At 59.0% G+C, this 57671-nt stretch carries 40 protein-coding genes and 1 tRNA gene; 19 read left to right on the top strand and 22 right to left on the bottom strand.

Features of this window, described 5'->3' with window-relative positions; all coding sequences use genetic code 11:
• The first annotated feature begins 229 nt into the window (after nt 1–229).
• Both NW812_RS10615 and hemB read left to right on the top strand, forming a co-directional pair.
• The gene (locus tag NW812_RS10615) at nt 230–1207 is read left to right on the top strand and encodes a lysophospholipase (protein WP_414396710.1); all 978 of its coding nucleotides are present in this window, start codon (nt 230–232) and stop codon (nt 1205–1207) included.
• The gene (gene hemB / locus NW812_RS10610; protein WP_414396707.1) at nt 1204–2190 is read left to right on the top strand and encodes a porphobilinogen synthase; all 987 of its coding nucleotides are present in this window, start codon (nt 1204–1206) and stop codon (nt 2188–2190) included. Before NW812_RS10615 ends, hemB begins: the two co-directional genes overlap by 4 nt.
• Here hemB and NW812_RS10605 read toward each other — a convergent pair whose 3' ends face one another.
• The gene (locus tag NW812_RS10605) at nt 2191–2748 is read right to left on the bottom strand and encodes a hypothetical protein (protein ID WP_414396704.1); all 558 of its coding nucleotides are present in this window, start codon (nt 2746–2748) and stop codon (nt 2191–2193) included. It lies immediately after the preceding gene.
• A 197-nt stretch (nt 2749–2945) separates the two neighbouring features.
• On the opposite strand from NW812_RS10605, the gene NW812_RS10600 reads away from it, so the two are divergent.
• On the top strand, nt 2946–3875 hold the full coding sequence (locus NW812_RS10600) for a TIGR01777 family oxidoreductase (RefSeq protein WP_414396702.1): 930 nt from the start codon (nt 2946–2948) through the stop codon (nt 3873–3875).
• A 214-nt stretch (nt 3876–4089) separates the two neighbouring features.
• On the opposite strand, the gene NW812_RS10595 is transcribed toward NW812_RS10600, so the two are convergent.
• The 3 genes from NW812_RS10595 to NW812_RS10585 all read right to left on the bottom strand — a co-directional run bounded on the left by NW812_RS10595 (nt 4090) and on the right by NW812_RS10585 (nt 10244).
• Nucleotides 4090–6879 carry a cation-translocating P-type ATPase gene (locus tag NW812_RS10595; protein WP_414396699.1) on the bottom strand — a complete coding sequence of 930 codons (2790 nt, stop codon included), beginning with the start codon at nt 6877–6879 and terminating at the stop codon, nt 4090–4092.
• A 497-nt stretch (nt 6880–7376) separates the two neighbouring features.
• Nucleotides 7377–8954: a serine/threonine-protein kinase gene (locus NW812_RS10590; protein WP_414396697.1), complete on the bottom strand. Its 1578-nt coding sequence runs from the start codon at nt 8952–8954 to the stop codon at nt 7377–7379.
• A gap of 72 nt (nt 8955–9026) precedes the next feature.
• Nucleotides 9027–10244: an HhoA/HhoB/HtrA family serine endopeptidase gene (locus NW812_RS10585; protein ID WP_414396695.1), complete on the bottom strand. Its 1218-nt coding sequence runs from the start codon at nt 10242–10244 to the stop codon at nt 9027–9029.
• A gap of 205 nt (nt 10245–10449) precedes the next feature.
• Here NW812_RS10585 and NW812_RS10580 point away from each other — a divergent pair, with 205 nt between their 5' ends.
• The 3 genes from NW812_RS10580 to glgP all read left to right on the top strand — a co-directional run bounded on the left by NW812_RS10580 (nt 10450) and on the right by glgP (nt 14764).
• A complete protein-coding gene (locus NW812_RS10580) occupies nt 10450–10971 on the top strand; it encodes a nucleoside deaminase (RefSeq protein WP_414396719.1) in 522 nt (173 codons plus the stop codon).
• A 196-nt stretch (nt 10972–11167) separates the two neighbouring features.
• Nucleotides 11168–12271 carry a SpoIID/LytB domain-containing protein gene (locus NW812_RS10575; protein WP_414396693.1) on the top strand — a complete coding sequence of 368 codons (1104 nt, stop codon included), beginning with the start codon at nt 11168–11170 and terminating at the stop codon, nt 12269–12271.
• Between the two features lie 291 nt (nt 12272–12562).
• Nucleotides 12563–14764, top strand: coding sequence for an alpha-glucan family phosphorylase (glgP, locus tag NW812_RS10570; protein WP_414396690.1), 2202 nt, complete (start codon nt 12563–12565; stop codon nt 14762–14764).
• Nucleotides 14765–14839: 75 nt separating this feature from the next.
• Here glgP and ftsH read toward each other — a convergent pair whose 3' ends face one another.
• Nucleotides 14840–16750, bottom strand: a complete 1911-nt coding sequence (gene ftsH, locus NW812_RS10565) for an ATP-dependent zinc metalloprotease FtsH (protein WP_414396688.1) — start codon at nt 16748–16750, stop codon at nt 14840–14842.
• Nucleotides 16751–16920: 170 nt separating this feature from the next.
• Here ftsH and NW812_RS10560 point away from each other — a divergent pair, with 170 nt between their 5' ends.
• Nucleotides 16921–17394 carry a phycobilisome protein gene (locus NW812_RS10560; RefSeq protein ID WP_414396686.1) on the top strand — a complete coding sequence of 158 codons (474 nt, stop codon included), beginning with the start codon at nt 16921–16923 and terminating at the stop codon, nt 17392–17394.
• Here the strand turns inward: NW812_RS10560 and NW812_RS10555 are convergent.
• The 10 genes from NW812_RS10555 to NW812_RS10510 form a co-directional block, all read right to left on the bottom strand.
• Entirely contained in the window at nt 17391–17642 is a 252-nt protein-coding gene (locus NW812_RS10555; RefSeq protein WP_414396683.1) for a ferredoxin-thioredoxin reductase variable chain, read from the bottom strand. The genes NW812_RS10560 and NW812_RS10555 overlap by 4 nt on opposite strands.
• Before the next feature lie 450 nt (nt 17643–18092).
• Nucleotides 18093–18701 (bottom strand): precorrin-6Y C5,15-methyltransferase subunit CbiT, encoded by a 609-nt coding sequence (gene cbiT / locus NW812_RS10550; protein ID WP_414396681.1) that lies wholly within the window; start codon nt 18699–18701, stop codon nt 18093–18095.
• Between the two features lie 109 nt (nt 18702–18810).
• Nucleotides 18811–18883, bottom strand: a tRNA-Thr gene (locus NW812_RS10545).
• 60 nt (nt 18884–18943) lie between these two features.
• Nucleotides 18944–20554, bottom strand: coding sequence for an apolipoprotein N-acyltransferase (lnt, locus tag NW812_RS10540; protein WP_414396678.1), 1611 nt, complete (start codon nt 20552–20554; stop codon nt 18944–18946).
• 88 nt (nt 20555–20642) lie between these two features.
• Nucleotides 20643–21281, bottom strand: coding sequence for a DUF305 domain-containing protein (locus NW812_RS10535; RefSeq protein ID WP_414396676.1), 639 nt, complete (start codon nt 21279–21281; stop codon nt 20643–20645).
• Between the two features lie 91 nt (nt 21282–21372).
• Entirely contained in the window at nt 21373–26160 is a 4788-nt protein-coding gene (locus tag NW812_RS10530) for a response regulator (protein WP_414396674.1), read from the bottom strand.
• Between the two features lie 145 nt (nt 26161–26305).
• Nucleotides 26306–28660, bottom strand: coding sequence for a methyl-accepting chemotaxis protein (locus NW812_RS10525; RefSeq protein ID WP_414396671.1), 2355 nt, complete (start codon nt 28658–28660; stop codon nt 26306–26308).
• A gap of 299 nt (nt 28661–28959) precedes the next feature.
• Complete coding sequence (locus NW812_RS10520; protein WP_414396669.1) at nt 28960–29478, bottom strand: CheW domain-containing protein; 519 nt, start codon at nt 29476–29478, stop codon at nt 28960–28962.
• Between the two features lie 64 nt (nt 29479–29542).
• Nucleotides 29543–29908, bottom strand: a complete 366-nt coding sequence (locus tag NW812_RS10515) for a response regulator transcription factor (protein WP_414396666.1) — start codon at nt 29906–29908, stop codon at nt 29543–29545.
• A 296-nt stretch (nt 29909–30204) separates the two neighbouring features.
• Nucleotides 30205–31344, bottom strand: a complete 1140-nt coding sequence (locus NW812_RS10510) for a response regulator (RefSeq protein ID WP_414396664.1) — start codon at nt 31342–31344, stop codon at nt 30205–30207.
• Nucleotides 31345–31516: 172 nt separating this feature from the next.
• On the opposite strand from NW812_RS10510, the gene NW812_RS10505 reads away from it, so the two are divergent.
• On the top strand, nt 31517–31810 hold the full coding sequence (locus tag NW812_RS10505; RefSeq protein ID WP_414396663.1) for a YggT family protein: 294 nt from the start codon (nt 31517–31519) through the stop codon (nt 31808–31810).
• Here the strand turns inward: NW812_RS10505 and NW812_RS10500 are convergent.
• Entirely contained in the window at nt 31807–32919 is a 1113-nt protein-coding gene (locus NW812_RS10500; protein ID WP_414396661.1) for an electron transfer flavoprotein subunit alpha/FixB family protein, read from the bottom strand. The two genes, NW812_RS10505 and NW812_RS10500, sit on opposite strands and share 4 nt — an antisense overlap.
• 29 nt (nt 32920–32948) lie before the next feature.
• The gene (locus tag NW812_RS10495; RefSeq protein ID WP_414396659.1) at nt 32949–33773 is read right to left on the bottom strand and encodes an electron transfer flavoprotein subunit beta/FixA family protein; all 825 of its coding nucleotides are present in this window, start codon (nt 33771–33773) and stop codon (nt 32949–32951) included.
• A gap of 554 nt (nt 33774–34327) precedes the next feature.
• Between NW812_RS10495 and argS the strand changes: the two genes are divergently transcribed.
• Nucleotides 34328–36124, top strand: coding sequence for an arginine--tRNA ligase (gene argS / locus NW812_RS10490; protein WP_414396657.1), 1797 nt, complete (start codon nt 34328–34330; stop codon nt 36122–36124).
• A gap of 85 nt (nt 36125–36209) precedes the next feature.
• Here argS and psaB read toward each other — a convergent pair whose 3' ends face one another.
• The gene (gene psaB / locus NW812_RS10485; RefSeq protein ID WP_414396655.1) at nt 36210–38444 is read right to left on the bottom strand and encodes a photosystem I core protein PsaB; all 2235 of its coding nucleotides are present in this window, start codon (nt 38442–38444) and stop codon (nt 36210–36212) included.
• Nucleotides 38445–38465: 21 nt separating this feature from the next.
• A complete protein-coding gene (gene psaA / locus NW812_RS10480) occupies nt 38466–40733 on the bottom strand; it encodes a photosystem I core protein PsaA (RefSeq protein WP_414396652.1) in 2268 nt (755 codons plus the stop codon).
• A gap of 429 nt (nt 40734–41162) precedes the next feature.
• Here psaA and NW812_RS10475 point away from each other — a divergent pair, with 429 nt between their 5' ends.
• From NW812_RS10475 to NW812_RS10450, 6 genes are read left to right on the top strand one after another with little or no spacing between them, the layout of a single operon-like run.
• Nucleotides 41163–42428: a metallophosphoesterase family protein gene (locus tag NW812_RS10475; RefSeq protein ID WP_414396649.1), complete on the top strand. Its 1266-nt coding sequence runs from the start codon at nt 41163–41165 to the stop codon at nt 42426–42428.
• Nucleotides 42429–42431: 3 nt separating this feature from the next.
• On the top strand, nt 42432–45992 hold the full coding sequence (locus NW812_RS10470; RefSeq protein ID WP_414396646.1) for an AAA family ATPase: 3561 nt from the start codon (nt 42432–42434) through the stop codon (nt 45990–45992).
• 9 nt (nt 45993–46001) lie between these two features.
• Nucleotides 46002–47204, top strand: coding sequence for a DNA double-strand break repair nuclease NurA (locus NW812_RS10465; RefSeq protein WP_414396644.1), 1203 nt, complete (start codon nt 46002–46004; stop codon nt 47202–47204).
• Nucleotides 47204–47800 (top strand): hypothetical protein, encoded by a 597-nt coding sequence (locus tag NW812_RS10460; RefSeq protein WP_414396642.1) that lies wholly within the window; start codon nt 47204–47206, stop codon nt 47798–47800. The genes NW812_RS10465 and NW812_RS10460 overlap by 1 nt, the downstream gene beginning before the upstream one ends.
• On the top strand, nt 47797–49509 hold the full coding sequence (locus tag NW812_RS10455; RefSeq protein ID WP_414396639.1) for a helicase HerA domain-containing protein: 1713 nt from the start codon (nt 47797–47799) through the stop codon (nt 49507–49509). Before NW812_RS10460 ends, NW812_RS10455 begins: the two co-directional genes overlap by 4 nt.
• Nucleotides 49510–49525: 16 nt before the next feature.
• A complete protein-coding gene (locus tag NW812_RS10450; protein ID WP_414396636.1) occupies nt 49526–50098 on the top strand; it encodes a hypothetical protein in 573 nt (190 codons plus the stop codon).
• A 371-nt stretch (nt 50099–50469) separates the two neighbouring features.
• Here NW812_RS10450 and NW812_RS10445 read toward each other — a convergent pair whose 3' ends face one another.
• Nucleotides 50470–51663, bottom strand: coding sequence for a M20 metallopeptidase family protein (locus tag NW812_RS10445; protein WP_414396633.1), 1194 nt, complete (start codon nt 51661–51663; stop codon nt 50470–50472).
• Nucleotides 51664–51780: 117 nt separating this feature from the next.
• Nucleotides 51781–52566: a 1-(5-phosphoribosyl)-5-[(5-phosphoribosylamino)methylideneamino]imidazole-4-carboxamide isomerase gene (gene hisA / locus NW812_RS10440; RefSeq protein WP_414396631.1), complete on the bottom strand. Its 786-nt coding sequence runs from the start codon at nt 52564–52566 to the stop codon at nt 51781–51783.
• A 63-nt stretch (nt 52567–52629) separates the two neighbouring features.
• Here hisA and NW812_RS10435 point away from each other — a divergent pair, with 63 nt between their 5' ends.
• Nucleotides 52630–53976 carry a 16S rRNA (cytosine(967)-C(5))-methyltransferase gene (locus NW812_RS10435; RefSeq protein ID WP_414396629.1) on the top strand — a complete coding sequence of 449 codons (1347 nt, stop codon included), beginning with the start codon at nt 52630–52632 and terminating at the stop codon, nt 53974–53976.
• Nucleotides 53977–53985: 9 nt separating this feature from the next.
• On the top strand, nt 53986–54795 hold the full coding sequence (locus tag NW812_RS10430) for a TrmH family RNA methyltransferase (protein WP_414396626.1): 810 nt from the start codon (nt 53986–53988) through the stop codon (nt 54793–54795).
• On the opposite strand, the gene recA is transcribed toward NW812_RS10430, so the two are convergent.
• On the bottom strand, nt 54792–55925 hold the full coding sequence (gene recA, locus NW812_RS10425) for a recombinase RecA (protein WP_414396624.1): 1134 nt from the start codon (nt 55923–55925) through the stop codon (nt 54792–54794). The two genes, NW812_RS10430 and recA, sit on opposite strands and share 4 nt — an antisense overlap.
• Nucleotides 55926–56091: 166 nt before the next feature.
• Here recA and lgt point away from each other — a divergent pair, with 166 nt between their 5' ends.
• Both lgt and tsaE read left to right on the top strand, forming a co-directional pair.
• A complete protein-coding gene (gene lgt, locus NW812_RS10420; protein WP_414396621.1) occupies nt 56092–56946 on the top strand; it encodes a prolipoprotein diacylglyceryl transferase in 855 nt (284 codons plus the stop codon).
• Nucleotides 56921–57544 (top strand): tRNA (adenosine(37)-N6)-threonylcarbamoyltransferase complex ATPase subunit type 1 TsaE, encoded by a 624-nt coding sequence (tsaE, locus tag NW812_RS10415; RefSeq protein ID WP_414396619.1) that lies wholly within the window; start codon nt 56921–56923, stop codon nt 57542–57544. Before lgt ends, tsaE begins: the two co-directional genes overlap by 26 nt.
• The last annotated feature ends 127 nt before the right edge of the window (nt 57545–57671 follow it).

The following is a 57671-nucleotide window of genomic DNA, read 5'->3' as shown; positions in this document are numbered from 1 at the left end:
GGCAAAACTTCTTCACAGGATCATACCTCCCCAGCGCCTCTTTTTAACCCGAAAACTCTTTCCCCCCTGCTCCCGAAAAAAGCAGAAAGCTTGAACTGACACGGATCCCCGGCAAGAGGTGAAATTGTTAAGAAATATTTTAAAGCGAAAAGCAACATTGCGGTCGCTTAGCGACAGGGGAGTGGGAAGATGGGATCTGCGGCTTTGCCGGCTGGTATCTCATCTGCCTATGCCCTTCGACTTGTCCGGTCATCCAGGTCGCCAGTTAGGCCACTGGGAGGCTCCAGAGGAGCGGTTGCCAAGTCAGACAAGACCTCCGTCGTCTCAAGAGATCTATCGATCCCGGGAACTGCAGCTTTCGGACGGCACCACGGTTTTTCTCCGCCACTGGTCACCGGGATCCCCGCGCGGGCGGGTGTTGCTGTTGCATGGCAAAGGGGATCACAGCGGCGGGTTTGGCCCCTTGGCGGAAGAACTAGTGGCCCGGGGCTGGGAGGTTTTGGCACCTGACATGCGGGGATTTGGACGCTCAGGTGGCATCCGCTGTTGGATCGAGCACTTTAGTCAGTACCAGGCGGATCTAGAGGCAATCGTCGAGCAAGTTTGGCCCCAGCCAGGGATCCTCCAAGTCTGGTGCGGGTACAGCGCAGGGGCCAATTGGGCTACGGAATACGCGCTCGCTCACCCCGACCAAGTGCAGGGGCTGATCCTCATCTCCCCTGCCTTTCGTATCGACCACTATTTCAACCGCTTTACCTGGGGTCTTCTGCAGGTTTTGGACAAGGTTTTGCCCCAGTTGGCCCTGACTGGCCTCTACGAGCCGGTGCGGGTGACTTCCCTACCGGAGCAGCAGGCGGTCTTGGCTGCAGATCCTTACGTGTGTGGCGTTACCCGGGCCCGGTTTACGGCGGAGTTGGTGCGTAGCGGGCAGCGCTGCCTTGAGCAGGCCCACCGCCTGGAGCTGCCGGTTCTGGTGCTCTACACCTCCGCCGATATCGTCGTCAACCCTGCCGGCGCCGTGGAGTTTGCCCGCCGGCTGCCCCAGGGAGAGATCTACGATTTCTCCTGCTCACGCCACGACCTTTTACACGACTGCCAAGCCGAAGCCGTCCAGGAGACTCTCTGCCAGTGGCTGGATCGGCACTTTCCCTGCCGCTTGGGCCCTCGTGGCAAAATAGAGAGGCCCTCTTTCTGCTTGCTCCCATGAGCCTAGACCTAATCTACCGTCCCCGCCGGCTGCGGCGCACTGAGGCCCTTCGCCAACTGGTTCAGGAAACCCACCTGCGGGTGCAGGATCTCATCTACCCGCTGTTTGTTATGGAGGGAGAGAACCAGCGGCAGGAAGTGGAATCCATGCCCGGCTGCTACCGCTACACTCTGGATCTGCTCCTGAAGGAGGTGGAGGAAGCAGCCAACTTGGGGATCCCAGCGGTGGCTCTCTTCCCAGTGGTGCCGGAAGAGAAAAAGGATCCCACGGGGCGGGAGTCCTTTAACCCAGAAGGGTTGATCCAGCGGGCGGTGCGGCGGCTGAAGCAGGAAATCCCCGAGATCCTGGTGATAACGGATGTGGCCTTGGATCCCTACAGCAGCGAGGGCCACGACGGCATCGTGCGGGACGGGGTGATCCTCAACGACGAGACAGTGGAGGTGCTGGTTAAGCAGGCCCTCTCGCAAGCGGAAGCGGGAACCGATATTGTTGCCCCCTCCGACATGATGGACGGTCGCATCGGCGCCATTCGCGAGGCCCTGGACGAGCAAGGCTACACCGACGTGGCCATCCTGGCCTACTCGGCCAAGTATGCCTCTGCCTTCTACGGCCCTTTCCGCGATGCCCTGGGATCTGCGCCCAAGTGGGGGGACAAGAAAACTTATCAGATGGATCCCGCCAACGCCCGCGAGGCCCTCAAAGAAGTGGAGCTGGACGAGGCGGAAGGGGCGGACATGGTGATGGTAAAGCCGGCCTTGGCCTACCTGGACATCATCTATCGGGTTAAGGAAGCAACAAATCTGCCTGTGGCTGCCTACAACGTTAGCGGCGAATACGCCATGATTAAGGCTGCCGAGCAAAAGGGCTGGATCGACGGCAAGAAAGTGATGATGGAATCGCTCTTGGCCATGAAGCGAGCCGGCGCTGACATGATCCTCACCTACTTCGCCAAGGAGGCGGCCCTGCTTTTGCGGCAGTCCTAGCTAAGGCCTTCTAGACAACTGGGGAGATTGTCCAATCCAGGCAAGAGGCGCCTCTTTCTCCGTGTCGGCTACTAGAGCGCTGGGATCCACCAGGCGCACCTGGAGTTGATCCGGCGGCACTCGGTTGAGGCGTTCCTTGATGAGGGCCTGCTGCTGCAAGGGATCCATGCCGCGATCCAACTCCTCCCGCAGTCGCGAGATTCGCGCTGAGAGGACTTCGAGGTTCTGCTCCAAAACCTTTAGACGGTGATGCTGGGCTAGTTGTACAGGCAAAAGGCGGTACAGACCGCTGAGAGCAGCCGCCGTAAACAGGAGATTCACTCCGATGCGACAGAGCAGTTCCCAAGCTTGAGGCTCTGGCCGTCTCCGCAGTCGGGGCGAGGTTCTAGAAGGCCGGACAGGGATCGTCCGTCGGTTGGCAGCTAGCGTTCCCTGCCCCCGCACCCGAGCTAAGGATCCCTGGGAGCGACTGGAAAGGCGCAGTCTAGGCCCAGCAACTTGCTCCACCTGTAGAGGCAAGGAGCGAGCCAGAGTGCGGGAAGCAGACTTGGGTGCCATAAGGAGGTAAAGAGCCGCTGCTGCTACCAGGAAGCGCAGCTAGGGCTTATTGAAGCCGATTTTTCCGAGCATGTCAGGGGCTGGCCCACGACTTTTCTGTCTTTTAGCGCCAACTCAGCGCGGCGGAGGCGGGGTAAACCGCAGACGCGCTAGGCTAGAGGTTCGACAGGGGGAATGCAAGGAGTCGGGATCCGCCTATGCGCATAGCGGTTACTGGTGGGAGTGGCTTTATCGGGCGCCGCTTGGTGGCCCACCTGCTGGAGCGAGGAGATGAGGTGTTGGTTTTGAGCCGCCGCCCTGAGCAGGCCCGCCGCGTTTTGGGAGCCTCCCCCAACCTCAAGCTGCTGGGGTACGATCCCTATCAACCGCAAAGCTGGGCCTCAGCTCTGGAAGGGTACGAGGCAGTTGTCAACTTGGCCGGAGAGCCCCTGGCTTCTTCCCGCTGGACAGAAGCTAAGAAAAGAGAGATCCGCCGCAGCCGCGTGGAGACCACCCAGGCCCTTGTCCAAGCCCTCGCCTCCCTTGGCCAGAAGCCCCAGGTGATGATCAGCAGCTCGGCGGTGGGCTACTACGGATCCCGACCCGAAGGAGAGCCCCTGACGGAGGCAGATCCCCCTGGCCAGGGCTTTTTGGCAGAAGTCTGTCAGGCCTGGGAAGCGGCTGCCCGCCCGGCTGAGGAGCTGGGGATCCGCTTGGCCATCCTGCGCACGGGGATTGTCCTAGGGCCCGATGGAGGAGCCCTGGGTCAAATGCTTGCCCCCTTTCAGTTCTTCCTCGGCGGCCCCATTGGCTCTGGCAAGCAGTGGGTCTCCTGGATCCACCGCGACGACTGGGTGAGTCTAGTCTGCTTCCTGCTGCAGCAGGGATCCGGCGTCTTCAACGCCACTGCCCCCAACCCAGTGCCAATGGAAGAGTTCTGCCGCACGTTGGGGCAAGTTTTGGCCCGCCCCTCGTGGCTGCCAGTGCCAGCCCTAGCCTTAGAACTGCTGCTGGGCGAAGCAGCTCAGGTGGTTCTAACGGGGCAGAAGGTGATCCCCCAAGCCGCGCTGCAGCTGGGGTTCACCTTCCAATATCCCCACCTCAAAGAAGCCTTGCGGCAACTCCTCATCCCCCAGGGCAACCGCTAAGTGCAGTCGAAGATGGCCAAACCCACCACTGCTCCAGCAGCGGAGAATTGTGGGGAAGCTCCTTTGGATCCCTGCGGGCAAAAATCCAGACACCGCTGCGCCCTCCGAAAGGCCTCTCGGATATAGAAGCGGCGTTTAGCTTTTCCCCAACAGGGATCCCGCCAAGCCTGCTGAAGGCACCCCCTTGGTCTCCTCTGGAGTTGGAAAGAGCCAGCTAGCGGGAGCGGGCCAGCGAAGCGCCTTCCGGATCCACCCGGTTGGCCAGCGCTGCCACCCCAATCATTGGCAGGCTCACCACCAGGCAGAAGCCCCACTGCTCCCAAGCTAGCGGTGCCGTGTCGAAGAGAGCGTTGAACAGGCTCCATTGGCTGAAGAGGATCTGCAGCAGGATGGCCGCTCCAATGCCGATGGTGATAGCCGCCACATCCATTAGGCGTTCGTGGCGTTCCAACTGGCTGGCGCGCCCGCGGCCCAACAGGGTAGGAATAGCCTGGCTGAGGCTGAGCAAGTAGAAGATGCGCCCAATCACCAGCGTCTGAATGGCCATGCTGCGGGCCAGGTTGAGGTTGCCGGTGGTTTGTTCGATGTATTCAAAAACCCCGAAGATCAAGAGCCAGTTAAAGGCTGAAACCAGCAGAATGCGTTGCAGCAGCCGGGGAGAAAGCAAATTGGCGTCGGGATCCCGCGGTGGTTGGGTCATCTCCCGCCCCGTGCTGGGCTCAAAGGAGAGGGGCACTGTCATGGTGATGGAGTTGATCATGTTGAGCCACAACACCTGGATGGCCAAAATGGGCAGCTCGCGGTTGAGGAGGACGCTGAGGAGAAGGGTCATTGACTCCCCTCCGTTCACCGGCAGGATGAAGGCGATGGCCTTGAGCAGGTTGTTGTAAACGGTGCGCCCCTCTTCGACGGCGGCCTCGATGGAGGCAAAGTTGTCATTGGTCAAGATCATGTCGGCGGCGGCTTTGGCCACTTCGGTGCCACCCCTTCCCATGGCGATCCCCACGTCCGCCTGCTTCAAGGCCGGGGCGTCGTTAACTCCATCGCCAGTCATGGCCACGATATGGCCCTGCGACTGCAGAGCTTCCACCAGGCGCAGCTTTTGCTCCGGGGCCACCCGCGCAAAGACGGATCCCTCGTTGGCGGCGGTAACAAACTCCTCTGGGCCGAGCTGCTCCAGATCCCGGCCGCTGTAGGCTTTTACCGGTTTGCCACCCCCCAGGCCCATCTGCTCGGCAATGGCTTGGGCGGTGAGCACATGGTCGCCGGTAATCATCTTCACCTGGATCCCGGCACTCTGGCAGGCGCGCACGGCGGCAATGGCCTCTGGCCGCGGCGGGTCAATCATCCCCTGCAAGCCCAAGAAAATCAGCCCTTCCTCTAGATCTGAGTGATCCACCTGAGTTTGGCTGCCGGGGACGGTTTTTTGGGCAAAGGCCAGAACTCGCAGCCCCTGCCGCGCCAAGGCCTCCACCTGCTGGCGAATCGGCTCTGCTTCCAAGGGCTGGATCTCCCCTTGGGATCCCATCTGGCTGCAGCAGCGCGGCAAGAGAGCTTCTGCGGATCCCTTGACGTAAATGCAATGCTCCTCCGGCCCCAATCTGTGTAAGGTAGCCATGTACTGAAACTGGGATTCAAAGGGGAGGGTATCTAGGCGAGGGCGGCAGCGCTGCAGATCTTCTCGATTCAAGCCCCCTTTCTGAGCCGCCACAAGCAGAGCCGCCTCGGTCGGATCCCCTACAACTTCCCACTGGCCCTTGTCCTTGGGTTGGAGGCGGGTGTCGTTGCAGAGGCAGCCAGCTACGAGGCAAGCCTCAAGAGCAGGCAATTGATGGATTTCGATGGGGGAATCAGCCGCCGGGGACAGGATCTGGCCCTGGGGGCTGTAGCCGCTGCCGGTAACCCGGTAGAGCTGGGATCCGGCGTAGATGGCCTGCACCGTCATCTGGTTTTCTGTAAGGGTGCCGGTTTTGTCCGAGCAAATCACCGTGGCGCTGCCTAGAGTTTCTACCGCCGGCAACTTGCGGATAATCGCATGGCGTCGGGCCATACGGGAAACCCCAATGGCCAGGGTTACGGTAACTACTGCCGGCAACCCTTCGGGGATAGCACTCACCGCCAGCGCCACCGCCGCCTCAAAGACACTCGCTGCCGCCTGGCCCTGCACCAGCCCCACCAGGAAAGTAAGCGCAGCCAAGGTGAGGATAATTTTCAGCAAAGTCAGGCTGAACGCCTCAAACTTACGTGTCAGGGGAGTTTGCAGGGATCCCCCTTCCTCGATCAGCTTGGAGATGCGGCCTGTTTGGGTCTGGTTACCGATGGCCACCACCACCCCCGCCCCTTGGCCAAAGGTCACGAAGCTGCCGGCGTAGGCCATGTTCTGGCGCTCGGCCAACGGCGTGTCTTCGGGGAGGGATCCCAGCCGTTTTTCCACCGGCACCGATTCTCCCGTGAGGGCCGATTCGTCCACCCGCAAGTTGCGCACGCTCACCAGGCGCAGGTCAGCGGGCACTCGGTCTCCCGAGCTCAAGAGCACCACATCCCCCGGCACCAGCTCCCGTGAGGGCACCCGCACTTTCTGCCCCTCCCGCATCACGGTGACTTCGGTGGCCACCGACTTGGCCAGGGCAGCAATGGCCTCCTCCGCTTTGGACTCTTGGATGTAGCTGATGAGGGCGTTGATCACCACCACCGCCCAGATCACGATGGCGTTGCGCCAGGATCCCAGGAACGCCTTGATTGCCCCGGCCACCAGCAGGATGTAGAGCAGCGACTGGTTAAACTGCTGCAGGAACTTAAGCCAGGCCGGGGTAGCTGCCTTGGCCTTCAGCTCATTGGGGCCATATTGCTGCTGCCGCCGGGCCACCTCGGCTTGAGAGAGGCCCTTTTCCAACAGCCCTGCCAAAGACAGCTCCTCTCCGAAAAGTTTCTGGATGGCTTGCTCCTCTGGCAGAGCATGCCAGGCAATGACCGAGAGCGGCTCGGGAGATGAAGATCTTGCCATGATCGGTGAGCCACCACAACACAACAGTAGGAGGGGCTTCCCGCCCTTCTCTCTGACAGCCTAGCGGATGCCGTCTGCCCCTTCCCAGCAAGACGCTCCCCAAGCGGCTCTCTCCAACCCTGAGGCAAGCGTCAAGCGCAGCCTCTTGGCCGCCCCTGGAGGATGGGTGGAGGTGGACAAGTGGGTGTGGAACACCCCCGCTATCCCAATGTGTTTGCTTTGGGGGATGCCTCTTCCCTGCCGACTTCCAAAACGGCAGCCGCAGTCCGCAAGCAGGCGCCGGTGCTAGCGGAAGACCTCTCAGCAGCCATGCAGTCTAAGCCCCTGCCAGCTTGCCATGACAGCTACACCTGCTGTCCCCTGACCATAGCAGAGTTTGCCTACAACGGGAAGCTGGCCCTCTCATTTCCTCTAGCGGGAGCGCTACTCCATGTAGCTAGCCAAAGTGCACCTGTTGCCTTACCCCCCAGCCCTTCTCCCCAAGAGGGATGCTCTATTTACAGGCAAGCTTTGAACTTTTTCAGCACCGCTCGATCTAGCATCAGTAGGGCCGTGCGCACTCCTCCTGAGTAGCCCCAGAAAAAGCCCACTGGCAGATGGCCCTCGGGCGCTTCCAGGTTGGTTTTAAGCTCCTCGTACCCCAGCCAGCGGCCCTGCACCCACCAGCCGACTCTTTCTCCCATGCACTCTTCGCGGGGCAAGGCGGAGAAAGATCTCGAACGAAGCCCTCCTCTTCCCTCCGAGTCACACTCCTGCCAGAGCTGCTTCTGGACAGTAAAGCCAAAGTGCCCATGGCTGGCCTGCATCCAGAGTTGGTCGATGAGCCGCAACATGGGGCAGGGGAAAGCCTCAACATCCTTGGGGTCGAAAAAGCCTACCTGGGAGCGCCCACTGAGTTTGAGCATCAAAGCCGTCGTCCACCGATCGGCTTCCCCCCACTGGCCGGCCCGCAGCCGATCCCACAGCCCTTGCAGGGCAGGCGCCGCTTCTCCCACCCAGTCTGGCCAGGGGAGAGTTGCAGGCAGGGATCCCTCTCGAGAGACCTCAGGGAAAATCAGGGCTCTGGATCCCGCCTCCCCTTTTGTTGGGGCAGGGGTGGGGGGTGCCACCATTTGCTCCAGCTCTTCTGCGGAGTGGTTGGCCAGGAGCTGCTCCAGCTCATCTTGGGGTCGCTGCTGGGCCAGAAGCTGTTCCAGTTCCCGCAGTTCTTGGGTGCGGATGGCAGGCTCAAAGGTAGCTGGTTGCTTCTCTTGCAGGGCTGACTCTGCCGGCAGCAGGGCCAGCCACTCAGCTACCGTTTGCGGGCGGTCTTCGGGGTGGAGGGCCATCCCTTTGAGGATAGCAGCCTCCACATCTTCAGGAATGCTGGGGTTGAGGCGGCGGGGAGGATCCAACTGCCGACCTGTGGCCCGCACCGGCGCACAGAGGGGCACCATCCCCGTCAGCATGGTGTAGAGGGTAGCAGCCAAGGCATAGACATCGGTAAAAGCCCCGCGGCGGCGCAGGCTGTCGTACTGCTCCAGGGGAGCATAGCCATCGGTGCCGTAGGAGGTGTGGCGTTGGATGAGCCCCTGCCTATAAGTCCGCGCTAGCCCAAAGTCGATCAACACCGCCTGTCCGGATCCCTCCCGCACCAAGATGTTGGCGGGCTTTACATCGCGGTGCAGGATCCCCTGTTCGTGCAAGCACATGAGGGCAGATCCCACCTCCCGCGTCAGGCGCAGAGCCTCTGGCAGGGGCAACGGCCCCTTTTGCTGCAAAAGCTGGTGCAGCGTCTGGCCGCGAACGTACTCCATCACAATGCACCAACAATCCCGCTCCCAAATGACCTCCTCCACCTTCACCACGTGGGGGTGACGGCAGCGGGCCAGTTGCAGCGCCTCGTTCATGAAGTTTTGTTGAAAGCGAGGATAGTCTGGATCCTTGCGGAGGCTGTCGCTCAAGACCTTGATAACCACCTGCTCGGCGCGAACGCTATCCCAGGCCCGGTAGGTGATGCCGAAGCCCCCTTCCCCCAAAACAGCCTCGATGCGGTAGCACCCCCCCTGCAATGTTTCGCCAACTGCCCAAGCCATGCGCACCCCTCTTCCCCGCTCCTAGAGTCATTCTGTTACGGGGATCAATGACTTGAGGGCTTGGAAAGCTCCCTAGAAGTCTGGGGGCAGCACCCCCGTTTTCACCTGGAAGATGCGCACTTGTCCATCGCGGATGACCCGCAGCGTCAGGGTCTTGCCCACGCCGGCGGCATCCACCAACTGCTGCACCTGCTCGGCGTCGCGAATAGGTCGGCCGTCGATCTCGACAATGACATCCCCTTTGCGCAGGCCAACTTGCTCAGCCGGCGAGCCCGGAACCACCTCCCCAATCAACACCCCTTCCTGCACCGTCAGCGGGCTGAGCCGCGCTGGGTCGCGGTTGAGGCGGGCTACCAAATCGGGGTTGAGGGTAATCATGCGAATACCCAGGAAGGCGTGCTCCACCCGGCCGTCGCGGATCAGCCGCTCGGCAATTTCCATGGCGCGGTTGATGGGAATGGCAAAGCCAACACCCTGAGCCCGCTGGAAAATGGCCGTATTCACCCCAATAACCCGACCTTCCGCATCCAGCAAGGGACCGCCAGAGTTGCCAGGGTTGATGGCAGCGTCGGTTTGCAGGAAGGTCACCCGCTTGTTGGCAGCCCCGATTTGCCCAGAGGAGCGTCCGACGGCACTGATGATCCCCACCGTTACCGTGTTGTCCAGGCCCAGTGGGTTGCCAATGGCAATGGCCCAGTCTCCTGGCCGCACCTGGTCAGAGTTGCCCAGGGTCACCGTGGGCAGATTTTCTCCCTCGATCTGGATCACCGCGATGTCGGTCACCGGGTCTGAGCCTTTGACTTTCCCTTCAAAGGTGCGCCCATCGAGCAGATGCACCCTAACCCGCTCGCTACCCTCCACCACGTGGGCATTGGTGAGGATCAGGCCGTCGGCGTCGATGATGAATCCGGATCCGGTGCCTTCCTGCTGGAACTCTTGCGGCAGTTGCGGGAAGAAGTGGCGGAACAGGGGATGGTTAAACAGCTCAGGATCAAGGGGGTTGGCCACGGTGCGGGTGGCGTCGATGCGCACCACTGCCGGCCCCACCTTTTGGGCAACCGCGGCAATAAAATTGGAGGGCCGGACGGCGTCAGCAGGAGCAGCAGAATCGGCAGCCTCGGGGCGGGGCAGAAGGGATCCCACCCCCTCACTGGTCCGCTGCGACCAAGAGGCAAGGGGAGTTTGCTGCAGCCACTCCTGCCCCCTTGGCGACGACAGCCAAACTCCGTAGGCGAGGCCGCCGCTAAACAAAGCCATTGCCAGAAGTGTTTGCCGTAAAAGCCGCGCCATGATCCCTCCCACCGCTAAGCCCTATTGCCAAGAAAACGAATGCAAGCATGAGGAAGGCCTAGACCCAATCCGCTGACTAAGGCCAGCTTGGTTAACCCCGCCTCTATACCCTATCCTACCTGGCCCCCCGTTACCCTTTAGATGGGTGAGAGCCCTGTGCTCAACTTAGCAAATCTAGCAGGCAACAGCAGTGCTCAAACGCTCAATGACGATCGGCAATTTGGGCAAGATCCCCTCTTTTTTGCCCCAGGAGCGGGATCCGTGGCAGCGCCACCGCGCCTGGATGCAGTTAGCTCTAGAAGAAGCTAGGCAAGCGGGGGAGGCGGGCGAGGTGCCCGTGGCAGCTCTGGTGGTCGGGCCAGGGGAAGAGTTGCTGGCCCTGAGCGGCAACCGGCGGGAGCGGGATCGGGATCCCACGGCCCACGCGGAGATTTTGGCCCTGCGGCAGGCGGGGCAGCGCCTGGGCGATTGGCAGTTGCAGGGCTGTCGGCTGTACGTGACCCTGGAGCCCTGCCCCATGTGTGCGGGGGCGATCAGCCAATCGCGGCTGGCCCAGGTGATCTACGGTGCTGACGATCCCAAGGCCGGCGCACTGCGCAGTGTGCTCAACTTGCCTGCTTCTGCTGCCAGCTTCCATTGCCCAGAAGTCATCGGGGGGGTCTGCGAGGCTGAGTGTCGTCGTCTATTGCAGGAGTGGTTTAGCCGCCGGCGGGGGAGCTCTTGGTGAGGAGCGAGAACCCAAGAAGGTGCCTCTACAGGCAGTTTTTGATATATCGTCATAACGGGTTGGCCAGCCTTGCGGGCAATCGGGAGGTTTTCTGCTTCCAAGTAGTCTCGTGCGGAGGATAGGGGCTGTGCCTGAAAAGCAGTTTTCTGCTCCACTAGCTCGGCTAGCTGGCTTTCTGGTTTGGGCTTGGCTTTGCTTGACCTTCCCAGTTCAGGCGCGGGTGCTGCTGCGGGTGGGCATTGCCGTCAACAAGCCACAGGTTAGGCTTGGCAGCTCTACTCCGGCCCGTCTCCTAAACCCCCAAGGCCAGCTGCTAGCTGAGATCCCGGCCATGCAGCCCCTTCAGGCCATTCGGGTAGGCTCAGCAGTAAGCGTAGCTGGTCACCAGGCAGAGCGCCTCTATCTCCAGCCTACGGAGCCGGAGGGGCTGGTGTTCATTGACCAGAACTGGTACCGCGGCTGGGCAGAGCTGGTCCCCGGCGAGAGGGGAGTGATCGCCATCAATCAAGTGGGTTTGGAGGACTACGTTTCCAGCGTGGTGGGCAGCGAGATGGGTCACCGTTTCCCGATGGAGGCCCTCAAAGCCCAAGCCGTGGCCTCCCGCACCTATGCCCTCTACCATCGCAGTCGCCGTTCTCACCAGCCTTTTGACATCGGAAATGGCGTCGATTGGCAGGTCTACAAGGGGGTGGCGGCTGAATCCAACCGCACCCAAGCGGCGGCCCGCGAGACGGCTGGGCAGGTTCTCGTCCACCAGGGGCAGTTGATCAATGCCGTTTTCCACTCCTCTAGTGGGGGGCACACAGACGATGCCGGCAATGTTTGGCTGGAGTCGCGGCCCTACTTGCAGGGAGTGCCCGACTTCGATCACCACTCGCCCGTGTTTAGCTGGACGGCCACCATTCCTGCTCACCAGATCCAGCAGTTGGCCGACGGGATCGGTGCCATCCGCTCCATCGAGATCCTGCGCAGCTCCCCTTGGGGACGGGCCATTACCCTGCGCCTAGTGGGATCCCAGGGCAGTAAAGACATCAGGGGTAACGAGTTTCGCAAGGCCCTGGGGTTGCGCAGCACGATGATCACCATCAGCCCGCGTGGGGAGACAGCCACCACCGCCAGCCTGACTCCTGCTAGGGCAAGCTTCCCTGCTTTCTTCGAGATCCAAGGGCGCGGCTACGGGCACGGAGTGGGCATGAGCCAGTGGGGAGCTGCCGCCCTGGCTAGCCAAAACTACTCCTACCAACAGATCCTCAGCCACTACTACCGCAACACCAGCTTGGCCGTGGTGGAGGGACGCTAGGTTCAGTGGGAGCTCCTATCGAAAGAACTCATTGGGTAGCGAAGGCAGCTAAAGCTTTTCCGAGCTTGTGGCAATTACCCTCTGTTAACCGGATGCAGCGCCATCTCTCCAGACGGGCCGAAGACTGGCCAGTGGCCCTCTTTGAGGTTGAAAGCTGAGCTGCTGGGATAATAAAGGCTGAGGAAATCTGGCTTGGAGCTACTGCAGGTTGTAGAGATCCTGCTGAATCTAAAATCAGTTAGAAACGCTTACCAAGTACAATCAAACTCCGCCGCCCCAGGTATCTATCCTATGTCCCTTGCTGCTCTAGCCTCTGCTTTTCCCGAACGTTGCCCGGCCCTGCCGCCGGCGCTTGCCCCTTTGTGCGAGATTGCCCGCAACTACTGGTGGACTTGGAACCCGGATCACCTCACCATTTTCCGGGAAATGGATCCCGCCCTCTGGGAAAAAACCTCCCACAATCCAGTGCGCATGCTGGAGGAGGTTTCTTACTTGCGCTTGGCGGCCTTGGCCACCGATGTCAACTATCTCAACACCCTCAATCGGATGGTGCAAGCCTATCGCAAGTACATGGCAGCTGAGGATACCTGGGCCAAGCGCACCATGAAAACCTACGACTGGCAGCGCCCTATTGCCTATTTCTGCGCTGAGTACGGTCTACACGAGTCCTTGCCGATCTACTCCGGTGGCCTGGGCATGCTGGCCGCCGATCACCTCAAATCCGCCTCCGATCTAGGGGTGCCGATGGTGGGCGTGGGGTTGCTCTACCGCCAAGGCTATTTTCAGCAGCGCCTGGACATCAGCGGCTGGCAAGGGGAGCTCTACGAAGACTGTGAGGTTGACTCCCTGCCCCTAACGCTAGTGCGGCGGCCAGATGGCAGCCCCCTACTGGTGGAGCTGTCAATGCGGCAGCGGTTGGTCAAGGTGCGCGCCTGGCGGGTCGATGTGGGCCGGGTTCCCCTTTTCCTCTTAGACACTAACCTGCCGGAGAACGATCCTATTGACCGCTGGATCACCGCCCACCTCTATGGCGGGGGCACCGACACGCGCCTTGCCCAGGAGTGCGTCCTCGGCATTGGCGGGGTACGGCTGCTGCGCCAGCTGGGCTTGGATCCCATGGTCTACCACATGAACGAGGGGCATTCCGCCTTCCTAACCCTGGAGCTGCTGCGGGAGGAGGTGGCGCGGGGCACGCCCTTTGAGGCAGCAGAGGCCAAGGTGCGCGAGAAATGTGTGTTCACCACTCACACACCGGTGCCGGCTGGCCACGATGCCTTCAGCCCCAGCGAGATGGATGCGTTCTTTGCCTCTTTCTGGCCGCAACTAGGCCTGACGCGGGAGCAGTTTTTGGCTCTGGGAGCGCGGCGCGGCGGGGATCCCTGGGAGCCCTTCAACATGACGGTGCTGGCTTTGCGCTACGCACGTGCGGCCAACGGAGTAAGCCAGTTGCATGGTCGGGTCTCACGCCAGATGTGGCATGTGCTCTACCCAGAGCGCTCCGTGGATGAGGTGCCCATTGGCTCCATTACCAATGGGGTTCACGCCCGCACCTGGGTTGCTCCTCTTTTCTGGAACCTCTACAACCAATACCTAGGTCCCGACTGGCCCGAGCGGGTATCCGACCCGGAGCTGTGGGCCAAAGTAGAGGAAATACCTGATGAGGAACTGTGGCGGTGCAAAGAAGCCCTGCGGGAGCGGCTGGTGGCTTTTACCCGTCACCGGGTGTTGCGGGCGCGGCGCAGCCGCGGAGAGAGCAACGAGCGCATCCAGGCTGTCAACCAGTTGCTGGATCCCAAGATCCTGACGATTGGGTTTGCCCGGCGCTTTAGCACCTACAAGCGAGGAGACCTCATCTTGCGGAATTTGGAGCGGGTTACCCGCATCTTCACCAACAAAGAATACCCTGTGCAAATTATCTTTGCTGGCAAGGCTCACCCGCGAGATGAAGAGGGTAAGCGCCTCATCCAACGGGTGGTCGAGTGGTCAAATCGGCCTGAGGTGGCCCACAGGGTTGCCTTTATTGAAAATTACGATGCCTACGTCAGCCGCAACTTGATCCAAGGGGTGGATCTGTGGCTAAACACCCCGCGGCGCCCTCTTGAAGCCTCGGGCACCTCTGGGCAAAAGGTGGGCTTCAACGGCGGGCTCAACCTCTCGGTTTTGGATGGGTGGTGGCCTGAGGGCTACAACGGTCGCAACGGCTGGGCCATTGGACAAGCCATTGAAGGCCTAGATCCCGCCATCCAAGATGAACTGGATGCCAACTCCCTCTACGATGTGTTGGAGTACGAGATCATCCCCATGTTCTACGAGCGGGATGAAAAGGGGATCCCGCGCCGCTGGGTTGCCCGCATGAAGGAGGCGATCCGCACGCTCAACCCGGTTTTCAACACCGACCGCATGGTGGCCGAATACGTGGTGAAGATGTACGAGCCTCGAGCCACCGAAACAGAGGTGAGCCACCTCTTGTCGGGCTCGGCTGTTGTCGACTAAGGCAGCCTCCTCGAAAAACTTGAGATCCCTGCCTGGAAAGCAGGGATCCCCCACCTCGCCTCCAGCGAGAGAGACCTAAGCGTTGACGTTGAGGGCCACTGGCAAGCTCACTGGCTCCTCCTCAGATGGCAGCATCACCACTTCAGAGCTCTCGATGATTGCCTGTAGCTCTTCCCCGTCGATGGTTTCCGCCTCCACCAGGCGACGGGCAATGCGATCCAAGAGAGCGCGGTTCTCCCGGATGAGATAGGTAGCCCGCTGGTAGGCTTCGTTGACTAGACGCCGCACTTCCTCGTCGATAAGGGCTGCTGTCTCTTCGGAGAAGTCCCGCTCGGCAGCAATCTCGCGACCTAGGAAGATGTTGGCGTACTGGCGGCCTAGGGCCACATTGCCTAGGCGGTCGCTCATGCCAAAGCGAGTCACCATGTTGCGGGCAATACGGGCTACCTGCTGCAGGTCGCTGGCTGCCCCCGTAGTCACCTCCGCCTCGCCGTAAACCACCTCTTCGGCCACCCGTCCGCCTAGGGCGACAGTCATCATGTTTTTGAGATGAGCACGGCTAGTCAGGCCCATGTCGTCATCGTTGGGCACAAACCAGGTAAGGCCGCTCGCCTGGCCGCGAGGGATGATGGTGACCTTTTGGATGGGATCGTAGTTGGGCAAGAGGGCTCCCACCAGGGCGTGGCCCGCCTCGTGGTAGGCCACCAGCTCCTTGCGCCGCTCGCTCATGAGGCGATCCTTCTTCTCTGGGCCAGCCAGCACTCGATCCACCGCGTCGTTGATCTCGTCCATCGAGATCTCCGTGAGGTTGCGGCGGGCCGCCAAGATGGCTGCCTCGTTGAGCAGGTTGGCCAGATCTGCCCCCGTAAACCCAGGGGTACGGCGGGCTAACTTCTCCAAATCCACATCGGCGGCCAGGGTTTTGCCACGGGCATGCACCTTGAGGATCTCCAGGCGGCCTTGGAAGTCAGGGCGGTCCACCGTTACTTGGCGGTCAAAGCGCCCCGGTCGCAGCAGCGCTGCATCCAACACATCGGGTCGGTTGGTAGCTGCAATAACAATGACACCGGAGTTGCCCTCAAAGCCATCCATCTCGGTCAGCAGCTGGTTGAGAGTTTGCTCCCGCTCGTCGTTGCCACCTCCCAAACCCGCTCCCCGCTGCCGACCAACGGCATCGATCTCGTCGATAAAGACAATGCAGGGGGCATTTTGCTTAGCTTGCTCGAATAGATCCCGCACGCGCGAGGCCCCTACCCCCACAAACATCTCCACAAACTCGGAGCCAGAGATGGAGAAGAAAGGCACCCCTGCCTCCCCAGCCACAGCGCGCGCCAAGAGAGTTTTGCCGGTGCCTGGGGGGCCGACCAGCAACACCCCTCGCGGGATCCTCGCCCCGAGAGCGTTGTAGCGCTCAGGGTTTTTCAAGAAGTCTACCACCTCCGCCAGCTCCAGCTTGGCCTGGTCTACACCTGCCACATCGTTGAAGGTAACTTGGGTTTTCGGCTCCATCTGCACCCGCGCCCTCGACTTGCCGAAGTTAAGCGCTTGACTGCCAGGGCCATTCTGGGCTCGCCGTAGCAGGAAAAACAAACCCAGCAGCAGCAAAACAGGTAGAAGGAAGGTGCTAAAGATGCGCCCCAGCAAACCCTCATCCTGAACAGGGCGCACTGCCAGTTCTACTCCTTTGGCAAGCAAGGTGTTCTCAAAGTCGGGAGTGAGGGGGGGCAGATTGACCTGCACTCGAGTGGCGCGGCTGTTGATCTCCGCGTCAGCAATGGCAATTTGGCGGCCATCAGGAGTAACCTCAACCAAAACCTTGCTGACCTCGCCCCGCTCTACGCGGCTCATGAGATCCGAGTAGCTGATCTCCAGGCGCTCAGCCGGGCGGGTGCCGAAGAAGGTTGTGGCCAGCGAGATCAAGACGATGGCCAGCAAGGCATACAAGCCGGCACTCCTCCATTTTTTGTTTTTACTTTTCTGACTCACGGAAGTGTTTCCTCCCAAAGGGTGCTTTCTATCCAATGGTGCCTGGGCCCACTGGCAGACTATTAACTAATATTAACCTAGCTGAGAAGCCAGCGGAAATCAAATGGCACACCTTCTGCCGCTAGGCTTAAAAGCAAGCGAATGCCCTCCTGTATTCCTCTGGTATCCCGATGCTGACCCAACTGCGCCAATTGAGCCTGGCCGCCGACGGACGCTATCTCCGAGATGAGGAGATGCAGTTCATGGAGGCCTACCTAGCTTCTTTTGAGTTGCGGCTAAGCGCCTACCGCAAAATTCAAGCGGCGGAAGCCCAGATTGTCGGCGAGGTGGAGGCCAAGCTGCGCGCCTTGGATCCCTACTTGCTCATGCGGGGGATAGAGGACTTCAGCAACAAGTGGAAGGCAGACACAGTGCGGGTTTTGCGTCTTTCCGCTTTGGCCATGCTTTTGGACGATGAGCAGCGCTACAAGGAGCGATTCCTCTACTGGTTTCAGACCTTGATGCGGGCCTTTCGCACGCAGCGCAGTTGCGAGGCCACCTACCGCCTTCTGCAGGAGGTGATTGCCAAGTACCTTACCCCGGCGGAGTTTGCCTTAATCCAGCCAATTCTGGAAACCAACCGCACCCTGCTAGGTCTCTCCTAGGCAGGAGTTTCCGGCAAGGGGGCCGCCTCGATCAGCTCCAGTTCCTCCGCCTGCAGATGGGCGCGGAACTTGTTACCAAACTGCACCTGAAAGGGAAAGTTGGCGCTGACAGGGCGGCCATTCCAGTCCCGGATGACAGCTATTACTTCTCCCTCCATGCCCTTGAGGTCAAACGGTTGATTGCGATGTTCCGGGTGGTGATAGACAATCACGCTGGCGCGCACCCGTACTCGATCTCCAACTTTCATCCTTTGCTCTCCCGAAGAGGCAATTGTTCTGGAAATACTCTACCTCGATCCCTAACAAAGGCTGCAGAGTGTAGAGAAATGTGTATGGCGCAGTAGTTGCCTTCCTTGGGCTCGCAGTGGGGGATTGGCAGCTGCTACTAGGGTTTCGGGAAGAGCGGGGAAAGCGAGGAGGCATCGCTAGCCCAAGCTGGCTTTTCCTTCGGCTGGCTTGGCCTAAATCACTTCCTGTCGGCAGCGATTGCCAATGCCCCAGTCCCCATAGCATTCAAGTCGCTGCAGGTCGAATCAACAGCCGCCCCAGCCTTACTGCCTGCAACTCTGGAAAGGGGACGTGAAATCTCTCCATTGCCCTCTGCAGCTGGAGAAAATTGGAGTCCTGGTGGTTCGGTTTGGTTGATTCACATTGCTTTAGAAAAAGCTTTGCAAGCAGCGGAGAAGAAACCTCTCAAGCTATTTAGAGCTTTTCTCTCCGCTTAACACAAAAGTAGGATCCAAAGCCAGCAACAGTTGGGTGCGGCCTCGCGACTCCAGACGGTTTACTGCTGCCTGGATAACTTCAACCTGGTGGGCTCCCACCGCAGCCAGGCCGACGGAGAGGCCGTAGAGATCTTCTAGCGAATTGGTGGTGGCCACGACTCGGCCGTTGGGTTTGAGATAGTGCCAAGCAGCCTCTAGGATCTGGCGGAGGGGATGGCCCCCTTCAATGCAGAGGCGGTCGGGGGGCGGAGAAAGCTGATGCAGACACTCGGGAGCAGTGCCCTGGATAACTTGCACGTTGCTGAGGCCAAATTTCTGGCAGTTACTCTCGATCAAGCTGACCACCTCCGCATCGCGCTCGATGGCAATCACGCAAGCGCGGGGGCAGAGAATGGCCGCCTCGATGGCAATAGTGCCAGTGCCAGCGCCGATATCCCATAGGCAGTGGTCTTCTCCCAAGCGTAACTGGCTCAGCACTAGCACCCGCACCTCGCGGGGGCTCATAGGGATCCCCGGGATCCGCTCAAAGGCAGAGTCTGGAATGCCAGGGGTGCGGTAGGGCCAAGGAAAAGGGGTTGTCATTGCCAAAAACTGCGGCCGGGAAGGTAAGGAGACAGCTTGATCACCTAGCCACGCTTAGGGGGCAGCCCCTCCCGCCCCACAGCCCTTGTAAAGCTAAGGCAGGTTTTAAAGCTGATGATCGGACTCGAACCGATGACCTGCTCATTACGAGTGAGCTGCTCTACCAACTGAGCTACATCAGCAAGGAGGGCTCGGATTCCATTTAAGCGGAGCTAGGCACCGCCTGCCGCAAAGCCCTAACCCTACCTGGGAATTTTAGCGTATCCTGGCTTGGCTCGGGATCCCCAGGCCTTCAATCCCAGAGAAAGGCCTAAGGTCAACCAGGCCAGCCAGTCGCCTGTGCGCGTGTAGAAGGTTAGCTGGGATTGCCGCCTCACCTCTCCAGTAACCACTCCGCGCTGAAAAATCGGGCCCACGCGTTGTATTCGACCGGAGGGATCCACCACCAAGTTGCCGCCGGTGTTGTTGACAAAAACCACGCTGCGCCGGTTTTCAACCGCCCGAAAGACCGAAAGCCGGCCGTGGAGCAGGGGCCAGTGGCTGTTGCCAAACCAGCTGCTGTCGGAGATCACGATCAACGACTCCGCTCCCGCACGAGTTAGAGCTCGGCTGGGGGCCGGCAAGACGCTCTCCAGGCAGATCATCACCCCCAAAGGCCCAAACAGCTCTCCTCCTGCTAGCGGCCGATAGCCATCGGGAGAGGGCACGTAGCGGCCCGACTCGAAGTAGGGAAAGATCCACTGCTTGCCAAACCAATCCTGCACCTGGCCCTGGGCGTCGAAGAGGAGGGCTGTGTTGAAAAACCGCTGCTCCTCCGCTGGCAGATGTACCGTGCGGGGATCGGGCTCCGTTGCCCCGGTAATCAAGGCTCCTCCAGGGGGAAGGATGGCTCGCATCGGCTCGATCACATAGGGTTGTAGCGGGGTGTTCAGTAGGCGGGCTCGCAGCGCTCCTTCTGGCCAGATCACCAACTGGGCCCCCTCGGCCACCGCTTGGGCCGAAAGCTGGTGCAGCTCGCGGTAGCGCTGGCTGCGGTAGTCCCAACTGCGATCGGCTTCTAGCCAGGCCACCTGCTGCACCGTCCCCACGCGAAAGCTGGGATTCCCTCCTCTTGCCGCCAGGACATCGAAATAGGCCAGCCGCACGCTCCCGTAGGCCAAGACTGGCCCTGCTAGAGCCAGGCCGCAGGCCAAGATCCGCCAGAAATCCAGGTTTCTGCGCCCTGCACTCAGCACCCCCCGCAAGGAAAGCTGGGGAAGCTGGAGGGCCAACTGCCAGAGCACGCCGTTGACGAAGACCGCAAAAAAGGTCACCCCCCAGATCCCCGCCAGATCAGCCACTTGGATCCCCAGCGGCCAATCGAATAGCAGGGAGCCCCAGTGGAAGGGAATCGGCCAGCGGAGCAGGCCCAGCAGCCCATCTAGCCCTGTCCAGACCGTGGCCACCCCTAGGGGACGGGCCCAGGGGGGAAGCGGCTGGCTCAACTGCAAACTTAAAACGGTGGCCGTTGTGAAAAACAGAGGAATCAGGGGGGCCACCACCATTCCCCCCAAGACTTCCCAAGCGCTGAGCACTTGAAGGGAGAAGGGATCCACCCAGAAGGCGTACAGGCACACGCAAAACCACAGGCCATAGGCCAAACGCCACCGCCTCCACCCCTGTTGCTGTTCGCAGAGGTAAAACAGGGGTGCTAGGCCCAGTAGTGCCCCTGGGAACCAGTGCAACCAGCGGTTGGGGGATCCCAAGCACAGCAGCAAAACAGCTAGCCCTGCCAGCCAGCGGGATCTCCGGTCTTGGCGAACCGGTGGAAGCAAATCGGGGTGTTGAGGGAGGGAGGGCAGCTCTAGGGCCATTGGCAATGCGGAGGAATCCTTTGGGTGCTGCGGGCAGCAGCAAGAGCCGGCCTTGCTCGCATCCCCTCATCTTTCTATCCCAGCGGCCCTACCGCGGATACCACCGCTTTTGCCAGGCCCGCATTTGCTCAATCTCCGCCTGCTGGGTAGTGACAATGGCTGTTGCCAGTTGCCGAATCTCGAGGCGCTTGGATTTTTCCAGAGCCTCTCTAGCCATGACCAGGGCTCCTTCGTGGTGCTGGATCATGGCTTGCAGGAAGCGCAGGTCAAACCCAGGGTCAGCGGATCCCAGGTTGGTATCCATGCGCATGGCAGCAGCCATCTCCGGAGTCATGGCCATCTGGTGGCCCATCTCTTCATGCCCCATGACGGGATCCCGGGGAGCTTGCAGGTACCAGCTCAGCCGCCAGCCTTGCATCTGCTTGATTTCTTGGCTCTGGGCAGCCATGATATCCTTGGCTAACTGACGAATTTCCCGCTGCCGGGATTTTTGCAGGGCCTCCGCGGCCATGCTCACCGCTCCCTCGTGGTGGAGGATCATCGCATCCAGAAACCGCAGGTCGAAGGATTCGTCGGCAGGGCCTAGGCTTATCTGATGAGCTCTATGGATCGAGAGCTCCCCCTTCCCCTTGCTCTCATGAGCAGTTGCCTCCAGCTCCCTGCCAGCCCAGGAAGCCCCCAGGACAAACCCACCAGCCAGGATGAGAGCCCAGACAGTCAGGCGCATCGCCACTTCCCTCCGAGGACAACAGGCCAATATCCTACACCTTCCAATCTCCTCTGGAGTCAAGCCCTTTGGCGATCCTGGCGTCGCCCCTTCAGGAAGGGGGGGCAGGCTTCAACAACTGCTCCCCTTGCAGCATGCGAGCAGCAGCGCTGAGCAGCTCCTCCTCCAGGTAAGGCTTGGTGAAGTAGGCAGTGGCCCCCAGCTCCCGGGCTGTTTGCCGGTGTCGTTCTGCCCCCCGCGAGGTGAGCATAGCTACCGGAATATGCTTGAGGTTGCTGTCTGCCCGTATGCGGGAGAGCAACTCTAGGCCGTCCATGCGCGGCATCTCGATGTCGCAGAAGACAAGATCGCAGCGCAAGCCGCCACGCAGCTTTTCCCAGGCATCCTGGCCATCGCGGGCCTGCTCCACCCGGTAGCCCACCTTTTGGAAGGACATGGAGAGCAGCTCTCGCACGGTAATCGAGTCGTCCACAATGAGCACCGTGGTCTGATGGGTTTCCTCGGCCCTTGGCTCCTCAGCGCGACGCTCTGCCCAGAGGCGGCTGAGATCGCGACGGCGGCCTTGAGCCATATCCACCAGCTCGAGGACGTCCGCAATCGGCAGCACCCGCCCGTTCCCCAACACTGTTACCCCGGAGATTCCCGGCGGTTTGGGCACAGGGCCGCGCAGTTGCTTGATCACGATCTCCTGCTCTTCCACAAAGCTGTCTACCTGCAGAGCAAGGTACTGGCCCGCACTTTGGAGGACAACGATGGGAATGATACCCTCATCCTGGGTGACGGTATAGACCTCAGAGCGGCTGCGGCTGTGGCTGCGGCTGTAGGACAACAAGCTGGAGAGGGGCTGGAAGGGAAGACGCTGATCCCGCCAGGGAATGGTGGGCCGTCCCTGCTCATCAGGCTGCACGGCGTCGACGGGAACATCCAGCATCTCCTCCACGCCGTCGAGGGGGAAGGCAATCAGGGCCTTGTCGCTGACACACACCATCGCCTTGGAAATGCTCAGAGTGAGCGGCAGGCAGATGGTGAAGGTGGTGCCCCTGCCGCGCACAGAATCCACCTGAATGCTGCCGCGCAGTGCAGTGATGTTGCGCCGCACCACATCCAAGCCAACCCCTCGCCCAGCCAGATCGTCTACCTCGCTAGCCTCGCGGCTGCTGAAGCCGGGGTGGAAGAGAACCCCAAATACTTCGTCTTCGGTTGCTTCCTCTGACAGCAGCCCCAACCTTTGCGCCTTGGCCTTGACCTTCTCCACCGGGATCCCCGCCCCGTCGTCGGAGACGACAATGATGGCTTGGTTGCCCTGGTAGAAAGCCTTGACGGTGATCTTGCCCTCAGGGGGCTTGCCCAAGCGGCGCCGCTCTTCCGGCGGCTCGATCCCGTGCACCAGGGCGTTGTTCACCAGGTGGGTTAGCGGGTCGGAGAGCTCTTCCAGAATGGCCTTGTCGATAAGGGTGTCCCGGCCTTCCACCACCAGGCTGGCCTGCTTACCGGTTTTGAGGGAGAGGTCGCGAACAGCTCGGGGCAAGCGGTCGGCAATTTGCGCAAAAGGCACCATGCGCGCTCGGTTCAGGCCCTCTTGCAGTTGGGCAGTGACCTGCCGGAACTGGCGGGCAATCTGCTCCGCCTCATTCACCGCAAACTCAATATCGGAGGAAGACTCACGCACCCGCACAATGAGCTCGATAATCTCCTGGGCCAGGGCGTGGAAGGCCGTAAACTGGTCCATCTCCAGCTTGTCGAACTCCTGGCCTGTGGAGTGACCTACTCTGGCGCGGCTGGATCCCTCGCCGTTGCGACTGGAGCCCACTGCTGCCGTGCTCCTGCGGCCAGAAAACAGCGCTGCTTCCAGCAGGGAGCGGTCGTACTGATCCCGCATGCGCTGGCTCAGCTCCCCAAGCTGCTGGACACGGCTCAATAGGCCATCGAGAAATTGGCGCAGACGAGTTTGGTTTTGCTCTATGCTATTGCGAATGACAACCAGCTCTCCCACCAAGTTGTTGATGAAGTCCAGGTGACGCACCTCCACCCGCATTACAGAGCTACCTAGGGCAGCCCGCCGGCTGGCCGGTGTTGCTGGCGTAGCGGGTACTGCTGGGGTGGCTGCTGGAGCAGTAACAGCAGGGGGAGGAGGCGCAGCAGGAGCCTGGGGAGCGACCTCGAGGTCGCCTAGAAGGAATTCCAGTTGGGCTGCGAAGTCGCTGGCGGCTTCTGCAGGGGGAGCAGTAGCCTCTTCCAGCTTAGGAGTCACTGCTGGTTCAGCAGCATCCAAGAGAGCAGCCAGATCGTCCAGGCTGGGGCTCGAGGAGCCTTCTAATTCTAAAGCTTCTTCTGCCGGGGTCTGCATCTTGCCCTCAGCCACAGTTGCGCCCGGGGCAGCCAAGGGCTCATCCTCGGCAAACAGGCTTTCCAGTTGCCTGGCCAGGTCTTCCTCTGCTGACTGCAGAGCCCTACCCTCCTCTGCTACCTCTGGCGGAACTTCTGCAGCTAAGTTGCTTGCTGGCGAGGCTTCTAGGTCACCCAGGGAGGCTCCTTCCTGCGTGTCTGCCGCTGCGGCAAAGAACCGGCTCAGCTCCTCCAGATCGATCTGGCTGTCGCCATCGGTATCCACAGCCGATGAAGGTTCGCCAGCCCCCCTGCCCAGCTCTTCGGCCTCGGCCTCCTCGGCAAACAACGCCTCGAGACGGTTGAGAGAATCCTCCGAGAAAGAGGCAGCAGCTGCTGCAGAGGGCTCCTCTTCTGGGGCTGGAAACATCTGCTCCAGGAGCGCCCACTCTTCCTGGTTTTCTGGGGCCTCCACCGTCTCACTAGCCAAGAGCTCAGCCAGGCTCAGCTCAGCCGTGAAGCCCTGGGCTGCCGCAACCTCTGGCTCCTCGAGGCCTTCGGACTGCTCAGCTGCTTCCGACCAGACTGGCTCTGCTGCCCCAAGAAGATCCTCTAGGCTCTCCTCGGCAGGGGATCCCTCCTCGCCCTCTGCCCAAAGCTCCACCCTGGGAGTTGACTCCAAGTCAGGCAAGGGAGAACTCTCAACAGCCACCTCCCCCAGCTCAAACGGGGTCTCCACTCCGCCACTTGCAGCCGCAAAGTCGAGGCTCGCTGTAGGCCTTTCCGCAGGTGCTTGGGCCGTCAACTCCTCTTCGGTGACGTTCCAGAGAGCTTGACCTGTGTCCTCAGCCTCTGTCTGCTCAGCAGCGCCAGCCTCCGCTGTTGCTTCGCCCACCACTTCCGCAAACAGCGCTGCCAGATCCGCTTCCGCTCTCCTCTCTTCTGGGATGAGCTCCTCGAACGCTGCTGAGGAGAGTTCAGAGGCAGGAGGGATCAGCTCTGGTGGAAGTTCTTCGATATCGGATAGCTGTTCTGCGTTGGCAAACAGCTCCTCGAAGGCCAAGGAGACCTCTTCCTCTAGACTCAAGGGAGTGGCGTCGAAGTCACCTCCACCCACGGCCCAGTCGGCTTGTGGCACCCCCTTCTCCTGAAGCCAGTTCATCTCTACGGAGCCAGCAAGGCCTTCTTGGGCAAGGTCGGCGGCCGCTTGCCCGTCTTCCTCTATCCCCTTCTCGGCAGGCATCTCCGGCCGGCCTAGCTCTGGGTGTTCTGTTTCTTGGCTTTCGGCTTCTAGGGCTTCCTCTAACCCAGATTCTTGGCTTAGAGCCGGAGCAGAGAGGACGGCCTCGGGTTCGGCAGAGGACAGTTCTGACTCAGCCTCCTCAGCAACTGTCGGCACGCGGCGGAAGGCCAACAGCTCTGCAGAGGGCTGGATGCTCTGGGCTGATCCGCTAGCCAGAGCCTGGTGGCCCTGCTTGAGATCTCGCAACACTGGCAGAGCCACCTGCCGTAAATCTTGGGCAGGATCTGCCAAAATCTCCCCAACCAGGCGCGCTAGGGCTGTCCAGCCGCCCAGATCCACACCCTCGGCCTGCCCCACCTCTTGCAGGGATTGGGCGATGCTCTGCAAGGCGGGCCGCGTAGCGGGGTCGTCGGGCCGTTTGAAAAGCTCCAGCATCTGGCGCAGTAGGGCCGGGATCCGCTGCTGGATCACCACGTCCAAGGGATCAGGGGGTGCAGCCGGCGCTGCCGGGCGGGCCAGCTGCTGCAATTCTGCCGAGGCACTCACCTCCTCAGCCCTGCCTGCCAAGATCAACTGCTGCCCTTGCTTGAAGTCCCGCAGGGCAATCAACGCCAGCGTTCGCAGATCGGCATTGGGGTTGCCCAGCGCTTGCTCGAAAGTTTCTGTGAGCTGTTGCCAGCCTTTCAAGTGATGAGTTTGCCCGATTTGCTTGAGGACGGCATTTGCCTCCCGCAACTGCTCGCGCACGCCCGGCTGATCCCCTTGCTTGAACAGCTCCAACATCTGCCGCAACTGCTGCGGCACCACTTCCACCATCTCCTGCTGAAGGCTGCGAGCTGCCGACGGCGGGGCAACAGCCGGAGCGGGAATGGAGGGGGGGCCTTCGCCCAGAAGACTGCGAATGTGCTTTTCGGCCTCCTGAAAAACTGGCTCCAATCCTGCCAAAGTGGAAGCGCTGAACTCCTGGGTGAGGCCTTGGGGGCTCTGCAGCTCGCCCAAGAGCGCCGTCAGACCATCAAAGACCTGCAGCAGCAGTGTTTCCAGGTGCTGATCCACTGGCACCTCGCCCGGACGAGAGCGAAAGATGTTAAAGAAGTCTTCTAGGCGGTGGGCTGTTCGCTGAATGCTGGTAAGGCCCAGCATGGCTGCTCCCCCCTTGATGGAGTGAGCAGCTCGGAATAGCTCATTGATTTGCTCAGGGTCGCCGACCGTGTCCCGCAAGCTGAGGAGCCCTTGCTCGATAGTGGCCAAGTGGTCGCGGGCCTCTTCGATGAAATAGTTGAGAATCCGCTTTTGTGCTTCTTCATTCATGGCAGGAGGCTCCTCCTACGACCCACAGTTTTAGTAGTAACAAATTGGACACAGGAAAACTTGCCTCTGCGCTGATTGGCAGGGGGCTCCCAAGGAGACTCGGGATCCTTACTCCCTAGAGTGCCCGCGAACCAGGCAAATTTGCTCATTCATCTCCCACTCGGAAGCGACCCACGGAAGCTTGAAGCTCACGGGCAATGCCCACCAACTGCTGCAGCGAAGCAGCCACTTTCTGCGCCTCTTCGGATGTCTCGTTGGCTGTCAGCGCCACTGATTGCATGAGGTGGGCCACAGCGCGAGAGGTCTCTGTTTGTTGTACGGTAGCCTGAGAAATGGCCCGCACCAACCTATCAATCTGGTGGCTGACCTCGATGATCTCGTCCAGACTGTTTTTGGCCTGCTCAGCCCGCCTTGTTCCCTCGATCACCACCTGGGTTCCCTCTTCCATGGCTGTCATGACGTTGCTGGTCTCCGACTGGATCTGCAGCACAATCTGCTCGATCTCTTTCGAAGCTTTGGCGGCTCGGTCAGCCAGTTGTCGCACCTCATCGGCCACAATGGCAAAGCCCCGCCCCGCCTCGCCGGCCCGCGCGGCCTCGATACTGGCGTTGAGGGCAAGCAGGTTGGTGCGCGAGGCAATTTGTGAGATCAAAGCCACAATCTTGGAGATCTCCTGGGAGGATTCTGCCAAGCGTTTCACCTTGCGGGTCGCCTCTGCTGCCACTTCCCGAATCTCCAGGATGCTGGCCACCGTGCGATCCACGGCTTCTCCGCCTCGGGCAGCTGCTTCTGTAGCCTGGGCAGCGACATTGGCTGCCTCGCGAGCATTGCCAGCCACCTCCTGAATGGAGTCTGTCATCTCCTGAATGGAGTTGAGGGAGTTGGAAATCTCCTCCGCCTGGCGCAGGGCGTCGGCAGAAAGGTTGCGGGCAAAGTCCTCGCTCTGTAAAGCTGCATCGTTCACAGCGGCTGCGGCCCGCTTCACCTGAATCACGATGTCCCGCAGGCTGCTAATGGTCAGGTTGAAAGAGTCAGCAACAGCTCCGAGCACGTCAGCGGTAACCTCCGCCCGCACCGTCAAGTCCCCGCGGGCTGCCCCCTCCACATCGTCCAGGAGGCGGATCACTTGGCGTTGCAAGTCTTCCTTAGCCTGCCCCTGTTCAGCAGCCCGCTGGCTGAGGTCAGCAAAATGGGCCTCCAGGGCAGCAGCCATCCGGTTGAAGCTGTCGGCCAAGCGCCCCAGCTCGTCATCTCCTCTCGCCTCTGCCCGCACGGAATAATTCCCCTGGGCCAGGGCGGCAAAGTGTCCGGCCAGCTCTTGGGTAGTGGCGCGAAGGCGCTGGGCATGGCGGGAGGCAAGGACAGCCCCAACTCCTGTGCCAATGACCCCCCCGCCAACTACGCCGGCCAGCAGGCGGGCTCCACCGTTGGCTGGGATCCCTAGGCCAATGGCCAAGCCGGCAGCCAAACTGACCACCCCTTGCATCAGCGCCAGGGTCAGCTGATTGGCTGTCAGTCGGCTAGGCAGTTCCCCTCTAGGTATGCTGGGGAGAGGAACGGAGAGAGTCGGCAAGCTTTGTAGCGTTCTAGCCGTTTCTCCTGTCTTGCCCTCATCGGCGCCGAGGGCCGCCGGCTCGCTCCTGCCTGTGCCGGCCAGTTCGCGATCCAAGCTGTCCAACTCGTCAGGCTCAAAGAGCACCGTAGAGCCAGCGCTGGCTGTATCTTCGTCGGGGGCAGGGATCGGCTCGCTCATGGGGGCGGCCAATTCCGTCGGCAAGCTTTCTTCTAGGGATCCCCCTTCCTCAAAAGTGGGTAGAGAAAAGCCCATCTCCTCGGGAAAATCGGCACCGCTAGCCAATTGAGTAACAGCATCGCTTTCCAGATCTTGCGGCTGTTGCTCAAACTCGTTGAGGAAGGCAAAGTCGTCCTCGAGCATCGGCTCTGCCTGAGGTTGCTTCACACCCCCTCCCGTTGTTTGAGGAGTCGTGGGCAGGGGCTGAGAGGAGCCCAACAGGGCTGCTGGCTCCACTGAGAGTCTCGTCTCGAAAGGTTCGGCAAATTCTCCAAAGCTGTTGCTCTCCGCAGCAAGGGGATCGGCCCCAGCTTCTCTCCTCTCCTCAAACGCAAACTGGGAAAAAGGATCCGACTCCTCCAGTTGAGCAGCAAACCCCTCCCGAGGCTGAAGCTCGTCCTCCTGCGGTAAAGGGGGAGCCTCTGCTAGCTCCGGCGCCACCTGCAACAGCTCCTCCAGGCCCCTACGGGCTGCTTCCAGATCCTCAGGATCGCTGGCTGTTTTGAGGATGGTATCGTAGGTATGGCGGGCTTCCCGCAGTTGCCCCGCTTGCTTCTGGGCCGAAGCCAGCAACAGCTTGACCGCCGTATCCTGAGGTCGAGCAGCGGCCACCTGGCTGAACAGCCGCACTGCCTCGGCGTAGTCCCCCTGCCAAAAGGCAACCATTCCCTCAGTGAAGTCTCTCTGATTGTTTGCGCTGGAAACCATGGCTCCTCCCTTCCCTGCTTGGCTACCTCTGGGACTGCTTTAGCCTCAATGCACAGAACTCACCCCACACCAACCCCTCAAAGTCGCTAGGTCGCCATAAAGCTGTAGTACCTGGTCATGGACTGCTTTTCCCTTCCAACCCTGAAGCTTTGGGGGCAAGAGCTAGTGCAACACATCCCCAGCAAGCTTGGGGCAAATCTCTTGGGAACAGGCTCCAAGCTGTTTCCCCTGTCTAGGGAGCAATCTCGATAAGAACTATACATCCTCCTTTTCCTGGCGAACTTATAGGCGGCTCCTCATCAGCCCCAACGATTAGATTTCAGGATGGCCGACGGATCCAGGAACGGCAAGTGAGCCCCTGTCTCTGGCATCACCCATTCTCCGCGCAAGAAGGGAGCTAGCGACTCAGGAGCCTTCTGAACAGGTTGCAGCGATTCCGTCTTGAGCCACTCCATGCCCCCAATGGAGTCCACAGCCAATCCCATCAGCAAATCCTGTTGATCCATCACAGCCACTACAGGCAGCTCGGCACGCTCAAGATTGAGGGGGGGACTGATCCCCAAGAATTGCCCCAGGTCTGCAACCCAGATCACTTCACCCCGCAAGTTGAGTGTGCCCAGCAAAACCGGTACCACATTGGGCATGGGGGTAATCTTCTCAGGGCCAATGCTCATCACTTCCACAATTGATACTGCCGGCAATGCAAATTCTTCGCCGGTAGCAACCTTGAATTTCAGGAATAGCTCACCTTCAGGAGCCTCAATTTCTCTCAATTCCTGGGTTTCGTCCCCCATCAACAAGTCCAGATCCCCCACCATGATGCTCCCCCCTGTGGATGGTCCTGTGGAGAGGTGGCCACCGCTCCCTTGCTCAGAAAGCAGGCTAGCCTCTTAGTAATCGCTTAATCGTACCCACCAGTTCCTGGGGCTGAAAAGGCTTGGCGACATAGGCATCTGCTCCCTGGCGCAGCCCCCAGTAGCGGTCGGCTTCCTCACCCTTGGAAGAGCACATGACAATTGGAGTGTTCTGAGTAAGCGGGTCAGCTTTGAGAAGACGGCACACCTCGTAGCCGTTCATGCGGGGCAGGACGATGTCCAGCACAATCAGGTCGGGTTTGTTCTGCTTTACCGCCTCTACAGCTTCCACTCCATCTTCCACGGTCATGACCTCGAAGCCGTTTTCCTGCAGCAGCTTACTGATCATCTCCCGCTGGGATTGGCTATCTTCTACCACCAAAATGCGACTCATTTTTGGCCGGTCTCCTTGATCTCTTAACCATTAACCTAATTGGTGGAGCAAAGACTCCGCAGACATGTCGGGTGCTTTCATTTCCTTTCACCGGAGCACTTCGTAGCCGTTCCTGCGTGGCCTCCAGGTAGGTAACTGGTTATCCACTATCACTTTGACCATCGCCTGCACCCCCCAGCCATTGGCCTGCTGCGACTGAAGCCTATTGCTCAGCTCTGGGGCTGTGGGCCAGCCGTGCTACCCCTATTGTTTCGATGCGGCATTCCTCCGTCCGGTACTCCCTCTCCCGTTTGATCCTATTCGCCGCCCTGTTTGGGAGGTGGGCCCACGTAGGATTCGACGACGGTCAGCAACTCCTTCTCAGAAAAGGGCTTGCCCAGAAACTCGTTGGCCCCCGCCATGCGGGCTTTAATTCGGTCAGAAAAACTATCCTTGCCGGTGAGCATCACGATGGGGGTTTCATGGAACTGGCTGGATTTGCGCAACATGGCGCACAGCTCATACCCATCCAGCTTGGGCATGGCCACATCGCAGAGAATCATGTCCGGGTTGAGGAGAAACACCTGTCCCAGAGCTTTGAGGGGGTTGCCAATGGTGGTAACCTGGTAGCCCTCGTTTTGCAGGATGAACTCCACGGTTTTTTGGATGGCCATGGAATCGTCGATGCAGAGGATGTGAGCAGGCTTGTCGCTAGGTTTGAGGGGTCTACTAGGCTTGGGACCAGCAAGGGGGACAGGCTCGGACAGGTGGATTGCCCCCTGCTGCACATAGGGATAGAAGGCTTTGGCCACTAGCAGGATGTCTCGGCCCAGGTAGCGGGCCATCTGGCGAATGCTGGTTTTGCCGTCCGACCACTCACTCAGAGCTTTGAAGACGGCGGCTGGCAGGGTTTGCTGGAGGGGCAGGGGGTTGACGATGGTGGGGGCTTGGTTGGGAGTCTGGATATAGGGATGCAGCTTCTTCCACTCCTGCACTTGGGTCACCATCTCAGTGAGCAGGGAAGTGACCGGGAAGGTGGTCAGTTGGGGGGCCAGAGGAGGGCCAGCCTCGAAAATAAAGGAGCCGTGGTGAAGGCTGAGCAGATCAAAGAGGACTTCCCGCACCATGCCCAGAAGGATTTGCTTGCCTTGGTTGGGGTTGAGCTTGTGGTTTTCCAGCAAAGACCAGAGGCGGCTGTACTCGGGGATGTTCACCGCTGCTTTGGGTGGCATCTGAATTTCGTCTAAGGCAGCTTCGAGCTGGAAGCGGCGCAGGTAGTCCCTGAGACGAGCAACGTTGCCTTCGCCTTCAGAGGCATAGATGATTCGCCCATTGAGGAAAAAGATGAACCAGTAGAGGGAAGGGTTTGCCTCCACGACAAGTTCGCCGGTGCGCTGGCCCAACTCGATCAGCTGGAGAATGCTGCGGATATCGATCTCTTGGAGTCTTCCCTGCATGGGATCCCTCCCTGCAGTCAGCAAGATACGACCATTATGGCGCTAGTCTCCAACGGCTGCCTGTAGGACTATCTTGGAAATGGAGTTAAAGTTTTAAGAAGCTGAGTCTAAGGTTAGAGCCGAGCGCCTAAATCCCCGTTGGGCTCCGAATCCCCTAGTTCCTGCAAGACGTATGCTGCCGATATTCGCTGCCTGGGTGCTAGGTCCGCTGTTGGCAACCTACACCGTGCTGTTTGTGCTGCGCATTTTCCTGTCCTGGTATCCGCAACTGGATACTTCCCGCCTTCCCTACTCCCTGGTGGTCGGCCTAACCGAGTTTCTGTTGCGCCCGACACGCCGCCTGATCCCGCCTCTGGGGGGTGTAGACATGGCGCCTGTGGTTTGGGTGGGCCTAGTAACCCTGTTGCGGGAGCTGTTGCTGGGGCAGCAGGGTCTGCTAACGATGGCCCTACACCCGTCTTTCTAGGGCTTTTGTAGGAGAGGGAGCCGCTGCTGGAAGGGTTGTTGGACATTGGCTCCTTCTCGCCTCTCCTCCTGAGCCTGTTTCAGGTGCCGAATTAGCTCTGGCACCACCTGGTAGAGATCCCCCACAATGCCGTAGTGGGCGAATTTGAAGATGGGGGCGGAGCTGTCCTTGTTGATGGCGATGATAAGCTGGGACTTGTCCATGCCAACTCGGTGCTGGATGGCTCCCGAGATGCCACAGGCAATGTAGAGCTGGGGACGGACCGTTTTCCCCGTTTGGCCTACCTGGTGGGCATAGGGGATCCAGCCGGCATCGACAGCCTTGCGAGAAGAGCCAACGGCGCTGTTGGGGAAACAGGCGGCTAGCTCCCTCATCAGCTCAAAGCCTTCCGCGCATCCCAGGCCGTAGCCGCCTGCAACGATGACTTTGGCGCGGCTGAGATCCACTGCCTGGGAAAGGTTGCGCACCGTTTCCACAATGTGCAACTTTAGATCCTCCGGCTTCAGGTTAACCGGCACCGGGATCACCTCCCCCTGGCGAGATCCGTCCCACGGCAGGGGCAGCATCACCCCAGGGCGCACCGTGGCCATTTGCGGATTCTTCCAAGGTCCAAGAATGCGGGCTTTGAGCGATTCGCCAAAGCTGGGCCGAATGGCGTACAGGCAGGCGGGGAAGAAGCCAGCCTTGCTGGGATCTCTGCTGTTGGTGTACTCAAAGGGGCCGATGTCCAGCTCGGTGCAATCGGCGGTCAAGCCCGTTTCCAGGTGGGCTGCCAAGCGGGGGGCCAAGTCGCGGCCAGTGGTGGTGGCGCCAAATAGCAAGATGTGGGGCGGCTGAGGCCAGCTTTTGATGAGATCCACGATGACGCGGCGGTAAGGCAGAGTGCGGTATTGAGCCAGCTCTGGATGATCGGCAATGAAGACTTGATCCGCCCCGTGGCCGATGAGAAGGGAGGGCAAGTGGGCGATGTTGTGCCCAAGGACCAAGGCACTCAGGATCCCTCCTAGCTTGTCCGCTAGCCGTCGCCCCGCTCCTAACAACTCCAGAGCGATGGGCTGTAGCTCCCCGTCTACCTGCTCGGCAAAGACCACTACCCGCTTGCTATCCATAAGTTGGGACTCCTCTTGGGGTGGGGAAGCTAAGAGGTCAGGGTGTAGCGGAACAAGTCAACGGCTTGGGTGAGTTGTTGCACCAGTTGGGGCAGCGGCTGCCCCTGAAAAACTTGACACCGGCCGCCCATCTCCCCAACTTTTTCGGTAGCGGCCACAATGGTCGGGGATCCCTTGAGGCCACAGCGGTCTGGATCGGCCCCTATGTCGTCTAGGCTAAGAATCTGGATGACCTCAGCCCGTGCTGCCTCGTCCCGCATGAGCCGCTGCACCCGCTGCATGCCGCGCAGGGTAGGGTAGGCCAAGCGTCGCGCTGTGTTGGCCACTGTAACCAGAACCGGCAAGGGCACCCTTACTGTCTGGGATCCTCCTTCGATAGCCCGCCGCGCCACCAAGATCCCCTCTTGGATCTCGAAGGCCTCGCAATAGGTAACCTGAGGGATCCCCAGCCGCTCCGCCAACTGGGGCCCCACTTGGGCTGTATCGCCGTCGGTGGTCTGGAGCCCGCAGAAGAGGATATCCGGCTGGCCCGCATACCGAACTGTCTGGGCCAAGGTGTAGGCAGTGGCCAAGGTATCGGAAGCAGCGAGGCGGCGATCGGTTATCAGAATGCCCCGATCCACGCCGTGGGCAATGGCCTCGTAAAGTACCTCGATGGCTGGCGGTGGCCCCATGGTGATTGCCGTCACCCTGGCCCCGTGCTGGCGTTTGGTTTGTAGAGCCGCTTCCAGGGCATAGCGATCAAAGGGGTTTAACGTCCGCTTGGCCTTGGCCCGGTCGATGGTGCCATCGCTGTTGACGCCCGTTTTGCTGTTAGGATCGGGCACTTGCTTAATCAAAACAAAGGTCTCCACGGGCCCTTGTCCCCTACTGATCTCCTCTAAGGTAGAAGGGATTTCCTGTCTCACGAAACTTATTCAGCTTTTTTTTGGGATCACTACCAGCTTTAGTCAGCCGTTACTTGTTGTTACCGTTTATCTGTTGCTAGCAGCCTTTTGGCGAGCCCAATCGGCAAGCTTACTAGACCTTGCCAAGCCGATGGAGTTAGCCTGCTTAATTTCACTGGAAGACAAAGTTTCTTGTCTACAGGTAAAGTGCCGGTGGTTACAGTCAGCATTAAGTAGCAACAGACTTCACGCCGTAACTTTGGCGGTGGCTGAGGTGAAGGCCCCTGAACGCCTCTTGCGCAGCGCGGGGCAATCAAAACAAGAGGTGTAGCCGCAACTGCTTCGTGGCAAGGCAGACTGCTCTCATCCGTTGGAAATTGCCATCCTCGAGACACTAGGATTTTGGTCTTCACTCCCTAGAACCAGCCCGGCTGGAGCAGAGAGGAGGCAGTTGTGTCAAAATCAAGAGACGCGCTGGTGCCCAGTTGAGCTTTCGCAGAGTTGTCTTGGTACCCTCAGCCATGGTCACCCAGTCCCTATCCACCTCCCTGATTCGCTTTCTCACCGCTGCCGTAGCCGAAAGCATTCAACGGGCAGCCGCAGCAGGGCAACTGGGATCCTTGACTCCCGAGCGGGCAGCCGGCGTGGTGCCAGTTGTTCAGATCCCCAGCGATCCTCGCTATGGCGATTACGCCTGTCCCACTCCCTTGGGAATGGCCAAGCTCTGCCGCCTAGCGCCGGCTCAGATCGCTCAAACTCTGCGAAAACACCTGGATTTGCCGGATATTGAAACTGAGGTGGCAGGGGGAGGGTACCTCAACTTTCGGCTTGGGGATCCCTTTTTGGCCAGGCGACTGCAAGAGTTGTTGAGGTTGGGGGACGACTTTGGCAAAACCGCCAGTCCTCATCCCGAGCGCATTTTGCTGGAATATGTTTCTGCCAACCCAACAGGGCCGCTGCACGTAGGGCATGGCCGCTGGGCGGCGGTTGGCTCCACCCTGGCTAACCTGCTGCGCTGGACAGGCCACCAAGTGGAGCGGGAGTTCTACATTAACGATGCCGGCAATCAGATGCGGCTCTTAGGTCAGTCTCTAGAGGTGCGGGTGCGGCAACTCCAGGGCGAAGAAGTGGCTCTGCCAGAGGACGGCTATCACGGCAGTTACTTGATCGATATTGCTCGGCGGCTGCTGGAGCAAGTGCAGGCTGGGATCCGCCCTCTGCCAGCCAGCCTAGAGGAATACATAGAGTTTGCTTATGAGGAAATCCTGGCCTGGCAAAAGCAGACCCTACAGCAGTTGCGCACCGAGTTCGATCACTGGTTTAGCGAGCGCCGCTTGCATACGCCAGATCCCCAGACGGGCCTGAGCGCTATCCAGCAGGCTTTGCAAGAGCTGCAAGAGCGCGGTTTTCTCTATAGGGCTAGAGCGCCGCGAGGCGAGGATCCCAAGCTAGGGGCCGAGGAGGCCGTTTACTTCAAAACCCAAGAATTTGGCGACGACAAGGATCGGGTGGTGCAGAAGGCTGATGGCTCGTTTACCTACCTAGCGGCTGATATCGCTTACCACCGCGACAAAGTCCGGCGGGGCTACCAGCGGCTGATCAACATCCTTGGCTCGGATCACCATGGCTATATTGGTCGCCTGAGGGCAGCGGTGGCGGCCTTCAACCCAGAGGTGAAGCTGGAAATCCTGATTGGCCAATTTGTCAAGTTGTTTAAAGCTGACCCGGAAACTGGAGAGAAGGTCGAAGTGCGCATGTCCAAGCGCACTGGCAATTTTGTTTCGCTAAACGATCTCATCGAAGATCCAGAAATTGGCGTGGGGGTCGACGCAGCGCGCTGGTTTTTGCTCAGCAGCAGCATGGACAGTCCCATCAACTTTGATTTGGATTTAGCTGTCAAGCAAACTTTCGATAACCCAGTGGTCTATGTCCACTACAGCCACGCCCGCTGCTGTACCCTGTTGCGGCGGTTACAGGAGGAAGAAAAAGTGAAACTAACTGACGAAGTTGCCCTGACGGAGCAACGAAGACTGCCCTACAGAGAACCCGAAGAGCGAGCCTTGCTGTTGCGCCTGTTGGCTCTGCCGGATGAGCTGATTGCCGCTGCCGAGGAGCGCGCCCCGCATAAAATCATCCGCTATGCAGAAGCCGTTGCTGCCGATTTCAACAAGTTTTACGACAACTGCCGCATTTTACCTCTCTTGAAAGAGGATCCCCTCTTGGCGCAAGCCCGCATTCAACTAGTGCAAGCTACGCGGCAGGTCTTGTTTAACGTGCTCACTGGCATCCTCGGCCTAAGTGCCCCCGAGTCCATGTAAAGCTTGACCGAGTTCCTATCCAAGGTTCGAGCAGTAAAAAAGGGATCCCACTTATAGGGATCCCTGAGTTGCTTTAGCTAGGCAGTTAGCCCGACAAGGAAGCCGTCGAGGCGATGAGGAAGGCCGCGTAGGTCAGCACGTACCCCACTGTGAAGTGAGCTAGACCCACCAAGCGCCCTTGCACAATCGACAGGGCCACTGGCTTATCCTTCCAGCGGATCAAGTTAGCCAAGGGAGTGCGCTCATGCGCCCACACCAAGGTCTCGATCAGCTCTTGCCAGTAGCCGCGCCAGGAGATGAGGAACATGAACCCCGTGGCCCACACCAAGTGGCCGAACAGGAACATCCAGGCCCAAACCGACAGGTTGTTCATCCCGTAGGGGTTGTAGCCGTTGATCAACTGAGCGGAGTTGGCCCAGAGGTAGTCCCGCAGCCAGCCCATGAGGTAGGTGGAGTTCTCGTTGAACTGGGCGGTGTTGCCGCTCCAGATCCCCAGGTGCTTCCAGTGCCAGTAGAAGGTGACCCAGCCAATGGTGTTCAGCATCCAGAACATGGCTAGGTAGAAAGCATCCCAGGCCGAGATGTCGCAGGTGCCGCCCCGACCTGGCCCATCGCAGGGGAAGCTGTAGCCGAAGTCTTTTTTGTCCGGCATTAGCTTAGAGCCGCGGGCATCCAGCGCCCCTTTGACCAGAATCAACGTGGTAGTGTGCAGGCCTAGGGCAATGGCGTGGTGCACCAGGAAGTCCCCAGGGCCAATAGGCAGGAAGAGGAACCCATTGGGGTCGTTAATAGCTTGCAGCCAGCCTGGCAGCCACACGTTGCCGTGGTTGGGCCAAGCAGTGGAGGCAATGCTGTTGGGATCCGACAACAGCACGTTCATGCCATAGAGCATCTTGCCGTGGGAGGCCTGGATGAACTGGGCAAACACCGGCTCGATCAGGATCTGCTTCTCCGGCGTGCCGAAGGCCTGCATGACGTCGTTGTGGACGTACAGCCCCAGCGTGTGGAAGCCCAAGAACAGCGACACCCAGCTCAGGTGGGAGATGATCGCCTCCTTGTGATCCAGCACCCGCGCCAGCACGTTGTTCTTGTTGGCCTCGGGATCGTAGTCCCGCACCAGGAAGATGGCTCCGTGAGCAAAAGCTCCTACCATCAAGAAGCCAGCAATGTACTGGTGATGGGTGTAGAGAGCCGCCTCCGTGGTGTGATCCATGGACATGAACACGTAGGGGTTGAGGGCGTACATATGCTGGGCCACCAGCGAGGTCACCACCCCCAAGCAGGCCAGAGCCAGTGCCAATTGGAAGTGCAGGGAGTTGTTGACCGTGTCGTAGAGGCCCTTGTGCCCTTCGCCCAGTAGGCCCCCAAAGGGAGTGTTCTTGGGTGGGTTATGGGCGCCCAGGATCTCGCGGATGCTGTGGCCGATGCCCCAGTTGGTTCGATACATGTGGCCAGCCACAATGAAGAGCACGGCAATGGCCAGGTGGTGGTGGGCCATGTCCGTCAACCACAGAGACTGGGTGTTGGGGTTGAAGCCGCCCAAGAAGGTAAGGATGGCCGTGCCCGCCCCTTCTGCAGTGCCCCAGACGTGGTTGGCCGTGTCTGGGTTCTGGGCGTACACCCCCCAGTTGAGGGTGAAGAACGGCTTCAGGCCCGCTGGGTGGGGCAGGGTGGTGAGGAAGTTGTCCCAACCTACGTGCTGACCGCGGGACTCGGGGATGGCCACATGGATCAGGTGGCCCGCCCAAGCCAAGGAGCTGACGCCAAACAGGCCGGCCAGGTGGTGGTTGAGACGGGCTTCGGCGTTCTTAAACCAGCTCAGGCTGGGGCGGAAGCGAGGCTGTAGGTGCAGCCAGCCAGCAAACAGGAACACCGCTGCTAGTAGCAGTAGGCCAATGGCGCCGGCGTAGAGATCGCCGTTGGTGCGTAGGCCAATGGTGTTGAACCAGTAATAGAGGCCAGAGTAGGCAGCATTCACAGGGCCACCGCCACCAGGTTGGGTGAAGGCCTCCACTGCCGCCTTGCCAAAGTGGGGATCCCAAATGGCGTGGGCAATAGGCGTGACGCCGGTGGGGTTGGCCACCCATTGCTCATAGTTGCCCTGCCAGGCGATGTGGAAGACGTTGCCAGAGGCCCACAGGAAGATGATCGCCAGATGGCCGAAGTGAGTGGCAAACAGCTTTTGGTAAAGCCGCTCCTCCGTCATGCCATCGTGGGTCTCGAAGTCGTGGGCGGTGGCGATGCCATACCACAGACGTCGAGTAGTGGGATCGCTGGCCAGGTCTTGGCTGAATTGGGGAAAACGAGTTGCAGTGGTCATGATTGTCTCTTCCTCCTTGCCTTAGCCGAGTGCGGCAAACCGTGCCAGGAAGAACGCCCAAGTGGTCACGATTCCGCCCAGCAGGTAGTGGGCCACACCGACCGCCCGCCCCTGGATGATGCTGAGGGCGCGAGGTTGAATGGCCGGAGCAACTTTCAGTTTGTTATGGGCCCAGACGATGGACTCGATCAGCTCCTGCCAGTAGCCACGGCCGCTGAACAGGAACATTAAGCTGAAGGCCCAGACGAAGTGGGCGCCCAAGAAGAGCAGTCCATAGGCCGACAGCGCCGAGCCATAGGAGTTGATCACCTGCACCGATTGGGCCCACAGGAAGTCCCGCAACCAGCCGTTGATGTTGATAGCGCTGGCCGCAAAGTTGCCTCCGGTGAGGTGCTCAATCGTGCCGTCCGGGTTGACGGTGCCCCAGATGTCGCTCTGCATCTTCCAACTGAAGTGGAAGATCACGATCGAGATGCAGTTGTACATCCAGAACAGCCCTAGGAACACGTGATCCCAAGCGGAGACTTGGCAGGTGCCGCCGCGGCCTGGGCCATCGCAGGGGAAGCGGAAGCCCAGCTTGGCCTTATCGGGGATCAGGCGAGAAGAGCGGGCAAACAGCACCCCCTTGAGCAGGATCAGCACCGTGATGTGGATGGTCATGGCGTGAATGTGGTGAACCATGAAGTCCGCCGTGCCCAGCACCATCGGCATCATGGACACCTTGCCACCCACAGCCACCACATCACCCCCAAAGATGGGGCTTACCGAAGCGCCCACATAGGGAGCAGTGCTAGCGATGGCCTTGGTGTGCAGAGATTGAATCCACTGGGCAAAAATGGGCTGCAGCTGGATGCCCGTGTCCGAGAACATGTCCTGCGGACGGCCCAGGGCCTGCATCGTGTCGTTGTGAACGTAGAAGCCGAAGGCGTGGAAGCCTAGGAATAGGCACACCCAGTTCAGGTGGCTGATGATGGCGTCGCGGTGGCGGATCACCCGATCCAAGACATTGTTGCGGTTCACCGCCGGGTCATAATCGCGAACCATGTAGATGGCCCCGTGGGCAGCGCCGCCAACGATAAACAGGCCCCCTATCCACATGTGGTGGGTAAATAAGGAGATCTGGGTGGCGTAGTCAATGCCCATGTAGGGGTAGGGGTTCATGGCGTACATGTGCTGGGCCACGATGATGCTCAGGGATCCCACCATGGCCAGGTTGATGGCCAGTTGGGCGTGCCAAGAGGTGGTCAGCACTTCGTACAGACCCTTGTGGCCCTCGCCCGTGTAGGGGCCCTTGTGGGCTTCCAGGATCTCCTTAATGGAGTGGCCAATGCCCCAGTTGGTGCGGTACATGTGGCCAGCCACGATAAAGAGCACGGCGATGGCCAGGTGGTGGTGGGCCTGATCTGTCAGCCAGAGGGCGCCCGTTTGCGGATCCAGACCACCCTTGAAGGTGAGGAACTCCGCGTACTTGCCCCAGTCCAAGGTAAAGAAAGGCACCACCCCGCTGAAGAAGCCCCAATCCACGCTGGGGAACATCTCCTTCATCAGGGCCGGCTTGAGGATGAATTCATGGGGCAGAGGGATCTGGGCCGCCGGCACGCCAGCATCCAACATCTTGTTGATGGGAATGGCCACGTGGATTTGGTGACCAGCCCAGGCCAGCGCACCTAGCCCCAGCAGGCCCGCCAGGTGGTGGTTGAGCATCGACTCTACGTTTTGGAACCACTCCAGCTTGGGAGCCCGCTTGTGGTAGTGGAACCAGCCAGCAAACAGGCAGAGGGCGGCCATCACCAAGCCGCCAATGGCCGTTACCAGGAGCTGAAACTCATTGGTGATGCCGGCAGCCCGCCAGAGGTGAAAGAGGCCCGACGTGATGCGGATCCCTTCAAAGCCGCCGCCCACATCACCGTTGAGGATCTCCTGGCCAAAAATGGGCCAGACTACCTGGGCGCTGGGCTTGACATTGATGGGATCAGCCAGCCAAGCGGAGTAGTTAGAGAACTGAGCGCCGTGGTAGTACATGCCGCTCAGCCAAACGAAGACCACCGCCAGGTGGCCGAAGTGCGCCGAAAAGATCTTGCGAGAGATGTCTTCTAAGTCGCTGGTGTGACTGTCGAAGTCATGGGCAAGAGCATGTAGGTTCCAGATCCAGGTCGTGGTCTTGGGCCCCCGCGCCAGGCTGCGATCGAAGTGCCCTGGCTTGGCCCATTTCTCAAATGAGGTGGGAACTGGATCGATATCAACCGAAACCTTGACTTTTGGCTCTCGCTCCTTAGGTGTAGTTGTCATCAAGAACTCCTCTCTTGCGACCAGGAACGAAGCACCCCCGCCCTAGCAAAACTGGGGATTCTCCCCTGGGCGGGACTTACCTGGCATTATAGGTCAGCCTCTGTAAACCCCCTGTCGCTTCACAATAATTAAACTCAGGAGCCAGGCATCCCCTCCCACCTGAGGGATTACGGCAGGCTGGGGATCTCTCCTTCGCATAGTTGTGTAACGGACTTTCAGCTCGCGGAAAGAGCTGGCCCGGATGGATCACTCAGTTTCAGCGGCTAGCCCAGCAAGGTCGTTTAGCCTCCTGTAAATCTGGTTCTAAATCGCGGTCTGGCAGCAGAAGGGCAGTGCCTACTCCAGCGGCGCGAAGTCGAAAATTGCGGGGCAGGGATCCCTCAAGATCCGTTTGCTAAACTGTGAGCAATTTGCTGACAAGCTCTGGCGATGGCCACTTCTGCCTGCACCTTTTTGCATTTGGCCGATGTGCATCTGGGCTGCGACCGCTACGACAGTCCAGAACGGAGCAAAGATTTTTTCTTGGCCTTTCGGGATGTGGTGCGCCGCCATGCCATTCAGAAGCGGGTAGACTTCGTCCTCATTGCTGGCGACCTGTTTGAGCATCGACAAATTCAGCCGGGGGTTCTCAACCAAGCCCAGCTTGTCTTGCGGGAGCTGAAGCAGGCAGGGATCCCGGTTTTGGCCATCGAGGGCAACCACGACAGTCGCCCCTATGGTGTCAAGACCAGTTGGCTGCGCTACTTGGCCGATCATGGAGAGCTCATTTTGCTGGAGCCAGAGGAAGGGGAACAGGGCCTGGAGCTGCACCCCTGGTCAGACGGGCGGGGTAGCTACTTGGATCTCCCCTGTGGAGTGCGGGTCATCGGCTCCCAGTGGTATGGGTCAGCAGCTCCCAAGTCCATTGAGCAGTTGGCGGCAGCTATTCGGCAGTTGCCTCCTGGCCCCGAGCGGGTGGTGTTGATGTTCCACCACGGACTGGAAGGGCAAATTGCCCGCTACCAGGGCGCCTTGCGCTACCGGGATCTCCTGCCTCTACGGGAGGTGGGGGTGGGCTATCTAGCCTTGGGACATATCCACAAAAGCTATGCAGAAGAAGGCTGGATCTTCAATCCAGGATCGCTGGAGGCCACCAGTACTGCTGAATGGGACCTTCCGCGAGGGGCTTATCGCGTCCGCTGGGGAGAGGGACCGCCCCAGGCAGAGCTGGTGCAGGATTACTACCAAAGACCCTGTCAGCGACTCTACCTCGAGGCTAAGGGTCGAGAAACGCCTGCCGAAATTGCTGCAGCAGCCCTTGCCATGGCCAAGGAAGTTGGGCCGCCAGGCGACGGGCCAGAGCCGCTGGTAGAGTTGCGGCTGGTAGGCCAGGTGGGCTTTGCCAAGCACGAGCTGGATAGCCGAGCTCTGCAACGGCAAATTCAGCAGCTTACCGGTGCTCTGGTTGTCCTGTTTCGTTTCGAGGCCAATTCTCTTGAGATTGGCTCGGCCGCTCTTTCCCTTGAAGAAGAGCAAAGGCTCCAAGTTGAAGAGAAAATCTATAGGGATCTGCTGAGCAGTCATGCCCACTACCGGAAGCGCAGCAAGGAGCTGGCGCAGCTGCTTTTGGATCTCAAAGAAAGAGTCTTGGAGGGACAAAGCGAGGCAGAGATATACACCCGCCTGAGCGGAGCCTTTGTAGGAGAAGAAGACTGAATCATGCGGATCCTCTCGGTAGCTCTCCAGAACTTTAAGGCCTACGAGGAAGCTGTCTTTGAATTTGAACCCGGTATCAACGCTATCTGTGGAGAAAACGGAGCCGGAAAAACCAGCATTCTGGAGGCCATTGCTTGGGTTCTGTTTGACTACTGTCCCTACAACCAAGAGGAGCTGATTCGCACAGGCGCCAACGATGCGGTGGCCACTGTACAGTTTGTCTCGAAATGGGATCAGCGCACCTACAGTGTCCGCCGCAGTGTAGCCCAGGGCTATCGCCTCTTTGACCCCCAGCTCAAGCAGCGCCTAGACTGCGAACGCAAAACCGATGTACTGGCTTGGCTAAGGCAACACTTGGGAGTGCCCGCGGGTACAGATTTAGCACGGCTGTTTGCTACAACTATCGGCGTGCCCCAGGGTACATTTACGGCAGACTTTCTCAAAACAAGCAAAGAACGAAAAGAAGTCTTCGACCGTATCTTGAAGGTAGAAGAATATCAGCAGGTTGCTAAGGACTTGCAGACGGTTGAAAAATACAGTGAGGCACAGGTTCAGGCTGTTAAGCACCGAATCGAGCTGCTTCATCAACAACTGCAAGACTGGGATCTGCTCCAATCAGAACAGCAAGAGATTGAGCGGGAGTTAAACTACTGGCGAACACATCTCAATCAATGCACCCATACCCTAAGTGAAACTAGGCAGAAGCTTGAACACCTGGAGAAGCTGCTTGAGCAAATCCAAACACTTGAGCAGCAAATCGTTCAACTGGAGCAAAAGAGATCGCTACTAAATCTATCCCTTGAGCAAGCAGAAAAGCTATGGGCAGAAGCCAAGCAAGCTCAAGCAGAGCAAGAACAATCTCGAGCAGGGGCACAGCGCTTCCTAGCCATAGAGGCTCAGCTGCGGGAGTTGGAAAAGCAACAGCAGCAGCGCTTGGAGTGGCTAAGGCAGCGAGAGAACCTACTCTTGCAAAAGCAGAATATTGAGAATCAACTGGCAAGACTTCAGGAAAAACTAAGCCAGCTACAGCGCTGGAAGCAGGAGCTAGAAGATCTTGCGCCCAAAATTCAGCTCCAGGAAGAGCTGGAGCGCCAACAAGACCGCTGGACTCAGCAGCTCAATACCTTGCTACAGCTATACCAGGAATGGGAACAACTACAAGGAAAGTGGTCAGCCCAAGCTGAATGGTGTCAACTCTTACAGAGCCGAGTTCAAGAAGCGGAACAGGCCCAGATCATTTGTCAACAGCATCAACCAGCCTATAGGCGCTATCTAGAGCTGGAAAACCTTATTGTCGAGCAAGAAAAGCTACGAGGGATCCGACAAACTCTAATGGCCCAGCGGGAAGCGCTGAGGCAGCATCTTCACCAGCTACAGTTGCGCGGATCCGAATATCAGCAACAGCTTCAGCTTTTGCAGAAAATGGAAGCCGATAGGCTTTCCTTGCAAGCTCTCTGCCAAAGGCAGACTGAATTGGAACAACGTTATAACCAAATTAGCCAAAAGCTAGCCTACTTTCAGACCTTGCGCCTTGAACTTAAACAACAAGAGATAGAGTGGGAGCAGGCCCGCACCCAACTGGAACACCTGCAGCAGCAGCTTCAACAACGACAGGCCGACCTGGAGCGACTAGCCAGCCTACCCAGCCTAGAGGCTCAACGAGAACGGCTGCAAACTCAGCTAAGCCGCATCGCAGCAGCACGGCAGTTTCAACAAGAGCTGAAAGACCTTTTTGAGGAAAGCTCTTGCCAACTTACCGAGTGCCATCGCCGCATCCAGGAGCTTATCCAAGAGCTAGCTGTCTACCAACGCAACTACCCTCAGTTTCAGGCCCTATGGCAGCAGCTCCCGGAAGTCCTGTATCAGTCTTTGGTTCTGAACCAACGTTTGCTGCAGTCAATCCACCAAATCCTTCAGGATCTTGCCCCACAAACAGATGAGACTCAACTGCGCCAGCAACTGGCTGACATCCAGAGGCAGCTCAAGGCCCTGCAGCCCCTAATTGGCTTGACTGCCCAGATCCCTGAGCTGGAGGCTCAAATTGAGCAATTGACACACTTGCAAAACGAACGGCAACGCAAAATTGAGGATCTTCAGTGGAGCCTTGAGGCTGAGCACAACTTTCTCCGGCAACACCAGGAAATTGGACAAGCTCTCCAGGCATTGGGAGATCCCAAAAGCCAGCTCCAGCGCCTAGAAAGGGAGCTCAGCCACAAGCCACAAGTAGAGCAAGAGTATCAGCGGATTGAGAATCAGGTTCATCAGCTTCAGCAGCAGATTCAAACTCTAGAACAGGACCTCAATCCTCTTTTGGATCTGGATGGAAAGATCATTGCTTTGCAGGAGGAACAGAGGCGCCACCGCGACGGCTACGAAACTTTTATCCGCATGCAGCTTCTAGCCCAAAGCTTGCCCCAGCGCCAAGATGAACTCCAAGCAGCTCAGCTAGTCTTAGACCAAATACAGAAAGCTAAGCAAGAAAAGCAAGCCCAGATCGACCGTTGGGAACAGATAGAAGGCTCCAAAGATTACCTGCAAGCCCAAGTTGCGAAAACTGCTGAAACTTTAAGGGAACTAGGGGATCCCAGAAGCCAAGCTGAGTGGCTAAAGGCAGAGCTTAAGCTGGAAGAGCAGTACCTAGGCCTGCAAGCCGGCTACCTTCAGCAAATCCAGGACTTAGAGGCAGTGCTCCAGCCTCTTGAAGAAGCCCTGTCCCAAACTGAACACCTGGAGCAGGAGCTGGGATCCCTGCAAGAAGAACGCGAAAGATACCGCTTAGATCACGAACGCTACCTACGGGCGGAGCCTATTGCCAAATTGCTAACCGAGCGGGAACAAAAACTAGCCGAGCTCAAGGCCCAACAGCAAGAGTTGCAAACTCAACTAGCTCAACTGCAGGCAAAGCTGGACCCGCTAACTTCCCTCTACCAGCCGCAGGAGCACCAACATCTTCGATCCCTTTTGCAGTCTACCGAGATCCAAAAAGCCAAGGCCCAAGCTCGACTGGAAAGCCTTTCCCCGCAGTTGCAGAAAATCCAGGAGAGACTGCAGCAACTGGAACAGGTGAAGCAAGCCTTAAAGCAAGCTGAGGTGGAAAGAGCTGAAAAAGAGCGGCTGCACCGCTTCATTAAGTTTAGTCGAGATACCTACAAAAAAGCCGGTCCTCAAATTGCCCAGTACTACCTGCAACAGATCAACATTGTTGCCGATCACCTCTTTCGCGAAATTCTCAACCGCTCTGATGTCAGCCTTACTTGGGAACCCGACTATGAGATTCGCATCCAAGAAAGAGGGGGGGCCAAACGACGTTTTGCCAGCCTTTCTGGAGGAGAGCAAATGTCGGCAGCTCTAGCTGTTCGCTTAGCTTTGCTCAAGGTACTGGGACAGTTGGACATTGCCTTTTTTGACGAGCCTACTGCCAACATGGATGCCCAGCGCCGCCAACGACTAGCGGAAGCCATTACCAACTTGCGTTCCTTTGAGCAGCTATTCGTAATCAGCCATGACAATACCTTTGAGCAAGTGACGGAAAACATCATTCGCGTGGAAAGGCACTCCGGATGATGAGGAGGAATGACAGTCATGGTTTTTAGAGCTGACCGGGTGCTGGCTGTTTTACGGCAGAAGCGCGAGGCTTTCGCTACCTTCGATCGAGGGCTTTCAGAGCGCCGAGAGTGGTACCGCCAGGCGATGGAGAAATTATGCCAGTGGTCAAGCGCAAAGATTGCTGAAAGAGTAGCTCGATTGGCTTTCCCAGGTGCCTTGCCTACTCAGGAATGGGATCTTTACTCCAGCTGGACAGTCCCTTTTAAGCAAAAGTGGAATAGCTATGAAGAAAGCTATGAATGGGCAAGACCAGTTATTAAAAACATCCCTACCTTTGCAGTAGATGGATCCCAAATCTACCCCAGCAAAGATTTGTCAATACCGGTAGCCCTAGTGCAGATTGGCTGGTACGAGAACTATCACTGTGACCAGGGCCTATACCAAAAAGATATCCAAGTCGATGTGCTAACCCCGAAAGACTTGGAAGCAGGAAGTAGCGGCGAGCCCAAAGAGAGTATCGTCAACAGGCGCCGCTTTCAGATGGAAACAGAAAAAGTTGCCGAATATATTTGGCAATCTCGACCTGGATCCCAAAAACTAGCCTTCTTGGATGGGGTATTGGTGGCCACTTTTGCTGAAACTCTTGATGCTAAGAGTCAAGACTTCTATGTGGAGTGTTTGTTACAGGTACTGCGAGCTAGTGAGCAAAACCGGATCCCTGTTGTAGCTTATATTGACACTACGTACAGCTCGGATTTGGTAACACTGCTAAGGCACTGCTTTGATCTTCCTGAAGCTCCCTACCTACACGATGCGCAGCTCCTTAGCTCCTGGTTAGAGTGGGGAGACCGAACCCCTTTCTTTGTCTGTGCCTGCAGTGGCGTTCTCAATCCTCAAGAGGGGATCCTCAACCGCTACCAGGAAATGCAAAGGCGAGTGGGGTTTGTTTACCTACGCACCACTAACGAGAACTTTCCAGCTCGACTAGAGATCCCCGTTTGGGTTTACGAGGCAGGCCTGTTGGACTGGCTGGTAGATTTGGTACGCTGTGAGGTAATTATTGGCCGAGGCTACCCGTATGTACTGGAGACGGCAGATCAGGTGGCCGTTATCCGCAATGAAGATCGCAACCTTTTCTTGCGCCTAATGCAGGAGTGGGCCAGCCGCGAGAAGCTTAACCTCCGGCTATCGCGGAAAACCCTTAGCAAGCTGCAGCGGAGACGGATCTGATGAGACTGGGCAAGGTGGTTCGCTCCAACAGTCACTGCGACTACGTGGTACAGGTGGATGATGCTCTAGAGGTCAAAAAACCTCCCTCCCCTGAAGACTATGGCTTTGGCAGCTTTGTCAAGCTGGAAAGCAACCAACGGCACTGGGCTGTGGGCTTAGTTTACAACAGTCAGATTTTAAACCCCATGTTTCCTAACGCTGGGCCCCGTCTTTCCAGCCAGCCGGATCCTTATTTCTCTCCTGATTTGCAAAATGAGGTGCGTACATTACTTTCGGTAATCCTCATAGGAGCTTTGGACGAAGAAAGGGGTTGTGGCTGGCAAGGGATCCCGCGCGTAGTGGTGCCTGTCAACACGCCTGTCTTTCGCATGAGCCAGGAGGAAATTCTACGCTTTCATCTCAACCCTCAAGGCCAAACCCAATTTTCGTACTATGGACTGCTCTTAAGCAGCGGTGGTAATTTTGCCAACCACCTTGTCTATCAAGTCTTAAACGATATCATACCTATGTTTTCTGACCCCGCCCAGCGACGAGCTCTGCAAATTTTAAGCAAGGAACTGGCTTGGAAAATAACCGTAGGAGCGATACGCCGATGAACCAAAAAACTCTGGACACTTCCAATGGCCGCCCTAGAGAAAGCCCCTCTTTCCCGGCGGAGGATACTCCGGAGGTGATCGGCACCGTCAAAGGCCCTGGCGAGACCTCCAACCAATATGTGTTTATTACCTCCAATACCCAAGCGGTAAAGGTGGGCGATTTTGTCTATTACGAGGTGCGAGATTCTCAGTCCCAACCTCTAAAGATCTTGGGTAAAATTAGACAAGTTCAGCTTTTGGATCACATCCCCGACCGCATCTTTGCCGACACGGAGATCGATCCCAGCACCATTGTGGCCCTAGTTGGCTTTACCCATCCCAACCCGGAGATCTACGCTGTAACCGTCGAAGTCATCGGCTATTTCGATCGGGCTATGGGCTTTATTAACCCCCGCCGCTCCCCGGAGCCGGGCGCTAAGGTCTTTTTGGCTTCCAATCAGCTTTTGAAATCCGTCTTGAACAAGCGGGAGGAAACAGCAGTTGGGGGGGCCCATTTGGGCAGCCTGCTGCTGCGCGAGGAAGGAGCAGTTCCTGTGGTTCTGGATGTCAAGGAAATGGTCAGCACTCATCTAGCCATTTTAGCAGGAACCGGCTCCGGCAAATCCTACACAGCAGCGGTTTTGGTAGAAGAGCTGATGTTGCCCAAAAATCGCGCTGCTGTCCTGATTTTTGACCCGCATGGAGAATACCACACTCTAGCGGAAATGCAGTCTCATCCCAAGTTTGTAGGGGAAGATGGCTACAGACCTAGGGTCAAGGTTCTTTCTCCTCAGGAAATTAAGATTCGGGTGTCTTCTCTCAAATTTTTTGACATCCTTGCTCTGCTTCCAGAGACCACCGAGCGACAGAAATCTTTTCTGGAGAAAGCCTTCCGCAAGGTTACTCAGTTTGATCCACTGCACTGGACAATTCAGGATCTGATCGAGGCCGTCAACGAAGCAGACTCCAGAGAAGACGGCTCCCAAGGATCCTCGGCCCCTGCTTTGGAGTGGAAGCTGGAACAAATTGCTCGCTCCCCTTACTTTAGTAACGTAGAGCACCTGGCTCCTAGGGATTTATTTGAGCCGGGTCAAGTAACCATTCTCCAGATGCACGAGATTAGCCAAGAAGAACAGCAAGTTATCGCCGCTGCTATTTTGCGCCAGGCTAACCATGCCCGCATCAACACCGAAAAGGGCAAAATTCAGCCAGGAGATGAGAACTACCTGCCTTATCCTGTTTTCATTTTGCTAGAGGAAGCGCATCGCTTTGCTCCTGCGCACGAGCCTTCTCGTTGTAAACAAGTGTTGCGCACTATTCTTAGCGAAGGACGCAAGTTTGGGCTGGGGGTAGGGCTGATCACGCAACGACCCGGTAAGCTAGATTCAGATATCCTGTCGCAGTGCATGAGCCAGTTTTTGATGCGAATTGTCAACCCTGCCGATCAGGAAAACTTGCGCCATAGCGTCGAGGCTGCTGGCCGGGATCTCCTCCAAGAACTACCCGCTTTAAGTAGAGGGCAGGTGATCGTCTCTGGCGTATGCGTCAATACCCCTGTCTTGTGCAAGGTGCGGCAGCGCTACACTCGGCATGGAGGCGACACCCTCGATGTCCTTAGCCACTGGCAGGGTTACTTCCGAAAGCACCGCCAACAGGAGCGCCTCGCTCACTCTGCCCCCCTCAAGCCGCGTCCTCAACCCCAAGTGGTGGATGGATTGAGCATCGACTAGTTTTGGGGCAAGCAGGATGAGGAAACAAATTTTTTTGCAAGGGTGGCTGGGCATCACCGCTGCCTTTTTGCTAGAAGCGGGGCCTGCCTATGCCCAGTTGCGGCTAATCCCTGACGCGGCGCGGCGGGTGTATGAGGCCCTGCCGGATCTGCCGCTGGAAAACACCTACACTCCCATTAACCCCAATGACAGCGGCCCCCGGCCTGAAGAAGATACCTTGGTGCGCCGGATGATGCTCTATCACCTGCAGGTGGCTGGGCGTTCCCCCACTGATCGCTTTGATTGGCAACTGACACTGGCTGACTATTGCGATGCCAACGAGCCAATGGTTGCCCAACAGTACCCTGGGGCTAACCGTCTTACAGTCAACCCCTACACTCGGGACAAAGCCGTTGTGCAATCTTTGAGCCGCCAGCAACGTCAAGCCCTGCTGCGGGCCCTTGTGCTGGCCTTTGGCGGGGATCCCGATCCCAAGCCTCTGTACATTCCTCCCGACTTGAAGGCTGCCCCTGCCCTTCCCACTCCAGAGCCCATGAAACCCTTGCTACTGCCGGGGAGGGGAGGGGCCGACTTGCTGAGGCCGCTCTGAAAGACTTATACAACCCCGGGCAAAAGCAGACTTTCGCTCGGGGTTGAGGCTTTCTTCCTGCTTCAGCGACCCATAGCTAGTAGCAGGCTCAACACCTACCACCCCGCCAGAGGGATCTCCACAGGCGTGACTTCCCCGCAAGCTGCAGGTAGTTGCTCCTTGCCCCCATAAGGCCCACCGGCTAAAGACGGAGCCAACTTTAGCCTAGGCAAAATGCCTACCAGAAAAGATGTACTTGCAAGACTACTAGCTCAGCCCATCTACGTCAAGGCAGAAGGTTGGTTATGCCACAAAGTGGCCAATTGTCCGGTGAATCAAGGACTAGAGGAGAACCCTAGCGGACTCCATGTTACAAGCTGTCTCGCTGCTACTTACTCCAGAATGCGCTTTCCAGTGTAGTTTTCAATGCAGCGCAGAAACAGCTCCACGCCGAGGCTGAGGGCAGCCTCATCAAAATCAAAGCGGGGGTGGTGGTGAGGATAGTCCAGCCCCTTGGCAGGGTTGGCAGATCCCAGGAAGAAGTAGCAGCCAGGAACCTCGTTGAAGAAAAACGAGACGTCCTCACCCCCCATGGTCATCTCGGGGAGGATGGCGGCCTCTGGGCCAAATACTTGACGGGCAGCTTGTTCTACGAGAGCTGTTAGCCTGGGATCGTTTTCAACTGCTGGATAGCCCCGCTCGTACTGAAACTTGTAGGTGGCTCCGTGAGCCTGGCAAATGCCGGCCACGATTTCTTCTATGCGCTTTGCAATTAGCTCCCGCACCTCTAGTTGAAAGCTGCGCACAGTGCCCCAAATCTCAGCCCTAGGGGCAATGACATTGAAAGTGTCGCCAGCGCGGAACCGGCCTACTGTTACCACGGCTGGCTGCAGCGGATCCACATTGCGGGAGACGATGGTTTGCAAAGCGCTCACGATGTGGGCTCCCACCACAATCGCATCCACCGTCTGCTGAGGAAGGGCAGCATGGCCACCTCGCCCAATGACCTCGATGTGAAAGCGATCGGCAAAGGCCATCAAGGGGCCGCTTTTGACGCCAATGGTGCCCAGCGGACGGTTATTCCACAGATGGAGAGCTAGGAGGGCTTCTACATCCGGGTTCTTCAGCACCCCCGCTTCTACCATTGGCTTGGCGCCACCGGGGCCCTCCTCGGCGGGCTGAAAGATGACCTTGACAGTACCTCTGAGGCGGTGGCGGTGCTGCTGTAGCAGCTTAGCCGTGCCTAGGGCGATAGCCATATGGCCGTCATGGCCACAGGCGTGCATGACGTTGGGGACGGTGGAACGGTACTCCACCTCATTGGCTTCGTGGATGGGCAGGGCGTCCATGTCGGCCCGCAGCGCCAAGACCGGCCCTGGCTCTTCTCCTGGAATGGTGGCTACAATGCCAGTGCCGGCAATGCCGGTTTGGTGCGGGATCCCCCAACTTCTTAGGCGCCAGCTGAGGTAGGCGGCAGTTTGCTTTTCCTGAAAGCCCAGCTCTGGGTATTTGTGCAGGTGGCGCCGCCAGGCCACCAGTTCCGGCTGGAGGGCTTGAACGGCAGGGCGCAGGGCGGGAAAGGACATAACCCGGGGGAAGTAGGATGGACAGCGTCAGGGCAAGGTTCTCTCGGAGCTGCAGGCAGCTGCCTATCGGTTTACCCAGTATGGCAAAGCTAGGCCAGGAGGAGCTTTGCTCGATACCTAAGCCCATAGGAAGTTGGTTTCCGGAGGCAGATCCTGCCAGCGGCCCGGCCCCACCGCGCGCAACGCCTCTGGCAGGGAGATGGCCCCCGAGTAAAGGGCTTTGCCCAAAATAGCTCCCGCCAAGCCGGGCAAGCCGAGTAGGGCAAGCAAGTCGGTGAGCGAGCCGATCCCCCCAGAAGCGATGACAGGCAGGCGGGAAACAGCCAGGATCTGGCGCAACTGCTCCAGGTTGGGCCCAGCTAGGGTGCCATCCCGGCTGATGTCGGTGTAGATGATCCCAGCAGCCCCCTGAGCTTCCACTCGCTGCACCAGTTCAGTGGCCTGTAGAGGCGTAGTACTCAGCCAGCCGCGGGTGGCCACTTGCCCTTGGCGGGCGTCGATCCCCACCCAAATCCGACCAGGTAGGGCCTGGGTCATCGCCTCTAGGGTCTTGGGATCCTCTACAGCCACAGTGCCGACAATTACCCGATCCACTCCCAGATCCAGCAACTGCCGCGCCCGCTCCAGGGATCGGATCCCACCCCCCACCTGGACCGGGATAGCTACCCGGCGGACAATGCGCTCGATCGTGGGGAGGTTGATCTGGTCCCCACTTTTGGCCCCGTCCAGATCTACCACGTGCAGGCGAGGAGCACCCTGGGCCGCCCACACCTCGGCCTGGTGGATGGGGTCAGCAGCCACTTGCTCGGCTTGGGCGTAATCCCCCTGGTAGAGGCGCACAGCGCGGCCCTGGAGGAGGTCAATGGCGGGGATGACCTCTAGAAAGGCGCTGCTGTAAGGCATGATGAGATCCCTTAGGGAGCTTCTCCAGTATCGCCCAGGAACAAAAAGCCTGGCGGGGCGAGCATGAACGCGCGTCAACTGGCCCTGTTGGCCTTGCAGAAGATTGAGCGACACAACGCCTACGCTGACGTCGTGCTAGAGCAGCTGTTGGCCCGCAGCCACCTGAGCCCTGCCGACTGCCACCTGGTCAGCGAGCTGGTGTACGGTGTTACCCGCCGTCGCCGCACCCTCGATGCCCTGATTGACTGCTTCGCCCGCCACCCTGCTTCCAAGCAGCCCCCCGACTTGCGGCTCATTCTCCACCTTGGCCTTTACCAACTGGCCTTTTTGGATCACATCCCGCCCAGGGCCGCCATCCACACCAGTGTGGAACTGACCCGCCAAGTGGGTCTGGGATCGCTAGCAGGGGTGGTGAACGCCATCTTGCGCGCCTACCAGCGCCAGGTGCTAGCGCAGCCGGAAAGGGATCCCCTCCAGCCCCTGCAGGAAAGGCTGCCTGCTGATCCCATTCAAGCCTTGGGGATCCGGCACAGCTTTCCCGACTGGCTGGTGCGTCTGTGGTGGGAGCGCCTAGGGCCGGCTGAAACCGAAGCCTTGTGCGCTTGGTTTAACCAGCCGCCCCATCTGGATCTGCGGGTTAACCCCCTGCGGGCAGGGATCGACAAGGTTAGCCAAGCCTTTGCAGCCGTGGGGATCCCGGCTACCCCTCTCCCCGACGTGCCAGGCGCTCTGCGGCTAGGACATCCTGCCGGCGATATTCGAACCCTACCTGGCTTTGCCGAGGGCTGGTGGAGCGTTCAGGACGCCAGTGCTCAGCAGGTAGTGCACTGCCTGGATCCTCAGCCGGGGGAACGGGTCATTGACTGCTGTGCCGCTCCGGGGGGCAAGACCACGCACATAGCCGAGCGGATGCAGGATCGCGGCGAGATTTGGGCTTTGGATCGCCACCCCCACCGCCTGCGCCGCTTGGAGGAAAATGTGCAGCGCTTGGGCTTGAGCTCGATCCGTCCCCTGGCCATCGACCTGCTGGCCCTGAGCGCCGCTGCCCAACCCCCTGCCCCCTTGCCCCCGTGGCAAAGCGCCGATCGCGTGCTGCTGGATGCCCCTTGCTCTGGTCTAGGCACCCTGCACCGCCGTGCTGACGCTCGCTGGCGACAAACCCCCGAGCGGATTGCCGAGTTGGCCCACCTGCAAGCTCAGCTTCTGCAAGTGGCAGGCCGTTGGCTGAAGCCGGGCGGGCTGTTGGTGTATGCCACCTGCACGCTGCACCCTGCTGAAAACGAGGGAGTCATCCAGTCTTTCCTCAAGACCCATCCCTATTGGGCGCCAGAAGGGGATCCCTTGCTCATCTGGCCTCACCGGCAAGATCGGGATGGGTTTTTTATCCAACGGCTGCGCCGCTGCGATTAGATCCTCTCTATGGCTTCTGAGCTGCTCACCAGCCCCAAAAACCCCTGGATTCGCAAGTTGCGGCAGTTGCACCGCAGCAAGGGCCGGCAGGAACAGGGCGCCTTCTTGGTAGAGGGATCCCACCTCATCGAGGAAGCCCTGCGAGTTGGCTGGCCCCTCCAAGCTCTCTGCTACACGCCCGAGTGGGCTGAGCGTCACCCTCAGTTGCTGGCCAGCCTACCCAAGGATCTGCGGCGGCAGGCCGTCAGCTTGGAGGTGATGGCGGCGCTCTCGACAACCGAGTCTCCGGAGGGAGTTGTGGCAGTGGCTGTCAGCCAGCCGATCCCCTCTCCTCCCTTGTCGGGGGTACGCCTGGGCCTTGTGGTAGAAACCCTGCAAGATCCAGGCAATTTGGGAGCTCTGATTCGCGCCGTAGCTGCCGCAGGAGCCGATGGCCTCTGGCTAAGCGCAGACAGCGTTGATCCCGAAAACCCCAAAGTCCTGCGGGCTTCTGCCGGCCAGTGGTTTCGCTGCCCGCCGCGGGTTTTGCCCGACTTGGCTAGCTGGATCCAGGCCTGTCGTCGCCATGGCATCCAAGTCTTGGCTGCTACCCTCTCCCCCAGCGCCACCTGTTACTGGGATCAAGACCTCACCTGCCCCACCCTCTTTCTCCTGGGCAACGAAGGGTCGGGCTTAAGGGAAGCAACCATCCAGCAGGCCAATGCCCAAGTGCGGATCCCTATGGCCGAGGGCGTCGACTCCCTCAACGTGGCCATGGCGGGAGGACTGCTGCTCTACGAGGCTCTGCGCCAGCGGCGCTCCCAGGGAGGAACTGCTTAGCTGCTCTCCCAGAGCTCCTCCTCTGCAAAGGCTGCTTCCTCTTCCTGCTCTCCTTCTCTTACTCCCGCTGGATAGCTAGTAGAAACCGGCACTCCTGCCGAAAGTTTTTCGCGCACAGCCGCTTCTACCTCCGCCAGTAGCTGCGCGTTGTTCTTTAGGAAAAGAACCAAATTGTCTCGCCCTTGGGCAATGTTTTCTTCCTTGTAGCTATACCAAGAGCCGCGCCGCTTAAGAATGCCCATCTCCTCGGCTAGGTCAATAATGCAGCCGACGTTGGAGATCCCTTGGCCAAAAATGATGTCAAATTCCGCCCGCCGAAACGGGGGAGCGACCTTGTTCTTCACCACCTTAACCCGCGCTCGGATCCCGTATTCTTCTGCACCTTTTTTCAGAGTTTGCACGCGGCGAATATCTAGCCGTACTGAGGCATAGAACTTGAGGGCATTGCCGCCCGTGGTGGTTTCCTGGGGGCCGTAGCCGACGCCACCAATTTTGGAGCGCAACTGATTGAGGAAGAGAACGATCGAGCCTGTCTTGCTAACGCTGCCCGCAATCTTGCGCAGGGCTTGGCTCATCAGGCGGGCCTGCAGCCCTAGCTGGGCATCTCCCATCTCTCCCTCCAGCTCGGCCCGAGGGACCAGCGCCGCCACTGAATCCACCACGACAATATCCACAGCCGCAGAGCGCACCAGCTGATCGACAATTTCTAGGGCAACCTCTCCCGTGTCCGGCTGGGAAATCAGCAGATTCTGGATATCCACCCCTAAGGCTGCCGCGTAGGCTGGATCCAAGGCATGCTCCGCATCGACAAAAGCAGCCGTTCCCCCTTGTTTTTGCACCTCGGCAATGGCGTGCAGGGCCAGCGAGGTTTTCCCCGACGACTCCGGCCCAAAGATTTCAATGATGCGCCCCTTGGGGTAGCCGCCGCCCAAAGCCAAATCAAGAGTAAGAGCACCACTGGGGATGGTCTCCACCCGTATCTGGGCAGCATCCCCCAGGCGCATGATTGCCCCCTTACCAAAATTCCGCTCGATCTGGCCCAGGACCTGCTCCAGCGCCTTGCGTTTCTCTGCCTTTAGCCTCTCCAAGTCGTCCCCATTGTTTACGGCAGCAGCTTTGCCTTGGGCCATAACCCGCACCCTCCCCCACTCGTGGCGGTGAGAAGTTGAGCCTGCATTCTAGCATTGCCGTTCCCTTGGCCTAGGCGGATCCCTGTTCTCTCCCTCAGCTTGCGGCTGGAGCGGGGGGGTGGGAGATGGGTAGAGTGGGCTAAAGGATCCACTCAGGAAGGCTCCTGTGTTCACGACTTTGGTCTTACAATCCCCCGGCCCACTGGTGTTCAGTTGGGGGCCCTTTAGTCTGCGCTGGTATGGCCTGCTGATTGGCTTATCCACTGTTCTGGGCCTTTTTCTAGCTCGCCACCTGGCAGAGCGGCGTGGCCTTTCCCCGGATGTCATGCCCAACCTGCTGCCGTGGCTGGTGGTGGGATCCCTGCCTCTTGCCCGCCTGTACTATGTGGCCTTTGAGTGGGAGCGCTACCGCCATGGCCCTTGGTGGAAGGCTTTGGCCCTCTGGCAGGGAGGCATGGCCATCCACGGCGCTTTGCTCGGCGGCAGTATAGCCCTCTACCTGTTTGCCCGCCAACAGCGGCTAAACTTTTGGCTGCTGGCCGACTGCATCGTTCCTTCTCTCAGCCTTGGCCAGGGGATTGGACGCTGGGGCAACTTCTTCAACAACGAGGCCTATGGAGAGGTGTTGCCTCCAGATAGTCGTCTGTGGGTGCAACTGCAGCTTCCTGACGGCTCCCGAGTCCACCCCACCTTTTTGTACGAATCCCTCTGGAACTTCAGCCTCTTCGGGATCCTGCTCTTTTTGAGCTACCGGGGCCGGCTTCCTCCCGGTACTCTCTTGGGCTTTTACCTGGTGGGGTACAGCCTTGGTCGTTTTTGGATCGAGGGCCTGCGCACCGACAGTCTTATGCTGGGATCCCTGCGGGTAGCTCAGGCAGTCAGCCTAGTCCTCATCGCGGTCGGCTTGGCTTTGATAGGGACAGCTCAAAAACGCGCTTCTAGGCAAGAGGAGGGGAGAGCGATCCCCACTCAGCCCCTCGAAAAGGAGATCTCAAATGGCGGATCTGGCGATCACCGATGAAGGGCTTTGGCAACAAGCCTCTCCTTTGGTACTGCCGTCTGCTGCTGCCACCCAATCCCTAGCAGCTCTCCTGGGGCAGACCGCCGCCTGCCTTCTCACTGCTCCAGGGCAGCAGTTTGCCCTCCCCCAAGCGGTTGGGATCGACTCTACCCCCGGCTTGGTCATTCTTCTCGCAGGCGGCCTAGGCAGTGGCAAAACCACCTTCGTGCAGGGGCTAGGGCAGGGACTGGGGATCCCTGAGCCCATCGACAGCCCCAGCTTCGTGCTGGTGCAGGAATACCGCACGGGACGGATCCCTCTCTTCCACTGCGACCTCTATCGCCTAGGGCCTACCTCTGGTGCCCATGCCAGCGAGGCAGAGCCTTCGGCTCTAGAAGATCTGGGGCTGGAAGAGCTTTGGGGCCAAGTTGGGATCACTGCCATTGAGTGGCCTCAGTACCTCCCTTACCTGCCTCCAACCTATCTCTGGCTGCAGCTAGAGCCCCATCTGCAGGCAGAGGGATCCCGCCTGCTACACGCCAAGGGCAGGGGACTCAGGACTGCCCAGCTTTGGCAGCAAGTACTTTCCCAGCTTCCTCAGCGAGGCACCAAAGGGTAAAGGCAGTTACCAGCAAAAACCCCTTATGGGTCTTGACGGTGGGGGTGAGTGTGGGATAGGGTAGTGAAGCGCTGACAAGGCCACCAGGCCCAGCGCCCCAGAACCTTGACAAGCGCATACCAGTCAA

This window comes from Synechococcus sp. O70.2, assembly GCF_047462135.1.
GTDB lineage: Bacteria > Cyanobacteriota > Cyanobacteriia > Thermostichales > Thermostichaceae > Thermostichus.
Note: the sequence above shows the minus strand (reverse complement) of the source record. Positions and strands in the feature narration are given on the sequence as shown.

Excerpts from the sequence above, each read along its gene's own strand:
- NW812_RS10615 (WP_414396710.1), top strand. The coding sequence starts at position 230 with ATGCCCTTCGACTTGTCCGGTCATCCAGGTCGCCAGTTAGGCCACTGG.
- hemB (WP_414396707.1), top strand. The coding sequence starts at position 1,204 with ATGAGCCTAGACCTAATCTACCGTCCCCGCCGGCTGCGGCGCACTGAG.
- NW812_RS10605 (WP_414396704.1), bottom strand. The coding sequence starts at position 2,748 with ATGGCACCCAAGTCTGCTTCCCGCACTCTGGCTCGCTCCTTGCCTCTA.
- NW812_RS10600 (WP_414396702.1), top strand. The coding sequence starts at position 2,946 with ATGCGCATAGCGGTTACTGGTGGGAGTGGCTTTATCGGGCGCCGCTTG.
- NW812_RS10595 (WP_414396699.1), bottom strand. The coding sequence starts at position 6,879 with ATGGCAAGATCTTCATCTCCCGAGCCGCTCTCGGTCATTGCCTGGCAT.
- NW812_RS10590 (WP_414396697.1), bottom strand. The coding sequence starts at position 8,954 with ATGGCTTGGGCAGTTGGCGAAACATTGCAGGGGGGGTGCTACCGCATC.
- NW812_RS10585 (WP_414396695.1), bottom strand. The coding sequence starts at position 10,244 with ATGGCGCGGCTTTTACGGCAAACACTTCTGGCAATGGCTTTGTTTAGC.
- NW812_RS10580 (WP_414396719.1), top strand. The coding sequence starts at position 10,450 with ATGACGATCGGCAATTTGGGCAAGATCCCCTCTTTTTTGCCCCAGGAG.
- glgP (WP_414396690.1), top strand. The coding sequence starts at position 12,563 with ATGTCCCTTGCTGCTCTAGCCTCTGCTTTTCCCGAACGTTGCCCGGCC.
- NW812_RS10560 (WP_414396686.1), top strand. The coding sequence starts at position 16,921 with ATGCTGACCCAACTGCGCCAATTGAGCCTGGCCGCCGACGGACGCTAT.
- NW812_RS10555 (WP_414396683.1), bottom strand. The coding sequence starts at position 17,642 with ATGAAAGTTGGAGATCGAGTACGGGTGCGCGCCAGCGTGATTGTCTAT.
- cbiT (WP_414396681.1), bottom strand. The coding sequence starts at position 18,701 with ATGACAACCCCTTTTCCTTGGCCCTACCGCACCCCTGGCATTCCAGAC.
- lnt (WP_414396678.1), bottom strand. The coding sequence starts at position 20,554 with ATGGCCCTAGAGCTGCCCTCCCTCCCTCAACACCCCGATTTGCTTCCA.
- NW812_RS10535 (WP_414396676.1), bottom strand. The coding sequence starts at position 21,281 with ATGCGCCTGACTGTCTGGGCTCTCATCCTGGCTGGTGGGTTTGTCCTG.
- NW812_RS10530 (WP_414396674.1), bottom strand. The coding sequence starts at position 26,160 with ATGAATGAAGAAGCACAAAAGCGGATTCTCAACTATTTCATCGAAGAG.
- NW812_RS10525 (WP_414396671.1), bottom strand. The coding sequence starts at position 28,660 with ATGGTTTCCAGCGCAAACAATCAGAGAGACTTCACTGAGGGAATGGTT.
- NW812_RS10520 (WP_414396669.1), bottom strand. The coding sequence starts at position 29,478 with ATGGTGGGGGATCTGGACTTGTTGATGGGGGACGAAACCCAGGAATTG.
- NW812_RS10515 (WP_414396666.1), bottom strand. The coding sequence starts at position 29,908 with ATGAGTCGCATTTTGGTGGTAGAAGATAGCCAATCCCAGCGGGAGATG.
- NW812_RS10510 (WP_414396664.1), bottom strand. The coding sequence starts at position 31,344 with ATGCAGGGAAGACTCCAAGAGATCGATATCCGCAGCATTCTCCAGCTG.
- NW812_RS10505 (WP_414396663.1), top strand. The coding sequence starts at position 31,517 with ATGCTGCCGATATTCGCTGCCTGGGTGCTAGGTCCGCTGTTGGCAACC.
- NW812_RS10500 (WP_414396661.1), bottom strand. The coding sequence starts at position 32,919 with ATGGATAGCAAGCGGGTAGTGGTCTTTGCCGAGCAGGTAGACGGGGAG.
- argS (WP_414396657.1), top strand. The coding sequence starts at position 34,328 with ATGGTCACCCAGTCCCTATCCACCTCCCTGATTCGCTTTCTCACCGCT.
- psaB (WP_414396655.1), bottom strand. The coding sequence starts at position 38,444 with ATGACCACTGCAACTCGTTTTCCCCAATTCAGCCAAGACCTGGCCAGC.
- psaA (WP_414396652.1), bottom strand. The coding sequence starts at position 40,733 with ATGACAACTACACCTAAGGAGCGAGAGCCAAAAGTCAAGGTTTCGGTT.
- NW812_RS10475 (WP_414396649.1), top strand. The coding sequence starts at position 41,163 with ATGGCCACTTCTGCCTGCACCTTTTTGCATTTGGCCGATGTGCATCTG.
- NW812_RS10470 (WP_414396646.1), top strand. The coding sequence starts at position 42,432 with ATGCGGATCCTCTCGGTAGCTCTCCAGAACTTTAAGGCCTACGAGGAA.
- NW812_RS10465 (WP_414396644.1), top strand. The coding sequence starts at position 46,002 with ATGACAGTCATGGTTTTTAGAGCTGACCGGGTGCTGGCTGTTTTACGG.
- NW812_RS10460 (WP_414396642.1), top strand. The coding sequence starts at position 47,204 with ATGAGACTGGGCAAGGTGGTTCGCTCCAACAGTCACTGCGACTACGTG.
- NW812_RS10455 (WP_414396639.1), top strand. The coding sequence starts at position 47,797 with ATGAACCAAAAAACTCTGGACACTTCCAATGGCCGCCCTAGAGAAAGC.
- NW812_RS10450 (WP_414396636.1), top strand. The coding sequence starts at position 49,526 with ATGAGGAAACAAATTTTTTTGCAAGGGTGGCTGGGCATCACCGCTGCC.
- NW812_RS10445 (WP_414396633.1), bottom strand. The coding sequence starts at position 51,663 with ATGTCCTTTCCCGCCCTGCGCCCTGCCGTTCAAGCCCTCCAGCCGGAA.
- hisA (WP_414396631.1), bottom strand. The coding sequence starts at position 52,566 with ATGCCTTACAGCAGCGCCTTTCTAGAGGTCATCCCCGCCATTGACCTC.
- NW812_RS10435 (WP_414396629.1), top strand. The coding sequence starts at position 52,630 with ATGAACGCGCGTCAACTGGCCCTGTTGGCCTTGCAGAAGATTGAGCGA.
- NW812_RS10430 (WP_414396626.1), top strand. The coding sequence starts at position 53,986 with ATGGCTTCTGAGCTGCTCACCAGCCCCAAAAACCCCTGGATTCGCAAG.
- recA (WP_414396624.1), bottom strand. The coding sequence starts at position 55,925 with ATGGCCCAAGGCAAAGCTGCTGCCGTAAACAATGGGGACGACTTGGAG.
- tsaE (WP_414396619.1), top strand. The coding sequence starts at position 56,921 with ATGGCGGATCTGGCGATCACCGATGAAGGGCTTTGGCAACAAGCCTCT.